This is a genomic window from Jiella soli, assembly GCF_020615385.1.
Lineage (GTDB): Bacteria > Pseudomonadota > Alphaproteobacteria > Rhizobiales > Rhizobiaceae > VKMB-3413.
In genome coordinates this window covers 113,045-168,889 of sequence record NZ_JAJAVB010000048.1, presented here as the reverse complement: position 1 = coordinate 168,889, position 55,845 = coordinate 113,045, and the positions used below count along the sequence as shown (strand labels likewise).

The window sequence follows — 55,845 nt, the reverse complement described above, 5'->3', positions numbered from 1 at the left end:
TGTCCTCGCCAAGATGCTTGCCACGCTTCGTCAGCGCGATGCCGAGCGCGCGCGAGGCCTCGGCCGCGTCGTCGAAGAACAGTTCGTAGAAGTCGCCCATCCGGTAGAACAGGAGGCAGTCGGGATTGGCCGCCTTGATCTCGATATATTGCGCCATCATCGGCGTCAGGGCGGCGTCCTTCTCGGCTGGCATCGTGCGGCGGTTCTTCCCATTCCAGGCGGCGAGGCGAGCGAAAGCCCGCGCCGAGCGCTCCCCTCAGCCTTGGACGGGATCGGCCGGGGGATTCAAGAGGGCGGGACGTGTTTCAACAGTCTGCATGCGCGATGCGCTTCCGCGATGGACTCGGTCAGCGGCGTGCGGCGGCGAAGACGGGCCGGGAGTGGCCCCCCGGAAAGCCGCGGCCGGCTCCCGCCGGAGCAGCGAAGCGCGATGACCCTGGTCTCGTGGAAACAGCGGATCTCTCCCGCCGGCAGCGCGGCGGACGCCGCTGCCGAAGAACCCTGTCAGTCCTCTTCGCCCGTGTCGGACGGGGCGGACTCCTCGACCTCCACGGCGGCGCCGGGGATGACATAGGAGCCGGAGAGCCAGCGGTTGAGATCCACCGCCTTGCAGTGCGCCGAGCAGAACGGATAGGCCTCGCGCGTCGAGGGCCGGCCGCATTCGGGGCATTTCCGCTTCGGCCGCAGCGGCGTCAGATTGGCAGGTACGCTCACGCGTCCTCTCCTTCCCGCTCCCCCTCTGCGGGCTGGGAGCTCTCGTCGGCTCCGACCTCCGGCACGCGCCAGCGCGCATGGATGTCGTAGCCCTCGCCGGCGAGCAGGGCGAGCGTCTCGTAGAGCGGCAGCCCGACGACATTGGTGTAGGAGCCGACGAGGCGCACGACGAAGGCCCCGGCAAGGCCCTGGATGGCATAGCCGCCCGCCTTGCCGCGCCACTCGCCGGACCCGACATAGCTCTCGATGTCGAGCCGCGACAGCCGCTTGAAGCGGACCCGCGTCTCGATCAGGCGCTGGCTGACGGCGCCGCGCGGGCCGATCAGGCAGATGCCGGTATAGACGCGGTGCGTGCGCCCCGACAGCGTGCGCAGATTGGCGACCGCATCGTCGGCGAGCTCGGGCTTCGGCATGATCTGGCGGCCGACGGAGACGACCGTATCGGCGGCGAGCACGCAGGAGGGACCCACGTCCAGCTCGCGCAGACGGCCGGCCGCGACCTCGGCCTTGCCCTTGGACAGGCGCTTGGCGAGGGAACGGGGATGCTCGCCCTTCTGCGGCGTCTCGTCGAGATCGGCCGGCATCAGGCGATCGGGCTCGATGCCCGCCTGCTGCAACAGGGCCAGCCGCCTGGGAGAGCCCGAGGCCAGCACCAGCATGGGGCGGCTTGCTGCCATCGCCGTCACCTCTCGCTCGGCCTGCTACTTGAAGCGATAGGTGATGCGACCCTTGGTCAGGTCGTAGGGCGTCATCTCGACGAGCACCTTGTCACCGGTCAGAACGCGGATGCGGTTCTTGCGCATGCGCCCGGCTGTGTGCGCGATGATCTCGTGGTCATTCTCGAGCTTGATCCGGAACGTCGCGTTGGGCAGGAGTTCTGTGACGGTGCCGGGGAATTCGAGAACTTCTTCTTTTGCCATAAGGTATCTGGTCCTGAACGATGTCGGTTCGCCGGCGCTTCGCCGGCGGCATGCGGGTTCGCCGAGGTGCGGCGAGGAATTGGGGATCGCGCCTTAAATCGGGGCAAACGCGTCAAAAAGCAAGACTATACCGCCGGAGCGGCGAGAAGCCCTGGTATTGGCGACCGCTCGCGCGGCCGATGCGGCTCAGCCGGAGATGCGCTCGATCTCGGCGCCGCAGCCGGAAAGCTTCTCCTCCAGCCGCTCGAAGCCGCGGTCGAGGTGATAGACGCGATTGACCATGGTGTCGCCGTCCGCCGCAAGGCCGGCGATCACCAGCGAGACCGAGGCCCGAAGGTCGGTCGCCATCACCGGGGCGCCCTTCAGCCGCGAAACGCCCTCGACGCGCGCGACCTGTCCGGACAAATGGATCCGCGCGCCGAGCCGCGCCAGTTCCTGGACATGCATGAAGCGGTTCTCGAAGATCGTCTCGGTGATCTCGGCGGTGCCGTTCCCCATCGTCATGAGCGCCATGAACTGCGCCTGCAGGTCGGTCGGAAATCCCGGGAAGGGATCGGTGACGACGTCGACCGAAGAGATGCCGCCGCCATTGCGATAGATCCGCAGGCCATTCTCCACCTCGGAGACCGTGGCGCCGGCCTCGGCAAGCGTCGACAGAGCCGTCGGCAGAAGATCCGCGCGCGTGCCGGTGAGGACGACGTCGCCGCCGGTCATCGCCACCGCCATCGCATAGGTGCCGGTCTCGATGCGGTCCGGCAGCACCCGGTGGCGGGCACCGGACAGCGCCGAGACGCCCTCGATGACGATCCGTCCCGTCCCGGCTCCCGTGATCCGGGCGCCCATCGCGTTGAGGCAGTCGGCGAGATCGACGATCTCCGGTTCGCGCGCGGCGTTCTCGAGGACCGTCTCGCCCTTGGCGAGCGTCGCGGCCATCATCAGGACGTGAGTCGCGCCGACCGAGACCTTGGGAAAGACGAAGCGCGTGCCGACGAGGCCGCCCTTGGCCTCGGCCACGGCATAGCCGGCGTCGATGTCGATCGTCGCGCCCATCGCGCGCAGCCCGTCGATGAACAGGTCGACCGGGCGCGTGCCGATCGCGCAGCCGCCGGGCAGCGAGACCTTCGCCTTGTGCATGCGGGCGAGAAGCGGGCCGATCACCCAGAAGCTCGCGCGCATCTTGGAGACCAGCTCGTAGGGCGCGGTCGTGTCGACGATGTTGCGGGCGTTGAAATGGATCGTGCGACCGAGGCTCGGGTCGTGATGCAGCCGCTTGCCGACCACGGAGAAGTCGACGCCGTGATTGCCGAGGATGCGGGTCAGCTGCTCGACATCGGCGAGATGCGGGACGTTTTCCAGCGTCAGCGTGTCGTCGGTCAGAAGCGAGGCAATCATCAGCGGCAGGGCGGCGTTCTTCGCCCCCGAGATCGCAATCGTCCCATTGAGTTCGTTGCCGCCGCGAATGCGAATACGGTCCATCTCGGCACCCCACTCCTGCCCCTTGCGAGGGGCGTCTCTACACTAGAGGTCGAATGGTATCAAATCCATGGCGAAACCACGGCGGGCAAACCGGGATTGCGCCAGCGTTAACGCTGCGGAACTCGTGCGACGGCCGAACAGCGCGCGCCCGGGCGCCGCGATCAGTCCGGCCGCAGAAGCGCGGTGAGGCCGAAGACGACGATACCGACGAGCGCGAGCTTCCAGAAATCTCCCCGCCGCCTCAGGCCCGGCAGGCCGAAGGGGCGCACGAGATGGGCGGCCATCAGAAGGACGAACAGGACCGAGAAGAGTTTGCTCATGCCCAGCGGGCTAGCCGATACCGGCTGGGCGCGCCAGTCGCCCGCACCATCAGATCGAATGCAGCGCGCCGGAGGCGACGACCGGCCCGGTCGGTCGGCCGGTCGGCGAGCCGCCCTCGGGCTCCATCGAGACCGCGAGCGCGGCATTCGGGTCGGCAATCGCGCGCGACTTGATCTCGAGCCGCAGCGGCCGGGACATGTCGAGGAGGCCGAGCGAGCGGGGCGCGCCGCCCTGCGGCACCAGCCAGAGTTCCGGCACGCGGCCGCCTCCGTCGGGATTGGCGACGGGAACGAAGGTCGCCTGTCCGTTCACCGAATCGATGACGATGGTGGCGAGCGGCGAGCCGTTCTCCGCCGAAAGGGTCGCGGTGAAGGTCCCCGGCAGGCCCGGGCCGGGGCCCATGGCGCCGAACTCGCCGATCCCGGCGGCAACGACGATGAGCGCGGCGAGGCTCGCGGCAGCGAGCCCGATGCCGGCCAGGCCGATCCACTGCCAGATGCCGGAAACACGCCGGCCGCGCGGACGGACGGCTTCGGAGGCAGATCCGGGAGCGCGGCGGGTCATGTGATCGAGATCGGCCGCGATCCGTTGCCAGAGTCCCACTGGCGGCTCGGCTTCCGGAATCGCGGCTGTGAGCGGTGCGAGGCGCTCGGCCCACACATCGATCTCGGCGGCAAAGGCCGGGTCGTGGGCCGCCCGCCGCTCCGCCGACCGACGCGCGGCGCCGTCCAGCGTTCCGAGCACGTACTCGGCCGCAAGATCTGCATCCTCCCGTTCGTGGTCCTGCGGATCGCTCATCGCGACAGGCATCCCTTCAGTTTGACCAGGCCGCGGCGGATCAGGCTCTTCATCGTGCCGAGCGGCATGCCCGCGCGATGCGCCAATTCCTCATAGGTCAGGCCGCCGAAAAAGGCGTCGGTGATGGCCGAGCGCGTCCGGTCGTCGACCTCGCCGAGGCAATCCGACAGGCGGCGGGCTTCGTCGCTCCGGCCGAGAAGTTCGAGCGCGTCGGGCGAATCGTCCGCGACCTCGCCGGCATCCTCGATCGGCTGGCCGCCGGGGCGCGGCCCGAGCGCCCTCAGCCGGTCGATCGCCCGGTTCCGCGTGATCGTCGCCAGCCAGGTGATCGGGCTCGCGCGGGCGCCGTCATAGCGGTCGGCCCGGTTCCAGATGGTCAGGTACACGTCCTGCAACACGTCTTCGGCTTCCTCGCGATCCTTCAAGATACGCAGGCAGATGCCGAAAAGCTTCCCGGAGGTGCGCTGGTAGAGATCGGCGAGCGCCGCCCGGTCGCCCGCCGCGACCGCGCCGAGGCGTTCAACAAGATAGGCCCGTCCCTCGTCTCCCCTCAAAAGGGAACTCCCGTCCATCGATCCGTCCGCGCCCTCACCATGCCGACAGGGCAACAGCCTCGGCGGGAGAAAGTCAACGCGTCGGTGGGGAATGCCGACACGGTCCAGAGCCTGCTGCCGCCGGTCAGTACGGCGCCTCGCTGGCGCCCATCTCTACATAGACGGACTTCACCTGGCTGTAATGCTCAAGCGCCGCCCGGCCGTTCTCCCGGCCGATCCCCGACCGCTTGAAGCCGCCGAAGGGCATTTCGACGGGCGTCAGATTGTAGGCGTTGATCCAGCAGGTGCCAGCCTGAAGCCTGGCGACGACGCGGTGGCCGCGCTGGATGTCCTTGGTATAGACGCCCGCCGCGAGACCGAACTCGGTGGCGTTGGCGCGGGCGATCGCCTCCGCCTCGCCGTCGAAGTCGAGGACGCACATGACCGGGCCGAAGATCTCCTCGCGCGCGATCCGCATGGCGTCCGTCACGCCGGTGAAGACAGTCGGTTCGACGAACCAGCCCTCGGCGAAGTCGGGGACACGGGCCGCGCCGCCGCCGCAGGCGAGGGTCGCGCCCTCCTCCCGGCCGATCCGCATATAGTTCAGAACCTTGTCGTACTGGGCCTTGGAGACCAGCGGCCCGAGATCGGTCGAGGGATTCAGCGGGTCGCCGAGCTTGATCGTCCTTGCCCGCTCGACGAGCTTGGCGACGAAGGCCTCGCGCACCGCCCGCTCGACGAAGACGCGCGTGCCGTTCGAGCAGATCTGGCCGGTGGAGTAGAAATTGCCGAGGATCGCGCCGGAGACCGCCGCGTCGAGGTCGGCATCGGCAAAGACCAGGATCGGCGACTTCCCGCCGAGTTCGAGCGTAACGTGCTTGGTGGCCTTGGAGGCCGCCTCCATCACCTTGGCGCCGGTCGGCACCGAGCCGGTGACCGAGACCTTGGCGATCTTGGGATGGGAGGCGAGCGCGGCGCCGACCGCGCCGAAGCCCTGGACGACGTTGAAGACGCCGGCGGGCACCCCGGCCTCGGTCAGGACCTCGGCGAGCTTCAGCGCCGAGAGCGGCGTCACCTCCGAGGGCTTGAAGATCATCGCATTGCCGCAGGCGAGCGCCGGCGCCGACTTCCACGAGGCGATCTGGATCGGATAGTTCCAGGCGCCGATCCCCGCGCAGATGCCGAGCGGCTCGCGCCTCGTATAGGCGAAGGATCCGCCGAGATCGATGTATTCGCCTTTGATGTCGGCCGCGAGCGCGCCGAAATATTCGAGGCAATCGGCGCCCGAGGCGGCGTCGGCGACCAGCGTCTCGGCGAGCGCCTTGCCGGTGTCGAGGGTTTCGAGTTCGGACAGCGCCTCGTTGCGTTCGCGCATGATCGCGGCGGCGCGCCGAAGGATGCGGCCGCGCTCGGCCCCGGTCATCGCGGCCCAGGCCACCTGGCCCTTTTCGGCGGCGGCGATCGCCTTGTCGATGATGGCGGGGGTGGCGGCATGCAGCCTGGCGATCGTCTCCCCGGTCGCCGGGTATACGCTCTCGAAGGCCTCGCCGGAATCGTCCTCCTCGTAGCGGCCGTCGATATAATGGGAGGCTTGGGGTTGCGCGCGCATGGATGGGCCCTTCGCAATGTCTTTCTCTCAGACGCGTCTTAACCCGTGCGAACCCGTCGCCGCCACCGCCCTCGTCCCGCTCCTTGCAAACAAATTCGCGCCTCGCTATCTGATCCTCGGGTCGCGGGACCCGGCCGCTCGCGGGCGCAAGCCATGGTGAATTCCCGCTCCGTCATCCCGCCAGTCGATTTCCTCCCGAAGATCGCGCGCGGCCGACCGGCAATTCGCGGGCCCCGGACAGATGCCGCATGCGCATTCCCAGGCGGAAAGGCACTGACATGACCGGCATAACGACCCCCGACATCGCGACCCTGAAGACGCAGGCGAAGCGCCTGCGCTCCGGCCTCGGCGAGAGCGGACACGACATCTCCCACGGCGCCGCGCTGGAGCTCGTCGCGCGCCAGCACGGGTTCCGCGACTGGAACACCGCGCACGCCCGCGCCGACACCCCGGACGGGGCAAGCCCGGGTCGCGGCGTCTCGGCGCTGACCATCGGCTCGGCGGTGTCCGGCCGCTATCTCGGCCACGCCTTCACTGGCCGGCTGGTGGCGCTGCAGGCGCTCTCGGCAAGCGGGCGCTTTCGCGCGACGATCCAGTTCGACCAGCCGGTCGACGTCGTCGCCTTCGAGAGCTTTTCCTCGTTCCGGCGCCGCGTCACCGCCGTCGTCGACGGCGCCGGACGCACCCGCGAGAAGACCTCGGACGGCCGCCCGCATCTGGAACTGTCGCTCTAGCAAAGCGCGGGACATCTTCGCGTGAGCCCGTCGCCGCCCCGGCGGCGGGCGATAGATGAGCCGGCAGGCACCCCAACCAGGAGATCCGCCATGAGCGACGAGCGTACGGCCCAGATTCGCGAGCGCATCACCATCGAACCCGCGCCACGGACGGTCACCGCGACCTTCGAGGGAGCGACGCTGGCCCGCAGTGGCAAGGCGCTGCTGCTGAAGGAGCGCGGTCACGATCCGGTCTTCTACCTTCCCAAGGAGGACGTGGAGATGGCGCTGATGACGCCGACCGATCGCCACACCACCTGCCCCTGGAAGGGCGAGGCCCGCTACTGGTCGATCCGCGACGGCGAGAAGACGGCGGACAACGCCGTGTGGGCCTATGACACTCCCCATGACGGGGTCGGAGAGATCGCCGGCCATGTCGCCTTCGACAGGCGCTTCGTAGAGGTGGCGGAGACCGACTAGACCTAAGGATAGCGGGAGGGCATCGCTGCCCTCCCGCATCTTTCATCCAGCCTTTGTCGACCGTTTTGTCAGCCGATCAGTCCGCGCTGGTGCTGCCGGTCGTCGTCCGGTCGGAGCCGTCGGTTGCCTGTCCGACCGTGGAATTGGCGGTCTTCGCCTGCTGGCCGTCCTTGGTCTGATCGGTCGAGGAGGTCTTGGTGGCTGGCGTGCCCACCACGTTCACCGCGTCGAGCACCACGGAATCCTCGATCGCCTTCAGGTCGAGATTGGCCTCGTAGAACTTGTTGGCGTTCAGATCCTTGGCCGCCGCCTGAAGCTGGTTCCAGGTCTTGTCGACCGGCGCCAGTGCCATCGTGTACTGCACGTCGATGCCAGCGAGCTTCAGCGTATCGAGCGCGCCCTTGCGATCGCCCTGCTTCAGCGACTGGTTCGCCTTGTTGACTGACTGGGTGTTATCGGCCGTGACCGTATAGCCCTTGGCGAGGTTCACCTGGGCGTCGATCGGCAGCCAGTTTACGGGCTTGCCGTTGTCGTCGCCGGTCTGCGCGATCCGGGTCGTCTCGCCCTGCCCGCCGTTCGCAGCGGAGCTGGCGGTACTCTGGCCGGTATTGCCGTTCATGCCATTCTGGTTCGCGCCCTGCGGCGGCTTGATGTCGGCCATCGCCTTCATGAAGCTGGTGCGGTCGTTCTCGGCCTTCTTGAACGAGGCCTGGGCGCTGGAAACCAGCTTCACCGCCTGCTTGGTCTCGCCCTGGAAGATCGCAAGGCGCGCCAGCCGGATGTCGTGGAACGCGTTGAAGCCCTCCTTGGAGAGCTGGGTGAAGTCCCGGCTTGCCGCCTCGACGGGCTTGGCCGTCTGCGACTTCGAACTTGCCGTGGTCTGGTCGGACGTATTGCCGTTCGAGGCCGCGAAGGCGGCCGGTGCGAGGGCAGTCGCGGAAGCGAGAGCGGCGGCGAAAATCATGTTCCTGGTCATGCAAATCTCCCTTTCTCGAACCCGGCTCCTCTGCCTGTCGCTCACCATGAGCGCCATTGAAGGAGCGTCGGGTGTCGTCGGGGGTAAAACCTGAAGTGGGCCCGCAATGTTGCGTTACAATCGGGTCATGAACGATATGTCAGGAACGCCGCACAGAGCACCCGCGCGTCCGCCCGCGGCGGGCGCGGTCCGGCGTCAGGAGGAGGATCCCCGGCGGTCGCTGTGGCCGAGGTCGCGCTCGGGATCGAGACGGTCACGCACCCTCTGCTTCAGCACCTTCGCCTCCGGAAAGCCGCCATCGGCCTTGCGCTCCCAGACCCTCTCCCCCTCATAGGAGATCTCGAACACCCCGCCCGTCCCAGGGATCAGCGCCACCTCGCCCAGATCCGCCCCAAAGGTCGAGAGAAGTTCCTGCGCGAGCCAGGCGGCGCGTAGGAGCCATTGGCATTGGGTGCAGTAGGTGATGGTGATCCGGGGCTTCGCTGCGGGCAGGGTCGTCGTCATGTCCTCTCCTCGGTCGCGCGCGGGCGACCTTGGCATGCAGCGCTCACTGTAGACCAGATAGGGACCAGCGCTCTGAAAGGTGAGTCCGCAGAGGCAACACGATCATTACATTCTACAAGGATTGTTGTATAATTTGCGCCGATGACCGAGCCTGACCCGTCGCGGCGCTCACCGCCCTTGCCCATTCCGACCGCCTCGCTGACCATCACCGCCGCCTCCTGGCTCACGGCCTCGACGTCCTTCGCCAATCCCGCCGTCGCGCTCGCTCGCGCCTTCACCGACATCTTCTCCGGCATCAGGCCATCAGACCTTCCCGGCATCGTCCGTGCCGAATGCGCCGGAGGCCTCCTTGCTCTCGTCCTCTTCGTCTGGCTACTCAATCCCGGCATGCGCCTGACCATCCGCGGCGCCCTGCGCGGACAGGCCGAGTGACCAACCTGAAATCACCACCCGAGAAAGTGCCGAGATGACCGTCACCATCTACCACAATCCCGAATGCGGGACCTCGCGCAACACGCTGGCGATGATCCGCCAATCCGGCGAAGAGCCCGAGGTGATCGAGTACCTCAAGACGCCGCCGAGCCGCGAGACGCTGATCGAACTCCTCGACATGATGAAGATGAAACCGCGCGATCTCCTGCGCGAGAAGGGCACGCCCTACAAGGAACTCGGCCTCGACGACCCCAAGCTGAACGACGAGGAGATCCTGCAGGCAATGATGGAGCACCCGATCCTGATCAACCGCCCGATCGTCGTCACCGACAAGGGCGTCCGGCTCTGCCGGCCGTCGGAAAAGGTCCTGGAGATCCTGCCGAATGCCGCCATCGGCACCTTCACCAAGGAGGATGGCGGGGTCGTCGGGGCGGGAGACGCGCCGCATGGCTGACGGCGACCGCGGGCCAGCCACGGACGAGGCGGCGCGGGACGACGCCGAGCGGTTCGGCGACCTTCCCAATCTCGTCGCGGGCGCCTTCCGCCCGGTCGATCCGGCCAACTTCGTGGCGCCGGGGCACTCGCACCACCCGCCACGGATCCTGACGCTCTACGGCTCGCTGCGCACGCGGTCCTATTCGCGGCTGACGGCGGAGGAGGCCGGCCGGCTTCTGACCGCCTTCGGCTGCGAGGTCAGGACCTTCGATCCGCGCGGCCTGCCCTTGCCCGACGCCGCCGAGCCCGACCATGAGAAGGTCAAGGAATTGCGCGATCTTGCGACCTGGTCCGAGGGCATGGTCTGGGTCAGCCCGGAGCGGCACGGGGCGATGACCGGCATCATGAAGGCGCAGATCGACTGGCTACCCCTGTCGCTCGGCGGCATCCGCCCCACTCAGGGCAAGACGCTCGCCGTGATGGAGGTCTCCGGCGGCTCGCAGAGCTTCAATGCCGTCAACCAGATGCGCATTCTCGGCCGTTGGATGCGGATGGTGACGATCCCCAACCAGTCCTCGGTAGCCAAGGCCTTCAACGAGTTCGACGAGGCGGGCCGCATGCGGCCTTCGCCCTATTACAACCGCATCGTCGACGTCTGCGAGGAACTGGTGAAGTTCACCTATCTGACGCGCGGCCGCTCGGCGATGCTCACCGACCGCTATTCCGAACGGGTCGAGGGCGCCGCGGAACTGTCCGCGCGCGTCAACCAGCCCTCGCTCTGACGCGCGGCTCCGACCGGCGTCATATGAAATCCGTTTGATCGCTTCGCGATAACGGATTTCATAGACGCTCAAACGCCGCGCGCGCTGTGACACGGTCTCCGGCTGGACCAGCCGGAGACCGTATCAGACCGCCGGCCAGTGGTGGTGGAAGACGCCATCCTTGTCGAGCCGATGGAAGGTGTGCCCCCCGAAGAGGTCGCGTTGCGCCTGGGTGAGATTGGTGGTGCCGCGCGGCCGCCGGTAGTCGTCGAAATAGGCGAGCGCCGCCGACAGCGCCGGCACCGGAATGCCGGCGAGCGACGCGCTGGCGACCACCTTGCGCAGCGCCGCCTGCCCCTTCGACACCCGGCCGACAAAGGCCGGCGACTGCAGGAGGTTCACCACCTTCGCCCCGCCCTCATAGGCCTTGGCGATGTCGTCGAGGAAATGCGAGCGGATGATGCAGCCGGCCCGCCAGATCTCGGCGATCGTGCCGAGCGGCAAGTTCCAGGCAAATTCCTCCGAGGCCGAGGCCATGGTGGCATAGCCCTGCGCATAGGCGATGATCTTCGCGGTCTCCAGCGCCGCTTCCAGTTCGGCGAGGCCGTCCTCGTCGCCGGCGAACTCGGCCGGCTCCGTCTTCACCGCCTCGTAGACGCGCGCCGCCGCGATCCGCTCATCGCGCCTGGCCGAGACGCCGCGCGCAGACACCGCCGCCTCGATCGTGGTCGCGCCGACACCGAGCTTCTGCGCCTCGATGACCGCCCAGCGGCCGGTGCCCTTCTGGCCGGCCTCGTCGGTGATCAGCTCGACCATCGGCTTGTCGGTATCAGGGTCCTTTTCGGCGAGGTTCACCGCGGTGATCTCGATCAGATAGGAGGCGAGGCCGCGCGTGTTCCAGTCGCGGAAGATGTCGGCCATCCGGTCCGGCTGAAGCCCTAGCCCGTCGCGCATGATGCCGTAGATTTCGGCGATCATCTGCATGTCGGCATATTCGATGCCGTTGTGGAGCGTCTTGACGAAATGACCGGCACCGTCCGGTCCGAGCCAGGCGACGCACGGCTCGCCCTTGTACTGGGCCGCGATCTTCTCGAGGATCGGCTGGAGCGTGCCATAGGTGTGCTCGGCGCCGCCGACCATGATCGAGGGGCCGTGCCGCGCCCCGAGTTCGCCGCCCGAGACGCCCATGCCGACGAAGTGGAGCCCGGTCCCCTCGACCGCCTTCGAGCGGCGGACCGTGTCGTTGAAATCGGCATTGCCGGCGTCGATCATGACGTCGCCATCGGACAGGAGCGGCGAGACCTTCTCCATCTCCTCGTCGACCAGCGGACCGGCCGGCACCATGAACAGGACGCGGCGCGGCGACTTCAGGCTGGCGACGAAATCCTGAAGCGTCCCGGCCGGGAGGATGTTTTCGGCAAGCTCCGGATTGTCGGACTTCAGCGCATGGGCCTTGGCGACGGTGCGGTTGTAGACGGCGACCGTGAATCCCTTCTCGGCGATGTTGAGGGCGAGATTCGCCCCCATCGTGCCGAGTCCGATGACGCCGATATCGGCAGAAGCGGTGCCCATCATGTTCTCCCTTCGACAGAGCGGCGCCTTGGGGGGCGCCCTTCGCTTGACGACCTACCGGATCAGCTCTTCAGCCGCCAGCCGGTCTTGAAGATCCACCAGATCGCCGTGAGCGCGACGAACAGGAACACCGCGGTCATGGCGAGACTGATGGAGATCGTGACGTCCGAGGTTCCGTAGAACGCCCAGCGGAAGCCGCTGATGAGGTACACGACCGGATTGACAAGGCTAACGTCCTGCCAGAAGGGCGGCAGCATCCTGATCGAGTAGAAGCTGCCGCCGAGAAAGGTCAGCGGCGTGATGATCAGGAGCGGCACCAGCTGCAACTTCTCGAACCCGTCCGCCCAGATGCCGATGATGAAGCCGAACAGCGCGAAGGTCACCGCCGTCAGCACCAGGAAGGCGAGCATCCAGACCGGATGCTCGATCCTGAGATCGACGAACAAAGCGGCCGTGGCGAGGATGATCAGGCCCAGCATGATCGACTTCGTCGCCGCCGCACCGACATAGCCGAGCACGATCTCGAAGGCCGAGATCGGCGCCGACAGGAGCTCGTAGATGGTGCCGACGAATTTCGGGAAGTAGATGCCGAAGGCGGCGTTGGTCAGGCTCTGCTGCAGGAGCGACAGCATGATCAGGCCGGGCACGATGAAGGCGCCGTAGGAGATCCCGTCGACCTCCTGGATGCGCGAGCCGATCGCCGCGCCAAAGACGACGAAATAGAGCGAGGTCGAGATGACCGGCGAGATCACGCTCTGCAGGATGGTGCGGAAGGTCCGCGCCATCTCGAAGCGGTAGATGGCGGCGACGGCGGTGAGGTTCATGCCCGGTCCTCGACGAGGTTCACGAAGATCTCCTCCAGCGTCGACTGCTTGGTGGAGATGTCGCGGAAGCGTATCCCCTGTTCGGCGAGCCGCCGCATCAAGGTGGCGATCCCGGTTCGATCGGCATTGGTGTCGTAGGAATAGGTCAGCCGGTCGCCTTCCGGCGAAAGCGACAGATCGTAGTCGGAAAAGCCGTCCGGCACCGCGGACAGACTATCCTGCAGATGCAGCGTCAGCTCCTTGTGCCCGAGCTTGCGCATCAGCTCGGTCTTGTCCTCCACGAGGATCAGCTCGCCGCGCGAGATGACGCCGATCCGGTCGGCCATCATCTCGGCTTCCTCGATATAGTGGGTGGTGAGGATGATGGTGACGCCCGACTCGCGCAGTTTCCGCACCACCTCCCACATGTCGCGGCGAAGCGCGACGTCGACGCCGGCGGTCGGCTCGTCGAGGAACAGGACCTCCGGCTCGTGCGACAGCGCCTTGGCGATGAGGACGCGGCGCTTCATGCCGCCGGACAGCGTCATGATCTTGTTGTCGCGCTTTTCCCAGAGCGAAAGATCGCGCAGGACCTTCTCGATGTGGGCCGGGTTCTTCGGCTTGCCGAACAGCCCACGCGAGAAGGAGACGGTCGCCCACACGCTTTCGAAGGCGTCGGTGGTCAGCTCCTGCGGGACGAGACCGATCTTCGTGCGCGCCGCGCGGTAGTCGCGGGAGATGTCGTGGCCGTCGACCGTGACCGAGCCTTCCGAGCGGTTGACGATGCCGCAGACGATCGAGATCAGCGTCGTCTTGCCCGCACCGTTGGGCCCGAGGAGAGCGAATATCTCTCCCTTGGGGATTTCCAGATTGATCGATTTCAGCGCCTGAAATCCGCCCTCATAGGTCTTCGAGAGGTCGCGGATGGACAGGATCGGCGGGGAGGCGGTCGTCGAAGACATGAGAGCCCGTATGGGAGACGGCGAGATGCTCGGCCGACGACGGCCGGCCGAGTGACGCAGCGCCAGATAGGTGGTTGGGGCGCAACGGGAAGGCCGGGAGCCCGAAGCGCGGGGTGAACAGGGCGTTGCCACTCGTCGCCCGGCCGTCGTCGGCCCGTCTCAGGGCAGGCGGCCGATCCGGTCGGCGAGCAGCGAAAAGAACGCATCCGCATCGCCGGAGCGGATCCAGATCGCGTTCTTCGGCCGGTCGGTGACGCCCCAATAATCGGCGACGGTCATTCCGCGCGTCAGCGAACTTCCGGTTTCGATCTCGACATTGACGCTGCGGCCCTCGAAGATCTCGGGCGCCAGCACATAGGCGGTAACGCAGGGGTCGTGCAGCGGCGCGCCGTCCCAACCATATTTCCGGCGGTCGAAGGCCTCGGAGAAGCGCAGCATGGCGGCCACCGCTTCGCCGGCGCGATTGGACAGAGCCGCAAAGGCGTCGATGCGGGCCGGCGTCGAGATCATCCGGTGGGTGACGTCGAGCGGCAGGACGGTGATCTTGGCGCCGCTGGCAAACACGATCCGCGCGGCTTCCGGATCGACATAGATGTTGAATTCGGCCGTCGGAGTGATGTTGCCGACCTCGAAATAGGCCCCGCCCATCAGAACGATGTCCTTCAGCCGCGCGGCGATGTCCGGGGCCTTCGCGATGGCGAGCGCGACATTGGTGAGGGGTCCGAGCGCCATGATCCGGATCGTGCCCTCCGGATGGGCTCTCACCGTCTCGATCAGGAAATCGACGCCATGCTGCGCCCGTGGCGGCGTCGACGGCGCCGGCAGCTCGGGCCCGTCGAGGCCGCTCTCGCCGTGGACGTGCTCGGCTGTCACGAGGGTCCGCGAAAGCGGACGGTCCGCGCCGGCATAGACGCCGACATCCGTCCGCCCGGCCAGTTCGACGAGCTTCAGCGCGTTGCGCGTCGTCGCCGCCAGCGGAATATTGCCGGCGACGGTGACGATGCCGAGGACGGCAAGCTCCCGGGAGGCGAGCGCCGTCAGGATCGCGACGGCATCGTCCTGTCCCGGATCGGTGTCGAAAATGACGTTCTGCACCATGACGTGAATTTCCCGTGATGCCGGATTGGCAGGATCCTCGCCGATCCGGTGTCACGCCCCGATAGCGGCAGGCGGCGGCGCATTCAATGCGCGGCACGCTCCTTGTCCGTACAACAATCTTTTCGCCCGACGTTGCGAAGGCTTCACAGTCAAATGCTTCCGATCGGTGAGATTTCCCCTATATGACTGTCTCACGTAAGTTCGGCGCCCTGATTCGAACCCACGTTGCAAGATGCCGGACCCGCGCGCCGGTCTGAGATTTCGAGAAAAAATGGCCAAGACAAAGCGGCGCAAGCAGGTCGCCGCGCTCCCCTATCGATTGACCGACGACGGCGCCCTGGAGGTGCTGATGGTCACCTCCCGCGACACCGGACGCTGGGTGCTGCCGAAAGGCTGGCCGATGAAGCGCCGCCGGAAGCATCAGGCGGCCGCCATCGAGGCGTTCGAGGAAGCCGGCGTCGTCGGGAAGGCCAGAAAGACCGCGATCGGATCCTACGAGTATTACAAGCGCACGGAATGCGGCGATATTCCCTGCCGGGTCCTCGTCTATCCGCTGCCGGTCGTCGACCTGCAGGAAGAGTGGCCGGAGAGCCACCAGCGGACCCGCCGCTGGCACGACCCGAAGCTGGCGGCGGAGCTTGTGGACGAGCCGCATCTGCAGTCGCTGCTTTTGGCCTTCGGCGAGCGGCGCCGGCCATCCTGATCATCTACACCGGCCGACCGCGAGGCTCCTTGCCCCGAGTGATGCAACCGTTCGGCCGCAGCGCCGTTCGCTCTCCTCGACCGGGGGCCCCGCGGCAGCGGAGCCGGTGCGCTGCGGCCAGGCCGTGGACAGAGCCGTTCCCCGCCTCGTGACCACGACCAGGAAGGACCGCCTCATGCCTCTGCTCAAATCCATCCACACCGACGGCATCGTCGAACTCAGCGACGGCGTTCGCTACCGCGTCCTGAAGGGACAGGGCGATCTCGCCGGGCGCTGGCTGGAAGGGACGGACATCACCGTGCGCCAGCATCCCGAGCGCGCGGAGAACGAGGTGCATCTCGACAATCCGAGCGCCGGCGAGGGTGTCGAAGCGATCCGCGAGGACTGATCCGCGGACGCTCACGATCCCGGCGGCAGTCGGCGGACGGCCCCCGGACCGACGATCCGGCACCCGCCCCGCGGGTGCCGCGCCGCCTTCAGACCTGCGGACGGCGTCCGCGATAGGGATAGCGCGGATCGGCGTGACCGGCGACCGGCAGCTGTCCTGGCGCACAGAGGCCTGAGAGGAACGCCTCGTCCTCGGGGCCATAGGGGGTTTCGATCGCCTTCAGATAGCCCTCCAGCTGGTCGAGGGTCTTCGGTCCGATCAGGACGGACGGGATGCCCTCGTTCGCAAGAACCCAGCGGATCGCGAGCCCGGCTGGCGGCCGGCCGCTCCTGTCCGCATAGTCGGCGACCTCATTGGCGAGCGACACCGTCTGCGGAACGAACTCGACTTCGAGCATGCGCTTGTCGCCGCGGTCCGCGCGCGAGCCCTCGGGCGCCCCGTTCCGGTATTTCCCGGTGAGGATGCCGCGCCCGAGGGGCGAGTAGGGCACGACGCCGATCCCGAAATGCCGGCAGGCCGGCAGATACTCGGCCTCCACCACGCGGTTGAGGATGTGGTAGTAGGGCTGCGCGACGACCGGTCGGGGAATACCCAGCGCATCGGCGATCCGGATCATCTCGGCGATCTTCCAGGCCCGGAAATTCGAAAAGCCCCAATGCCGGATGGCGCCAGTCTCGATCAGCCCGCCGAGCGCGGCGACGATCTCTTCCAGCGGCGTCACCTCGTCGTCGAGATGGAGATAGTAGAGATCGATCGTCTCGCGTTGCAGCCGCTCGCGCGACATCTGCGCCGCCCGCGCGATCCATTCCGCGGAGAGCCCGCCGGAGCCCTGGACGCCGCTCACCGGGTTGCCGACCTTGGTCGCAAGGAAGAGATCGTCCGGCGCATCGCGGAGTTGGCGCCCGAGGATCTTCTCCGATTCCTGCCCGGCATAGGCATCGGCCGTGTCGACGAAATTGCCGCCGGACGACAGGAATCGCTCCAGGATCGCCCTCGACCCGGCCTCGTCGGTCTGGTCGCCGAACATCATCGAACCGAGGCAAAGGCGGCTGACGGCGGGACCGCCGGGAAAAAGGGGCATGCGCGGGAGTGTCGTCATGGGGTGATCCTTCCTACTACTGCCGGCCGGTCGCAGACCGCAGGCACGGGCCCGCTTATCGGCAACCGGCAAGTTAGGGTCCGTTCGTCCATGAGGCAGGGCAATGGCCTCCTCGCAAGAGGCGAGGCTGTCCGGGATCGCCGAGGGACGGGGCAGAGCACGAAGCCCGTCGGGCATCTGCCGCAATGCGCCTGCCCGATGCATTTGCCGACGCGACCACATATCTGAATGGCGTGGCCGCCTCGCACTTGCAAACTCGGGCCCTGTCAGGTGACGTTCATCGGGGCTCTGCGAGGAAGGACCGGAACTGTCCGCCCTCGCGCGGAACGGATCGAAAGAGGACATGATGCACAGAACCGCCCGTTTCGCCGCTGCCCTTCTCGCCGCCCTCAGCCTGGCGCCCGCCGCTTTCGCCGCGGACGAGAAGGTCAATGTGCTGCAATACGCCCTGGCGCATCCCACCGACAATGCGAGCCTGAAGAACTCGCCGAATCTGGGTGATTCGGTCCCTCCGGCAGTGAAGTTGCAGCAGCCCCCCGGCAGCAGCTCCTTCGCCTATTTCTATTATGCCGGACAGCCGATCATCGTGGATCTGAAGACCCGGTCGATCGTACGCATCGGCGGCTGACCGCCGCGCCGGACGCCCCGGCCGGGCCCCAGCACGAGGCAGCAGGCGACGCCGCGAGGGATACGGCCGACGCCATCAGGCGCGCTTTCCGAGGCAGAACCGCCGGCGGCATACGTTTCCAGCTGAGCGGGACCCGCAGACCCCGACTGTCGCTACCAGGCGGCCCGCGCGCCGGAATCCCGCTTCATCTCCGGGGAATGCGTCCGGGCGAGCGCCTCCCGTGGCACAGGTACCGGAACGCGCGGAACCGCCCTGTCCCGCGCCGCAGGAGTGGCGGTTGCCGCCGCCGCGATGACTGGCCGGCATGGCATCGGACCCCGCCCCTCGCCTCGAAGATCCAGACAGGGCTCCGCTGATTCGATGCTGCCCGTCGCCTGCAAAGCGCTCCCGGTCGACCAGCCGGCGAACAGGCCGGAGAGGCCGCCGATCACGGCGATCGCCATGATGGTGAGGCCAAGGACCGGCGCCGCGAGCTCCCTGCCGATATCCCGGACGGACCCCATGATCGTCTCGCCCGACAGGACGATGGAGCGGGCGATCAGCAGGAACCCGACGACGAAGATCAGACAGGATAGAAACAGCAGCAAATGGCCGGACGAATGCGCGAGGGTCCGGAATGTCTTCGCGATGACCGGCTGCGTCGCCAGATAGTTCTCCGCCAGGAAGTCGAAAGCGGTGGAGACAATGAAGGCCGCGGCCAGCCAGAGAAAAGGCGCGGCCAAAGCGATGGCGTGACGATATCGGCTGCCCCGGTCAAAGACTTCGTACGCGATGCAAAGAACCAGCGTCGCAAGAACGACGCAGATGACGGGATGTTCGATGACATTCCAGACGACGGCGCCGCCAAGAAGGGGAAGGACTTCGTGGAAATCGACCATTGCGAGGTTTCCACCTTGAACGGCTTTCGACTGATCGGGCGAACAGTCTCGATTTGCAGCTCACGTCCCGCAGATATATTGGCCAAGACCGAAGCTTCTTCCACGCTATCAGTCATTTTTCCGGAATGAATGGTTAAGTTTTCCGAATAGTAAATTCGAGACGGGGATCGACTGTCCTTAACCTTCTCAGGCATGGGAGGTCCTGCCAAGCGCATCCGCGTCCGAACCACCCGCGCACCCTCTACCGGAGCACGTATCTTATAGGACGATGTTCTCGCCCCGTTGGGACGGTTCGCCGAAGAAGGCCCTGCCGGTGAGAATATCCACCTGCTGCCCGCCGGGCGCCGGCACGCCCGGAAGCGAGCGGAGCGCGGAGCGTCTGCGATGATCGCAAAGACATGGAAGGCCGGCAGCGGGGACGAGGGCGCGGGGCGAGCCCGTAGAGGCTTCGTGTCGCCCCCAAGCTTGGTCCCGACCGGGCACCGTGGCGGCGCGAGTCTCAAGATGATTTGCGGAGCGAGTCGCTTACCGCCGCATCAGGCCAGCGCACAGTCCATCCGCCGATGGCGTCGCCGATTGCGGAGTAAGACCATGACGGCGGTTGGGAGCGCCCGGCCGTGGCGAAAGCACCCCCGATCCGGCTCCTCACCCGGCTTCCCGATGGCTCTTCCAGATTTGGCTTCAGACACCCTCTGCAATGATCGCGAACCGGGCCATTCAGCCCTCTCCTAACGGGCTCCGAGGCCGTAGTAGGCATGCGGCATGCTCTAATCCCACACACTTTGGCTCTTCGCGATCGGCGCCATCTGATCGTCATCGAGGATGCGCCAGCAAAGGAGCAGCCTGACCTCAGCGACCAAAATCAAGAAAGACGCTGAGCTTTCCAAGCAACGGGCAGGCCCATCTCCTTCAGCACGACGCGATCGCGGCGAAGCCTCCTCACCATCGCCCACGTGCTGACCAGAACCACGATCTCCGACACCAGGCTGCCAACCAGCGCGAAGACCGGCCCTTTCGCCAAGACCAGAGCGAAAACGAGGCAAAGGCCAACGGCAGCGCTCCAGGCACTGATCGAGGCGAGGCTCTGGAATGCGCGCCGCACTTCGAGAAGAATCCTCGGCATGACGTACAGCAGTGGCATCACCGAGATGCCCGAGCAAAGTGCCCCAATCAGAAGGATCGGTTGGCCTTGGAGTAACGGCGGGGTTTGGTACATGACGAAGCCGAAGGCCAACGCGCCGTAGAGAAGGCCGACCCCACCCGCGCCGAGCGACCATAGCGCGACAGATCTCGATATAGCCTTTTCTGCCCCTTGCGAATTGAGATAGGCGAGCTCGCGCTGCATCATGTTGGCGAGCGCCGAGGAGATCAGTCGCAGCGGCGCAAAGAACACCAGCATGGCCGCAATCGGAGCATAGGCCTCCGGCCCGGCGATCGCGGCGATCAGGAGGACCTGGCCCTGGGCCTGAAGATTGCCCATGGTCGTGCTGAACGAGGCCCACAGGATCGGCCGCGCCATGGCTGAAAAATGGCGCATCCGGCGGCGCCGATAGGAGAGCCGGAGCCTCTGGCGCTGAAGGAGAAGGCCGGCGAGGAGGCCACAGATGTTCGCTGCGGCCATCGCCCAGAAGATGCGCGCCAGCAGGTCGTTCGCAGGCGAGACCGTGAGAATTCCGAGGACGAAGACGACCCCGGTGAGGGTGAAGGTCAAATCGCTGATGCTTGCAAATCCGGGATGTCCCTTGGCGAACAGCATGCTGCGGACGTAGTTCCGCAAGGCCCAGGTCGCGATCAGGCAGCCGCCGGGAACGGCATATCCTCCGAGCCACACGTGCAGTGTCCCAGCCACGATGAGGCCCATCGACAGCGCGACGACGACCGCTACCGAGCCGAAGGCGATCTCGAAGGGCCACGTCCGCCTGGTGCCGGCCCTCGGTGGGATGAGAAGATTGACGGGCATGCCGACCAGCGACCGCACATAGGTCAGCGCCAGCCCTCCCATCACCAGCACGATCGCGAAGACGCCGTAGTCGACCGGATCAAGCATGTGCATCAGCATGAGGTTGATCGCAAAGTGGAAGGCGCTCTGCGACACCTCTCCGCCCAGCATGACGGCGCAGCGTTTGGCCAGGGCGACGACCCGATCCGGCAGGAGCATCGTCATTTCACCGCAGCGATCACTTCGCCGCGCGCCGGATCCCGCTCCGCTTCCGCCAGCATCTCGCCGATCAGCATTGCGATCTTCTCCGCAGCCGCCCCTTCGCTGAAGAGCGAAAGATATCGCGCATGCGCCGCCTGCGGAAAATGCCGCCAGGAGACCGGCGAGCGGATGATCTTGGCGAGCGCGTCCGCCAGAGATTCGATGTCGCCGGGCGGAACCACCCACCCTGTGGAGCCATCCTCGACGATTTCCGTCAAGCCGCCGATCGCCGAGACGATGGGAGGTCGTCCGTGGGCCATCGCCTCGATAGCAACCCGGCCGAGGGATTCTGGGCGCCGCGAAGGCACGGCGACGACGTCGGCCCACCGATAGTGGTCGGTCGGATCGGCCACGAAGGGGAGCAGCGAAATCACGCCGTCGAGGCCCTTCTCCGTGATCAGGCGCCGCAGACCGTCCTCGCGCGCCTCGTCCTCGAAGGCATTCCCGACGATTCGAACCGAAATGCTCTGCCGGACCGAGCGCGGAAGCCGCGCCACCGCCTCGATCAAAACCTCCTGCCCCTTGATGCGGCTGATGCGGCCGAGCATGAGCACCCGGAGAGGCCGGATGCCGTCGAAGGCCTGCACCGGCTCTGCCGCCTCGACGGCGATGCCGTTGTAGATGACGCACGACGTCGCGCTCGGCGGCAGGTCGAAGGCGTTCCGGGTGGCCTTTGAATTGAAGACGATGCGCGCTTTGCTCCAGCGCAAAAGGATCCGGAACGCAAAGAGTGCATTCCGCTCCGGGATCTCATGGACATGCAGGATCGCCCGTCCCGGAAAGAACCGCGACACGACAGCATGATCGATAACGACGCTCGTATTGACGTAGACGAGGTCGGATCTGCGGAAGCGGCGGGCAGCGGCCAAGAGCGCGGTCGGCAGGCGCAGCGGGGCCGAGAGGGCTAGCCGCAAGAGCCCGCGCCGCCGGAGGATCCAGAGGGGTTCGAACCGAATCTCCGTTGCGAGCGCCCGCAAGGGTTCGACGATCGGACCGTCCCGCGGCAGGACGACCTCGATGTTCGCCTCCGGATAGCAAGAGCGAATTACATGCACGCTTTCGATGAAGCACCTGTCCGAACCGTAGAGTTCAGACCCTTGATGCACACAAGAGATTCTCATGAGAACACCACCCTCTCCCGCGGATCATAAAAATATAATAAATTTGAATATTTAAGCATGGCCAGTGCTTAAAGAAGATTTCGCTATCTATCATGGAGTAGCGGATATTACTATTACAGGGCTGCATTCTTAGGTGAGTCTATGAAAAATTCGCAACCGATGAACAGGCAAGAGGGCATGGTCCAGCCCTCTATCCTGATTCTGGGGACGAGAGGCGTGCCGGCGGCCCATGGGGGTTTCGAAACATTCGCCGAGCGGCTGAGCCTCCACCTGAGGGACCAGGGCTGGAACGTCGGCGTCTACTGCCAGGAGGAGGTCGACGAGGTCGAAACCCGCGTCGAGTCGCAAAGTTGGAACGGCATCGAACGGATCGTGGTGAAGGTTGCGGCGCGTGGGCCGCTGGCGACGGTCCTGTTCGACTGGTACTGCGTGCGCGATGCGGCTCGTCGCAACGCGGTTTGTCTCGTGCTTGGCTACAACGGCGCCGCCTTCCTGCCCTACCTTCGTCTTTGGCGGAAGCGGGTCATCACCAACATGGACGGCATCGAGTGGCGACGGGCGAAATGGGGGCCGCTCGTCAAGACTTGGTTCTGGGTCAACGAATGGATTGCCGCCTGGACGTCGAACCGGCTCGTCGCCGATCACCCGGCGATCGCCGATCACCTCGCCTCCCGCCGGTCGCGCGATGCAATCGCGACCATACCCTATGGCGGCGAGATGGTGCTCGAAGCGTCGACGGATCCGCTCGGGCAGCTTGGGCTCGAAGCCGGGCAATATCTCGTTTCGATCGCGCGGATCGAACCCGACAACAACATTCTGACGCTGGTGAGCGCCTTCTCGCGGTGCAGGCGAGGAATGAAACTCGTCGTGCTGGGCAACATGGATCCGGACATCGCCTATCACAGGGCCGTCCGGGACGCTGCCAGCGATGACGTCGTCTTCCCCGGCGGTATCTACGACCCTGCCGTCGTGAAGGCCCTGCGTTTCCATGCCCGCGCCTATCTCCACGGCCACTCCGTCGGTGGCACCAACCCCTCCCTGGTCGAAGCACTTGGTGCTGGCAGCGCCGTCATTGCGCACGACAACCCGTTCAATCGCTGGACAGCGGGCAAAGCCGGCGTCTTCTTCCACGATGTCGACAGCTGCGCAGCCGCGATCGATACCATCGCAGGATCGCCGCTATCGGCGGAAGAGGTCCGAAATATCGCCTATGCGGAAGCGTCTAGATTCCGCTGGCAGGACGTCTTCGTCGCCTATAGGCGGGAGTTGTACGGCGTCCTGCTGGAGGGCCCCTTCGCACCCCTGCGGGATAGGCGGCGACAACAGGCTTCGACCTCTGCGATCCCCGCCCAGGTGTCGATCGTCGCGATCGATGTCGATCGGCGTGCGAAACCATCCGCCGCAGCCTCGCAGTGGGGCGGCGGAGCGGAGGAGTGACGGGCGGCGACGCCTTCCGGATCGACCGACGCCGGCTGCTCGCCGGCGCCGCCAGCACCCTCGTCCTGCCGAAGGCCGCCCGCGCGGCACCATCCAAAGTCGGCGCCAGCCCGCTGCGTCTTCGTCGCGGCGTGAACCTGTGGCCCTGGTTCTCGCTGACCACCGAATATCCGGCGCCGCGAACCGACTATGCCTGGCCGCCGTTGCAGAGCGACCGAGCCCTTCCGAGCCGGGAGGATCTCACGCTGCTGAGCGGCGTCGGGTTCGATTTCGTCCGGATCCCGGTCGATCCCGGCCCCATGCTCGCCTTCTCCGGCCAGCGCCGCGCCGCCCTCTTGCAGGATCTTTCGCGAGCGATCGCCGCCTGCCGGGACGCCGGGCTGAACGTCGTCGTCAACCTGCAGGCGAATGCCGCGACTCATTATTGGCGGCCCGAGCGGATGTTCACCAGCCGGAACTCGCCGGAGTTTTCGGCCTATCTTGAGCTCGTAGGCGATCTCGCGGCCATCCTCGACCGGAACCCGCCGGCGACGGTCGCGATCGAACCGGTGAACGAGCCCTTCCACGCTTGCGGGTCACGAGACTGGACGCGGGTGCAGGCCGCGATGCTCAAGGCGTCGCGAAAGGTCGCCCCGGATCTGACCTATGTCGCGACCAGCGCGTGCGGCAGCATCGTGCCGAGCTTTGCGGACTTCGATGCCGCATCGGTCGCTGACGGTGGGCCGATGTTGTTCACCTTCCACTTCTACGAGCCTTATCTCTTCACCCATCAGGGCGCCACGTGGATGTCGGAGCCGGTCTATCGCTGGCTGAACGCGGTGCCCTGGCCCGGATCGGCGGGAAGCCTCGAAGCAACGCTGGCAGCCGTCGAGGCACGCATGGCTGCTGATCCCGAGACGCCGGCCGCGACAAAGCAGGCGGCGATGCAGGAGACGAGGAGCGTCCTTGCGACCTATTTCGAGGCGCAGCCGGACCGTGCCTATATCCAGGGCTTCTTCGATACGATGCTGCAATGGGCCGATCGCAACGGCCTGAGCCCCGACAGCATTCTCATGGGCGAATTCGGCGCGCTGCGCTCGGGAGGGAACTACGTCGCCGCAGCCGCAGCCGACCAGGCTCGTTACGTCCGCGACGTGCGCCTGACGGCGGAAGTGTCCGGCTTCGGCTGGGCGTTCTGGAATCTCTTCGACGGCTTCGGCCTGATGGACGACGTCAGTCACCGCCTCGACGATAGCCTGCTCGATGCGCTGGGTCTGCTGCGGCTCTGACGGTCAGCGGCGGACGCCGGTAGAAGCAGATGATCATGATGGCGAACTTCGTCAGAAGAATCGTCTTCACCCCGATCGTCTCGGCGGTGTTCAGAAGGATCACGAAGGCCAGCACGGGGAAGAAGAGGCCCTTGCGCGAGCCTCTGACGATCTCGGAAATGAAGGCGACCACCGCGACGGTCTGCAGGACGGTGATCGCGAGGCCGTGGTAGAAGATCGTTCGCAGGATCGGGTTTTCGATGCCCCATTCTAGCCCGTTGACGCGCCGGATGCTGTCGACGAGGTCCGGGTTCGGCCCGAACAGGATGCTGCGAAACGGCAGCTGACTGAACATCTCGAACATCTTGATGCGGGCATTGGCACTCCCGCCATCGTCGACGAAGCGAGCCGCCAGTGCATCGAAGAATCCCTGCGCCGCAAGGCCCCCGATCGCGAGCGGGACGAGCGTCAGCAACAGGGCGGCGCCGGCGCATGCAAGCAGCGGAATGTGCCCGCGCGACAGGTTGCGATGGGCTTGGAGAAGGAGCGCGGCTCCACCCAGCACCACGGTGATGACCATGGCGGAGCGACCGCCGAACGCGACGAGTGCAAGGCACTGGAGCAGGACGATCGCGCCGCGAGCCCCCCCCGACAGCGTTCCACCGCCGCTTAGAACGGCCAGCGCATAGGTCGCGGTGATCATCGCGTTCGCCAGCGGATGGCCCTGCAGGGCCGTCGAGCGCAGGTCTGTTTCGAACACCGCCCCGTCGAACCTGTAGGGAAAGATGAGGTGCCCGGTTGCGAACTCGAATAGCGCCATGAGCGCGTTGATCGTCATGATCGCGTGGATGATCGTCTCGATCGGGCGCAAATCGCGTTCGCTGTAGCGACTTGTCAGGAGGACGATCAGCGCCGCAGGGATGAAGGTATCGATGATCCCAGCCATGCCGGGCGCATGCCGCAGCACCACCTGCAAGAAGAAGACCATCGTCGTCGCGATCAGGAATGCGCTGGCCGGCCGGCGTGCGGCCGCCGACAGGCAATAGCCGATGACGTCTCCCGAGGATGCGGCGGCCAAGGCGAAGAGCAGGATAATGAGATAGGTTGACGGATGAATCTTGGAGGCTGCGCCCCCGCTCAGACCTTCGTAGTTGATGCCGAGGTCCCACAAAAGGCCGCCGGACACCGCAAACAAGACGAGGACCGACAGCAGCGTCAGCCAGCGCACCATCGCCGGGACCTGCCGCGCGGGGGCCGCGACCGAAGTCCGCGCGGCCGAATCCTCGCGCGCGCCGGGCAGCGCCGCCGACGTCCTCATTTCACAGCTTCCCAGAAGGGTCGGACAGCGCCTTCGGGAGCGCCGATAGTCCGCCGCCCGCCACTGCCCCCGAAAGGCCGGACGCGCCGCACGCCGATGAGGAGACCTAACGTTCCAATCATGCCTAGTTGAGCACCGGGGCGGTGACGAGCATGGATCCCGAAATCCGTCGGCCGACCGCCCGCAGTACCTCGTTGGCCCGCATGACCTCCTTGCGCTTCGTCTCTCCGGCCCGCGCCACGAAGATGACCTCGTCGACCGCCGCGGCGATCGGCAGGATGTCCAGGTCGTCCGCAATCGCCGAACCGTCCAGGATGACCAGATCGAAACGCTTCAATGCTTCATCGAGCACGTCGCGCAGATGCGTGCTCGACGCGGCGTACCCGCGTCTTTGAACCGCGTCGCGGCCGCGCGTCATGATCGATAAGCCGGTCTCCGGGTCGATCAGCATAGCCGACGCCAGGGACTGCTCGCCGCGCGCGACCTCGAGCAGCCCCGTGCTCGGCAGGCCGGCGAGCTGGGCCGACCTGCCGTCGACATAGAGCACCTTGCGCGATAGCCGAAGCGCCACCATGGCGAAGGACATCAGGATCTCCGACCTCTCCCTTGCCTCCTGGCGTCCCGAGGTGATCAGGATGCTCCGACCGCGCGTCGCCGTCTCCCGGTCGAAGAGCAAGAGAGTCCGGGCAATGACGAGTTCGCTGCCCGACGACAGCCTCGAGGCGCCCCCCGATCGTGGCAGCTTGATCAGCGAACGCTTCTCCGGGGCGAGCCCCAGCGCACCGAGGTCCGCCGCGCCGGTCAGCCGCTTCATGTCTCCCGGCGAGAGGATCGTCGGCGAGGCATATTCCGCAACGAACGCGGCGAAGGCGCCAAGGCCCAGGCCCGTCGCCGCCGCGACGGCGACGAGGAGCCCAGTCTTGGGCCAGCTCTTTTCGAGCGGCGCCGAAGCCCACGAGATGATGCGGGCGTTGGTTGTGTCGATCCCTGCCTGCTCGCTGGTTTCCTGCGCACGCTTTGCAAAGCTCAAATAGACCGTCCGGTTGAGATCGAGGTCGTTCTCCAGTTGCCGCAGCCGGATCAGGGTCTCGTCACTCTCGACCTTCTTTCCCTTTGCTTCGTCATAGGCCTGTTGAAGAGACCTTTCGTATTTCAAGGCGCGGTCGTAGTCGTTGGCGCTCGACGCCTTGAGCCTGGCGAGTTCCTTGCCGATCAGAGCGTCTATATTCTTCAGCTGGATAGCAACATTGCGCAGCGTTGGATGCTTCGGGCCGTACTTGTCCCTCAGGCTCGATAGCTGCTGGACGAGCGTCGCTTCTTGGCTGCGCAACTGCGAGATCGTCGAGGACGTCATGGCCTCCGCAGTCGATGCCTCGCTCCCGCTGGAGTTTTCGGCGTTCTTCAACCGGGTCTGGAGCAGCGCGGTCGACGCCTTGGCCGCCTGCAGCTTCGCGGCGAGGTCTAGCAATTCCTGATCGGTGACAAGAACGTCGTTCGCCTGCATGACGCCGTGTTGCGCCTTGTAGCGCTCGAGCGCGTTTTCGGCGTCGCGCACCTTCTCCCTTTGCTTTTCAAGGCCCGCAGACAGAGCGTTAGCAGCCTTGCTCGCTGAATCCGTGCGCGCCTCCGCCTGATCTGCGAGATAGCTTTCGAGGATCGCGTTGACGACGCGGGAAGCCTTGTCGGGATCCTTGGACGCAAAGGAGACGGTGACGACGAAGACCTTGTCGGCCCGCTGGACGGTCAGCCGCTTGCGTATTTCCCGCAGAACAAGGGACATCTTCTCGTCGTCGGACTTTACCGCCTTGTCGATGCCGAGCCAGCCGGCGATCGTCGAAACCAGCTTGCTGTCGCTCTGACCGTCGAGTTCCGGATCCTGCTCGAGACCGAGCTTCTGGACCACGCGGGTCAGGACATTGGTCGACTCCAGCACTTTCGTCTGGCTTTCGACGAGCCCGATCCCGCCGTCAGCGGCGACTCCGCCCGGATTGACGTCGTCCTTCAGTACCTGCCGGTCCCGCGGATCGATGAATATCTGACCGGTGGCGGTGAATTCCGACGGCGTCAGCAGCGAATAGGCAACGGCCAGTGACACGAGCAACAGCGCCGACACGACGATCCACCGGCGCCGGCGCCACAAGACCCGGCCGAGGTCGGTCACCTCCATCATCCGATCCGGCTCGTCCTGGAAAGCCGGACTGTCCTTCGCGAGCGCCGGATACTGCTCTAACGTCGGGGCAAGATTGTCCATCTGATCGTCTTCCGTCGTCTTGACGCTGCATTTGGAAATGGCCGCATGGCCAACACGCGACGCAACTCTCCTTCCGGCCGCAGCAACCTACGGATCCCCCGTTAACAAAGCCGTTTTGCGCAAAGTCCTACAGTTTCGGCCCCGATAGCCGGTCCAGGGCGTCCGTCTCATCCCGGGGCACGAGCGGCCAGTGCTGGGAGCCGAGATGTTGCCGCCGCCACTGACGAGCCATGACCTCATGCCTGTGCCTTGGGAAAGGCATGGACCTTCGGAAGGTCGGCCAGTCGGCGCCCCGGCGGCTCGCGGCGCGCCCAGCGTAACGGCGCGTACTTCAAGGATGGCGGCGCCGAACTGTCGATGAATTCGAACGATCCGGAGCGGTTCAGCGTGTGCAGCCGCCGTCCCGGCCAGCCGTCGCGACCGGGATGCAGGACCGTTTCGACCTGCTGCTGGAAGACGTTTTCGTCGAGCGCCTCGATCCGGGCGAGCGCCAGCGCGCCGCCGTAGCGCACGCTGCAGTCCTGGACCGGCCGCCACCACACCCCGTCGCGCTCCACGATCCGGCCGGCGGGCCGGGCCGAGGCGATGTCGACCAGGACCGGATTCGAGTGGTGCTGCGTCCAGGGACCGCGGAAGGAAGGCGCATGCCAGATCCACAACGCGTCCGAGAAAGCGCCTTTGCGGCCGTCGCGAACCGTCGCGAACATCCACCACCGGTCGCCGTGCTGGATGAGGGTCGCGTCGCTCGCCTCGACGCCCGCGACCAGCGTCGTGACCCGCTTCCACCCGCCCGGAAACGCCGTCGCCCGATACAGGTCGATTCGCGACGCCGCGCTGCTTTCCGGGATCATCCAGATCTCGCCCTCGGCTTCGAAGACGAAGGGATAGGACAGGTGCCACGGTTCCTCGAGTACGGTTTGCGGCGTTCCCATCGGACCGTCGCGGTCGAACTCGACGACCGAGATGACACCTTTTTGGCGCCGGTGGGCGAAATCCTCTATGAACAGGAAGGTGCGCCCCCCCAATTCGATCGGAAAGGGATCGGCGTAAAAGCGGGTGCCGTCGTCGGGCAGGAATTCCCAGCCGCCCTCGGGATAGGCGCGCAGGTCGAAGAGGTCGCCGTCGACGATCCGGCGCCAGCCGACCCGCCAGTGCGGAGAATAGAACGCCGTTCGCAGCACGCGCTTCAGGGCGGCCTGCTTGAGGATCGAGATCGCCCGCTGCGTCAGCTCACTTATGCCGAGCTGGGTCGGGCCCTCTGCCGGTTCCGGCATGACCGCGGCCGGCGGCGAGGACGGCGAGCCGCCGAACCTTCGCCGAAGCGCGCCCTCGATGATCGTAGCCGTCCGGGCGAGGCAATCCTCGAAGGACCGCAGCAGCTCGCCCTGATGCTCCGTGCCGACCCGGCCGCTCTCGACCAGATTATAGCCGCAGCGTATCTCCACGACCGGCGTGCGCCCGGCCAAGAGCGCGGTGACGAGCCCCGGCTCGCCGCGCGTGCCGTCGAAGGTCAAATGCCAGAGATCGGCAGCGCTCGCATCGTCCAGTCCGGCTTCCGCCCCACCGGGGGTCAGGTCGAGAAGCAGCGTCGGCGTACCCACCATCGCCGCCCGGGCCTCCAGCGCGGAGGCCTCGATGTGCGTCGACGCGGCCGGCGTCAAAGAGCGATCGACCAGCGTCTCCAGCCGAAAGAGGCGCTCGACGCGGTCGGATAGCTGGCAGCTGTCGGCATCGGCAAAACCGACCGCACATTGCACGCCGGCCATGCAATCGATCCGGTCGGCGAGGTCCAGATGCCATCTGCGCAGGTCCGATCTGGCAAGGATGAGTTTCACGATCACGATGGTTCTCTCTCCCCGCTATGCGATGAGGCGCCAGGTCGCCTGGTGTCGGTCCTTGGAGCGCGCGAGACCCATGCGCGCGTTCCTTCTGCTTGCGATCGACCCTTCAGCCGGCTGGAACCCTCTGCTCAATGGCGACGGGTCCCTTCGAGCAGGCGCGACCGCGACCGGGCGATGCCGCAGGAGCGTTGTTCAGACACCGACAGCTGCTTCCTCGCGTTTAATGTCCGCAGCGGACCGACGGGCCGCCAGCCGCTCACGCAGCCTGCCGATCCTCCACGTCGTCTCGTCGGCGAAGACCGCCGCCATCCCTGCCAGCGTTCCGGCTCCCATCGCCGAGGCGAGGGTCACGTCGGTGTTGGCGTAGCGTTGCTTGAAGCCCTCGGAGCCGCACAAGAAGTCGACGGTCGACAGGCCCGCGTCGAACGCCCACTGGATGTAGTCGAGCATCAGCACCATACCGGGTGAGCCACGCTCGAATTCCGGATCGTATGTCGTGACGAAAGCCATCATCGTGCCCTGCTGGACGAAGTTGACGGACATCGCGATCGCCGTGCCGTCGAGTTCCAGAACGAAGAAATGCAGTATCCCGGCCTCTGCCAGCACTTCGATCAGCGCGGACAGCGTCTGCGACTCCGGGTCGAAGAGGTCGTTGGAGGAGAGATCGTGCCGCGTCAGCCAGGCTCGCTTGAATTCGGCCATCTGGGCGAGGACATCCGCACGCGGTTCATCCGCAGCAAGCATCCGCGAACGCAGCTGGCCGGTTCCCTCCAGCGTATTGCGGGAGTGGCGATAGGTCTTGCGAAACTTCTTCGACTGGGACTTCAGCCAGTCCGCACCCGTCGCCCAGTCGCCCGTAATGCGGAAGCTCTGCTCGAACCGGCGGTTCGGCCGCAGGCCGAAAGGCGCGGAATCCGCGCCGGCGAGGAAAATGCGGGCCGCCGCGTTCGGAAGCAGCCGATTGACGTAGGCGATGTCGAAGCGGGTCGACTTCGACAGGTGCCGGGCCATGTCTAGGAGGATCGCCGGATCGACGCCGGGCGCGACGAGTGCGTCACCGTAGTCGCTGTGATCCTTCGCTGCCCATTCGAGCACCCGAAGGCCATGCCGGCGACAGGTCGCCATCGGCAGGAGGGCGCGAAGGTGGTTCCCCTCCCAGGCCAGGACCACCTGCAATGTCCGGCGGTCACGATCCTGCAGGGTGCGCCACCATGCCGAGATCCAGGCGTGGCTCTGAAAGATCAGGCCGTTGGTTTCCCGCCACAACCCGTCCCAGGCCGGCCCGGCCGCAGCCAGGGCATCGGCGTCTGTTATGATCTCGAAATGCAGCGGACGCTTATCCATGCCGTTCATGACTGACGCTCCGCCGACAGCGAGGACCGCACGACCCTGCGCAGGCTTCGGCCGGCCTGCCGGCCCATCTTCACCAGGGGCAGGACGTAGAGGCCGTAAAGCGACTGGTAGTCGCCGACGTCCTTGTCGATCAGCCCGAATTCGAACTTCTCGTCGGGCTTCGGCACGCAGAGCGTCCCGAACCAGCGGTCCCAGAACGAGAACAGCAGCCCGAAATTCTTGTCGTAGTGCCGCGGATTGGTGCTGTGATGCAGCTGGTGCCAGTGCGGGCAGAGGACAAGCTTGTTCAGCGGCCCGAACGAGATCCGCAGATGGGTATGTCGGACGAAGTCCATCATCAGGATATTGCGGATGACATAGACGTTGATCCCGAAGATCGTCAGCTCCGTCAGGTTCATCTGGACGACGGCCCAGATGCCGAAGCAGATGCCGGGTATCACCCCGTCCCAAAGCCGGTTCATCAGTTCATCGAGGGGATGAACGCGGTCCTTGGTGATCCCGACCATCACCTGGGCAGAGTGATGGACCTTATGGAGCTCCCAAAGGATTGGAAAACGATGCTGAGCAATATGATAGAGATAATAGGACAGATCGTAGGCGAGAAGCATGGTGATGGTGAAGACGACCACCATTCCGAAACTCGCGGGCCCATCGAGAAGCGGCGCATCCAGGGCGAAGAGGGCCATGAGCGTCCATTTCGTAGCGAAGCCGACAGCGAAGACGAAGGTCACTCCCGCCGGGATGAGGAGAAACGGCATCATCAGCTTCTTGGTAATCCAGAACAACGCGTCGGCCTTCGCCGAGGGATGCAGGATCACTTCCTTCGGGATCGCGAACTCGAAGAACTCTTCGAAGGAACGCTCTTTGCTCACATGCAGATAGGCCGCGAGGGACGCGCCGAACGCGGTGGCAAATAACAGACCTGTCGCGACGATGCCGGACAAAGACAATTGTCGCTCAATCAGGTCGAGAACATTCTCCAGCACCACAACCTCCAGTAAGATGCACAGATGGCGGCAGGAAATCCATGAAAAGCAGAATTTCTCGCGTTACCGTTTTTCCGCCGAACCGGACCTTCGCGTAGCGAAAATCGCGGTGCATCATCCGGATACATACACCAAAAAAAGTCTTACATCATGATCTTAATTGATTAACAGGTCGAGAAATACAAATCATAGGAAATATCGCTGATTTTATTTGTTTTTTATTTATTATCGATTTATCCGCATTTTTATCGTTGTCATCCATATTCTTCGGCGAAGTTCTTCAAGCGCGCAATCATTTGAGTGGGCTGCTTGATGCGCATGGCAGGGCGATCGGGGATCTGGTTGCCTGGGCAGCGAGGGCGTCTCCGCCACCGGGCTCTGCGGGCGAGCGTCTTCCCCTACGTAGGACTCCGCGAGCTTCGACCGTCATCCGCTCTTGCGGCACACCGTTCACGACTTCGATCTGATCGACGGACTGACGGTCGGAGAACTGCGCCGGAGCGGCGAAGGCCAGTTGCTCGACACGCGCAACGACCTCGATCGACACGGGCGCCGGTGCCTGATCGCCGAAGTCGCGGAGCGAAACCTTGTGATAGAGCGCCGGGCGAAAAAGTGGAAACCCGTTTTTCGGCTACCCGGCGCGTTACCAAGGAGATCGAGAGCATCGAGCGATGCCGATTTGTCGCCCGATGCCTAGACCAGAAATTCCATCGCCGTGGACTGGCGCCAGATCGTCTGCCCGGCCTGCCCTCGCTTCCCGCTGGCAGCGGCGACGAACCGCGTTCGCTCGCCAGGTGCGAGCGTCCGGCAGACCTCGAAGTCCGGCAGGATGTCTGCCGGTCATCGGCCATCCTTGCAGCCCCTTTTGGATTCCTTGGGCGTGATGAGGCTGTCGCCATCACCGTGTTACTTCCGGGCAAGGGGGAGACGGCGCGCTCAGTACCGAAATCTGGGAGCGAGGAGGCCCGGGAATATCCGCGGACGAAAGAGAAGCGGGCGGTCCGCAATTATCGACGAAACGCGGCAAGTTTCATGAGGCATGGACGGGGACGTAGGCGTTCGGTCCAGTCATAAGACCACTTCGCCAACACGCTCACCAGGAGCGATTCGAAGGCCGCGTTCAACTTGCGTTCAACCCGGCCGTTTCCGGAAAGTTTTCCGGCGTCGCCGGATCCCGGAGCAAGGCCGATCTTTCTCACGAAGATCCAGGAGATGCGGATGGTGGGCGTGACAGGGATTGAACCTGTGACCCCTTCGATGTCAACGAAGTGCTCTCCCGCTGAGCTACACGCCCATCCGACGAAGCGGCATAGACCACAGGTCGGAAGCCGCCGTCAATAGGTCTTTGCCGGCTTTTCTGCCAACCCCTGCGGGCGCCGGAATCGGACGGTTTGCCGGCCTGGCCGCTCTTCAGGCGGCGTCGGCCAGCATCTTGCCGACTTCGTCGACGAGCTCGCGCAGATGGAAGGGCTTCGACAGGATCTTGGCGTCCTTCGGAGCTTTGGAATCCGGATTGAGAGCCACGGCCGCGAATCCGGTGATGAACATCACCTTCAGGTCCGGATCGAGCTCCGTCGCCCGGCGGGCCAGTTCGATCCCGTCCATTTCCGGCATGACGATATCGGTGAGGAGCAGCGAGAAGGGCTCCTCGCGCAGACGCTCATAGGCGCTGCCGCCATTGTCATAGGAGACGACCTCGTAGCCAGCACGCTCCAGCGCCTTGGCCAGGAAGCGGCGCATGTCGTTGTCGTCTTCTGCGAGTAGAATCTTTGACATTCGTGTTTTCCGGATTCGCCGGGGCAACTCGACCGGCGGCTGGTTCGTTCCTGTCCAAATGGCATAGCAGAATGACCCAACATTTTCTAAAAGAGAATGGACGCTCTTTGAGAAAGGGCGGGCTTTTTTTGCCAGACGCGGGTGGAAGGGGACAGATTGGCGACGATTCCGACACTGGGGACGGCAGCGGGCGTCGTGCCGGCTTTCGAAACCCTCGAGCCAGACGACCTCGCCCTCCCGTTCGTGTTCTGCTCGCCACACAGCGGCCGCGACTACCCGTCGCACTTCCTCGCAGCGACCCGGCTTTCCGGCGATGCCGTCAGGCGATCGGAGGATCTCTTCGTCGACGACCTGTTCGACTTCGTGCCGGCAATGGGCGCGCCGCTCCTCAAGGCGCGATTTCCCCGCGCCTTTCTCGACGTCAATCGTGAGCCCTACGAGCTCGACCCCAAGATGTTCGCCGATTCGCTGCCGGCCTTCGTCAATGCCGCCTCGGTGCGGGTCGCCGGCGGTCTCGGGACGATCCCGCGCATCGTGGCGGAGAACGAGGAGATCTACCGGGAGAGCCTGCCGCTGTCGGAGGGTCTGCGGCGGATCGAGGACATTTACAAGCCGTTCCACGCCACGCTCGAAGAACTCCTGAAGCGCACCCACGAGCGATTCGGCATGGCAATTCTCATCGACTGCCACTCCATGCCGTCGAGCGTCAGGGCGCTGCCCGGCGGCAGGCGGCCGGACATCGTCATCGGCGATCGATACGGCACCAGCGCCTCGGCGCGCTTCGTCGCGATGGCCAGCAGCCACTTCTCGTCGCTCGGCTACGACACCGCGCGCAACAAGCCCTATGCCGGCGGCTTCATCACCGAGCGCTATGGCCGGCCCTCGCTCGGCTTCCACGCCCTGCAGATCGAGATCAACCGCGCGCTCTATGCCGACGAGCGCAATTTCCGCCGCCACGAGGGCTTCATGATCCTGCGCGAGCGGCTGTGCCGCTTCGTGGAAGCCTTTTCCGACGATGTCGAGACCGATCATTCGCGCCCGGCCGCGGCCGAATAGACGCGGTCCGCGGAACGACACTGTGACTGCAACGTCCTGGTCGCAAGCGCCCGGTCGCGCGGTCCAAATTGTTGGCCTCTAAACTCGCCTTCTCGCTGCAGAAGGCGCCGCCGCAGCCAGCCGCAACAGCCGAAGTAGGGGCAAAAAAAACCGCACTGCGTTGAAGCAGCGCGGTCTGAAGTCTAGGGAGGAAACGCCCGTAAGGGCAGCGGCAAACCAATGCCGCAACGCAAAACTATGTTGCGTCGCCGAATATGTCAAGAAGGTTGACGCCTTGATTTTGTGCATGAGGAATCATTGCGCAGTTTGGCCCTGCTGAAGGGCGCCAGAGGCATCTCGGGAGACGGATCATGACGGGCAGGCCGGACGCTAGCTTCCTCAGGACATTGGCCGATGCGGCGGATGGCGAGACGCTGCCGCGCTTTCGCGCCGGCGGCCAGGTCGACAACAAGCTGGCAGCAGCGTTCGATCCCGTCACCGAGGCGGATCGGGCCGCAGAAGAGGCCATCGTCGCGGCGATCGCGGCGCGGTTTCCGGACCACGCGATCCTCGGAGAGGAATACGGCGCCTCCGGCACATCGGATCAATTGTGGGTGATCGATCCGATCGACGGCACACGGGCCTTCATCTCCGGGCTTCCGGTCTGGGGAACGCTGATCGGCTATTGCGAGGCCGAGCGGGCGCGGCTCGGGATCATGTCGCAGCCCTTCACCGGCGAGCGTTATCTGGCGGACGGCGAGAATGCATGGCTTGAGCGGGCGGGCGAACGCAGCCGCCTCGCGGTTCGCGGCACAAGGTCGATCGAGGCCGCCACCGTGTTCACCACCTCGCCGCGACTGTTTTCCGGCGGCCTTCTGCAGCGGTTCGAAACGCTCGAGGCGCGCGCCCGGCTGACCCGATTCGGAACCGACTGCTACGCCTTCGCCATGCTGGCGGCCGGTCATGTCGATCTCGTGGTGGAAAGCGGGCTGAAGCCCTACGATATCGTGGCGCTGATCCCGATCATCGAGCAGGCAGGTGGGATCATCACGACGCTGTCGGGCGGCCGGGCCGAGCAGGGCGGCGACGTCGTGGCGGCAGCGACGGCCGAGCTTCACGCCGCCGCGCTCGAACTCCTCGCCGGGTGAGCGCGCATATCGCCCGCTGATCGAAGCATGATGCCCGATGGCTGCATGGCGCTTCGGACGACATCATGCGCAAGAACAAGGGCTTGCACCGCCTTCGCCACGCGGCCTTTTCGCTCGTCGCTGGAGTGAGGTCAGTGGCGCGGCAGCGATTCGCCGACGAAGGCCTCGAAGGCGTCCAACAGGGGCAGGCGGAACCGGTCCGCCTCCTGCAGAATCTCGTGCCGCGCGAACGGCACCGAGAGGCTGGAGCCGCAGCGCATGCGCCATGCCAGACGTTCGGCGGCCTCGCTGGACACGACGCGGTCGCCGCCCGCCGTCACGATCAGGGCCGGCACGCCGAGCCGTGCGATCTCGTCGGAGTCGTTGAGGCGCAGCATGGCGCCGGTCACCGCCGCCAGCCAGGAAATGGTCGGCCGATCGAGGAAGAGGTGCGGCGCGTCCTCGGCGAGACGGCGATTGCGGCGATAGCGCCTGGAATCCGACGTCAGCGGATTGTCGGCCGGATCCGGCAGGCGCACGGCAACGCCGAGCCCGCCGAGGGAGAGGCGCCCGAAGCCGAAGAGGGTTGCGAGCCTGGCCAGGCGGTTGACCGTCCGCAGCCCGATCCGCCGGCGCCGAAAGCCGATCAGCGGGGCGACGAGCACCATCCGCTCGATGATGTTGCCGAGCTGTGGCGAGGCGGCGAGGGCGATGAGCCCGCCCATGGAATGGGCGAGAATGGCGTAGGGGCCACGGCAGTCCGGCAGAGCCACTTCGCGCAGGATGGTCTCGAGGTCGTCGACATAGTGGGCAAAGCGCTTCACATGGCCGAGCCGGCTGCCGCGGATGACCCGGTCGGAGCCGCCCTGACCGCGCCAGTCGAAGGTCAGCACCGCGAAACCGCGGGCATTGAGGTCGGCCATCGTCTCGAAATATTTCTCGATGGCCTCGTTGCGGCCTTGGAGGAGCACGACCGTGCCGCGCGTCCCCTCGAGCGCGCTGGGCGAGACGGCATAGCGCAGCCGCCGCCCGTCGAACGCCTTCACGGTGTCGACCCTCAGCCCTTGCGGGGCCGGATTGTCCTGCAGAACGGCCAGGCTCTTGGGATCGAAATGTTCGTTCATCGGCGAATGCGGCTTCGGCCTCGAGTGACCGGCCATGGCGAGCCGGGCGCGCGTTCCATCCGAGCGCGGCTCTCTACGTTTGCTTCAAAGTGGGGCCAAAGGCTACCGTCGATCCGAAAGACGGTGAAGAACGCGCGACGCTCTCGCGCCCAAAGCAGACCGGGGGCCGTTCAAGACCCCCGGCCCGCGCGGCCGCAACGGAAGGGACGGTACGTTGCGACCGTTTGGCGTCTCGCTCCACGTCCGGATGTGACGGCGACTGGAGGCCCGGGCGTCGTCCCGCGACGGGATCGAAGCGAAGCGTCACGGCCCACAATAGGCTGCGCGCCTGAACGGCCGCAGAAGGCGCCGTTCATCGCCCGTTCAGGAGAAGCCGTTCGAACTCAGGATCTTATCCGGGAGCACCGGCGTCGGAAAATTTCGCTGGCCGGCTCTTGAAGCTAAAAAATCGGGCACCCAACTCTTTGGTGCGGCCGCCAATTCGGGGCCGCTGGCCGGGCCGGATCGCCAAGATCGGGATCGAAGCCCACCGCCAAACGCAAACATTGTTGCTTCTGATGGAGAACACCATGCGTCACGTCGATTTTGCTCCGCTCTATCGCTCCACCGTCGGTTTCGACCGGCTCTTCTCGATGCTCGATGGGCTGTCGCAGCCGGAGAACAACGGCCAGACCTATCCGCCCTACAATATCGAGCGCACCGGCGAGAATGCTTACCGCATCACCATGGCGGTGGCGGGCTTTGCCGAGACCGAGCTGTCGCTCGAGTCGCGCGAGAACGTCCTGACCGTGAAGGGCGAGAAGAGCGATGCGAAGGACGAGCCCCAGTACGAGACCCTCTATCGCGGCATTGCCGGACGCGCCTTCGAGCGCCGCTTCCAGCTGGCCGAATATGTCGAGGTGAAGGGCGCGAGCCTCAAGAACGGTCTCCTGCACATCGATCTCGTCCGGGTGATTCCGGAGGCCATGAAGCCGCGCAAGATCGCGATCGCTTCGGTCGGCAACGAGAACGAGAAGCAGATCGAGGCCAACGCCGCCTGAGGCGTGCGAGCCAGCGGTGGCGCCCCTCCCGGCGCCACCCGATCCGCATCAGGATCGAACGAAGCCCCGACCTCGCGCCGGGGCTTTTCTGCGTCGGGGTATGAATGGAAGGTGGCCAGCGGGACGGAAACGGAGGAACTCCGCAGCTTGTCCATCGCGAGCCGCCGACGTGGAACGCGCCAAGGAGCGGGCAACATTCCCGCCGCGATCAGCTTCGAAGCAAATGCCGCTCAAGCGCAGCCGACGCGGCAGGGATCCCACCGCGCCAGCCTTGTCATTCCTACGCAGACGTGGGCGTCACGCCCGTCTCGTCCAGCGGCGTCAATCCCGGTCAGGACTCGTGAACGTCCGCCTCGTCGACATGGCTCGCCTTCCGGGCGTCCGCCATCATGCCGGAGCGGTGACTTGGTGCTCCTGCGGACGGGTCGGCGTTCTGAGCAGCATTCCAGCCGCGCATCCAGTCGGCGCGAAGCGTCGAATCGACCGGATAGCTGCAGGACGACATCGGATGATTGTTCTGGTAGGCGAGTTTACCCTGCTGGTACGCATCGGTGGCCATGATTGCCTCCCTTGCTTGATCGCACACTCCAGAACTTAGGAACGCCGCGCCCCGCTTCCAACCGGCATCCGCCCTCAGCCAGTCCCGGCAGGGCGCCGGTCGCGCACGCAGCCGGACATCGGCGAATCAGCCCGGCTCGTGGATCGGACAGCGGTTGAATGCCCCGCGGAACGCTGCCGAATGCTCGTAGACGCCGCACCGGGCCCGGTTGATGCCGCCAAGCGGCTGGTGCTCCTTCAGCCCCGTCCAGACGCTGAATCGCATCTCCTCGTCGACCGCCTGGACCTTAGCCTCGTCCCAGCTGTCCTGCGGCAGGGCCTCGACCGTGGCCACGGTCTGGAAGGGCGAGACGTCCTCGGACCATTCCACCGTCGGATCTTCGATCGGCTGCGCATCGGCGTCGCGGCAGAGCTGCACGCGGAACTCCCAGCGCGCGGTCACCTTGCGCATTTCCTTCTGCACGGTCGTGCGGATGGCGTCCCGCCGACCATCGATCGCGATCTCCTCGCCTTCCAGCGCCTTGAGGTCCGGCGATACGGGCACGAGCTGGAACTTGGCGACGTAATCGCCGTAGCGGAACGGCGTCGTGCTGTAATAGGTCTCGCCGAGCGGATCGACATTCGGCGCTCCGCCGAGCGACTTGACCGCCGGGCTGTCGAGGCCGACCGTTTCAAGCGCCTTGTTGACGCCCTGCAGCACGCTGGACAGCGCCACCTTCGCGCCCTCCAGCCGGTCCGTCGTCCCGGCGAGCAGCTTCAGGTTCGCATGAAAGGCCTTCGGGGACTTCGCCTGGAAGACCGGCGCGTTGACCATCACGAAATCCTGCGTGCGTCCCTCCGCGCCCTCCAGGCGCGCGCCGTCGACGTCGAGAACCTTGAGGGCGAGCCCGCGGGGCAGCGCGACCGCGTCGGGCAGGATGTCGCCGGCATTCGTCGAGAGGCGGATGACGACGTCGTGTTCTCCGGGCCCGGCGAACAGACCCTGTGCCAGTTCGGGCGGCAGGTCCGGCGCGATCGTCATCTTGCCGTGCAGAATGCCGTGGGATTTGGCATGGACGCCGCGCACCGCATGGCCGTAGTGCGGCGGCCGTCGTCTCAAGGATGGTGTCGAAGGTCTTGTTCATCGCCGCCACCGTTTCGGCCTCGTCGGGACGAATCTCTTCGAGGCCGGGCGTGTAGCGGATCGGGGATGGCAGCGGCATGGAATTTCGGACTCCTTTTGACAGGTTTGGCCAACTCGCCCGTCAAGAGGATGGTTCCGCTGCGCCGGCCGGAGCACCCGGCCGGCCGAAGAGCGGCTTCCCGCCGCTCGGCGCCCGTCAAGCTCGGCGGGCGCCGAGCGGCGGGAACGGCCTTACCCGGCCTCGGCCATCAATTTCGCGACATGCGCCTTCAGCTCGAAGGCGTGATGGGCGACGTCGGCCCTCGCGATCTTAAGGTCCTGGCCGAGGATGCGGCGGCCGAGCATGTGCTCGCCGGGCCGGTTCACCGTCTCGATCCCGAGCAGGCTCTCCCCCTTGAAGCAATAGGCGATCAGCTTGCCCTCCTCGCCGATCCGGGCGACTTCGACGTGATCCGCCCCGGCGGTCAGCCCGACGATCTGCAGCTTGAACGGCCCCTGGTCGCTCCAGAACCAGGGCACGCTGCGATAGGGCTCGGCGGTCCCCATGATGCGGGCCGCGACGGTCTTGGCCTGGTCGACGGCGTTCTGCACCGATTCCAGCCGCACCCGCCGCTCGGCGAAGGGGCTGTCGAAGGCTGCGCAGTCACCGATCGCGAAGATCTTCGGATCGCTCGTGGTCATGAAGGCGTCGACGACGATGCCGTTGTCGACGGTCAGCCCCGCCGCGCGGGCCAGCGCGTCGTTCGGCGTCACGCCCGCCGCGATCAGCACGAGATCGGCTGCAATGGTCTCGCCCGCCGCCGTGCGGATCGCCGTTGCCCGGTCGGTTCCCTCGATTGCCTGGAGGGCCGTTCCGAGGCGGATGTCGGTCTCCATCTGGAGGTGCCGGTCGAGGAAGAAGGCCGAGACCTCGCGCGAGACGGTGCGGCCCATCAGCCGGTCCGCCGCCTCCAGGAGCACGACGTCCTTGCCCAGCGCACGGACCGCCGCGGCGACCTCGAGGCCGATGAAGCCGCCGCCGATGATGGCGATCGTCCGCGCCTCGGCCACCCCGGCCCGCAAATGCTCCGCATCCTCGGCGGAACGCAGCTGGTGCACGCCGGCAAGCGTGGCGCCCGGCACGGGAAGCGAGCGGTTGGAGGCGCCGGTGGCGACCACCAGATGGTCGTAAGGGATGGTCTCGCCGGTCGAGAGCGTGACGGCGGAGGCGCCTCGGTCGATCGAGACGACGCGTTCGCCGCCCCGGAACGCGATCCGGTTCTTCTCGTAGAAGCTCTCCGGCCTGAGCAGGAGGGTGTCGAAGTCGGCGTCGGTCTTGATGTAGGTCTTCGACAGCGGCGGGCGCTGATAGGCGAGACGCGCTTCCTCGGAGACGATGGTGACGTCCCCGTCATAGCCGAGCTGCCGGAGACTGGCAGCAACCTGGAACCCGGCCTGGCCGCCGCCGGCGATGACGACGCCGGCCATCAGAAGCGCCCCGCCGGGCGACCGCCGGCTGCATCGCCGCCGGCAATGGACATGGTGCTGAACAAGATCATGATATTTAGTCCCGAAACCCTCTCCCCGGCCGCCCGCCTGACGGACCACGGCGTGTGGCGCCCGCATCGGCGTTCCGGGTCTTCTGCGTTCGCCTCCCCCATCCCCGCTTCGACGGAATCGCCGCTTCGAGGTGGCATGGCCGGATGCTAGCCCCTCGCCGCCCCCGCGCCAAGCAAACCATGGCGGGAATGGCCGCCGTGCCATCGACAGACACTCGGGCGGGAGCCTAGATAGGCGCATGACCAAGGCTGACGACAGGGATGCGCGCGACATGCCGGCCACGGCCGGCGGACAGGCTGCGGACGAAGCCGCACGGCGCTTCGTCCTGCGCGGCGCCGAGCACCGGGCCCCCCGCCCCGAACCCGGCCTCTATCTGGTGGCGACGCCGATCGGCAATCTCTCCGACGTCTCCGTGCGCGCGCTCGAGACGATCGCGGGGGCCGACCGGCTCGCCTGCGAGGATACGCGCGTCACCGGCAAGCTGCTCGCGCGCTTCGCCATCGAGCGGCGGATGAGCGCCTATCACGAACACAATGCGGCGGAGGCCGGCGAGAAGCTCCTCGCCGATCTCGAAGCCGGCCGGTCCGTCGCGCTTGTCTCGGACGCCGGCACGCCGCTCGTCTCCGATCCCGGCTACCGGCTGGTGCAGGACGCCCTCGACCGCGGCATCAGGGTGATCCCGATCCCGGGCGCCTCGGCGGTGATCGCCGCACTGCTCGCTTCCGGTCTTCCCTCGGATGCGTTCTTCTTCGCCGGCTTCCTGCCGCAGAAGGAACAGGCGCGGGCAAGGCGGCTGGAAGAGCTGATCCGCATTCCCGGCACGCTTCTCCTGTTCGAGGCGCCGCACCGGATCGCCGCGAGCCTTGCCGCGATGGCACAGGTTCTCGGCGAGCGCCCCGCCGCGGTCTGCCGCGAGCTCACCAAGCTGCACGAGACGGTCTACCGGGGCACGCTGCCGGAGCTTGCGGCGGAGTTTTCGGCGATGGAGGAGGTGCGCGGCGAAATCGTCGTATGCATCGCGCCGCCAGAGGCCGAGGCAGTCGCCGCGCCCGAAGATGCCGACGCGATCCTCTCCGGGCTGCTCGGCGAGATGAAGCCGGCCAAGGCCGCTCAGGAGGCCGCAAGGCTGACCGGCCTTGCCCGCCGCGACCTCTACCAGCGGGCGCTGGCGCTGAAGGATCGCGGGTGAGGCAGGAGCGAGCGCCCGATCCCAAGCGCCGGCGCAACGAGGCAAAGGGCCATCGCGGCGAGATGTTCGCCGCCATCGCGCTCAGGCTGAAGGGCTACCGGATCGTCGCGCGGCGCTACCGGGCGCCCGGCGGCGAGATCGATCTGATCGCCCGGCGCGGCGGCCTCGTCCTGATCGTCGAGGTGAAGGCGCGCGCGACGCTTCAGGCCGCGATGGATGCCGTCGGCCCATTCGCGGAGCGCCGGATCGAGGCGGCGGCGGATCACTGGCTGCGGCGACAGCCCGATTACGACCTTCTGTCCCTGCGCTTCGACCTCGTCGCCGTCCTGCCGCGCCGCTGGCCGGTCCATGTGGCCGACGCCTGGCGCGCCCGCCGATAGGAGATGCGCGGCGGCCCAACGGAATCGCGCGGTTTCTCGCCGCCCTGCCCCGATTTCGCGGCATTATTGCCGCAGTCGGGGCGGCGCGGGTGCAGCACACCGCCGCGACGGATAGGCAGCGGACGGCGGGCGCACTATAGGTCCCCGCGCGGGAGCAGGAACGACTGAAGACGGGCATCGGCCGGCGGCGTGAAGAAGATTTCCCTGAAAAAGCCTGAGAATCGCGGCCTCGTCGTGAAGCTGATCAAGCGGATCGCGGCCGAGAACGGGCGTCTGTTCGTGCGGCAATATGCGCTGGCGATCACCTGCCTCGTCCTCGTTGCGGCCTCCACCGCCTTCATGGCCTGGATCATGCGCGACGTGATCGACAAGATCTTCGTCCAGCAGAACCGCGCCGCGATCGTCACCCTGCCGCTGATCGTCTTCGTCTCCTTCGCGGTGCGCGGCATCGCGACCTACGGCCAGGGCGTGATCCTGGCGCGCATCGGCAACAACATCGTCGCGCGCTACCAGCGCCGGCTGTTCACCCATATCACCGAGCTGTCGGTCGACTTCTTCGCCGAGAACCGTTCGGCGCATCTTGCCGCACGGATCAACCAGAACGTCTCCGGCATCCGCGATACGCTCAACCTCACCGTCACCTCCATCGCCCGCGACGCGCTGACCCTGATCTTCCTCGTCTTCGTGATGATCTGGCAGGATCCGATCCTGTCGGGGATCGCGCTGCTCGCCGGCCCGCCGATCGCGCTGATGATCGGCAGCCTGGCCCGGCAGCTGCGGGTCGCGACGCGCCAGTCGATCGACATCAATGCCCGCGTCCTCGCCTCCATGCAGGAGACCGCGCAGGGCATCACCGTCGTGAAGGCCTTCACCATGGAGGCGCCGCTACGCGAGCGGATCGAACGGCTGATCGAGACCGCCGAGGAGCGCTCCAACCGCATCGCCGTCATCACCGAGCGCACGACGCCGGTGACCGAGATGGTGGCCGGCCTCGCGATCGCGGGGGTGATCGCCTATTCCGGCTATAGGGCAATCGTCTACGGCTATTCGCCGGGCTCGATGTTCGCCTTCATCACCGCCCTCCTCCTCGCCTACGATCCGGCCCGTCGCCTCGCCAAGCTGCAGGTGCAGCTCGAGCGCGCCCTGGTCAACGCCTCGATGATCTACGAGATCCTCGACATGGAGCCGCGCCAACCCGATGCGCCCGGCGCCGGCGCGCTCGTCGTCGACAAGGGCGAGATCGCCTTCGAGACCGTCGATTTCTCCTACTATCCCGGCGAACCCGTCCTCAATTCCCTCTCCTTCGTCGCGCCCGCTGGCAAGACGACGGCGCTGATCGGCGCGTCCGGCGGCGGCAAGTCGACCATCATCTCGCTGCTCCAGCGGCTCTACGACGTTGAGGGCGGGCGCATCCTTGTCGACGGGCAGGACATCCGCTCCGTCACCAAGCGGTCGCTGCGCTCGCAGATCGCCTATGTGCCGCAGACGCCTTATCTCTTCGAGGGGACGATCCGCGACAACATCCGGCTCGGGCGGCCGGACGCCACCGACGCCGAGATCGAGGAAGCGGCCCGCCAGGCCCAGGCCGACGAGTTCATCGTCGCGGCGCCCCAAGGCTACGACACGCCCGTCGGAGAGAACGGCATGACGCTGTCGGGCGGCCAGCGCCAGCGCCTGTCGATCGCCAGAGCCCTCGTGCGCGACGCGCCGATCCTGCTCCTCGACGAAGCGACATCGGCGCTCGACACCCGCTCCGAGACGCTGGTCCAGGCGGCGCTCGACGCGGCGATGCGCAACCGCACCGTCATCGTCGTCGCCCATCGCCTGTCGACCATCACCGGGGCCGACCAGATCCTCGTCGTCGACGGCGGCGAGATCGCCGAGCGCGGAACCCATCAGGAGCTTGTCCATCGCGCCGACGGGCTCTATGCCCGCTTCTACGGCCTGCAGTCCGGCGACAAGCGGCGAGGCGCCGAAGCCATCGCCGAGACGGTGCGGGGGTGACCGCGAGAGCGCGGCAGACGGAAGCTTGGGAGTGCGTGCGATGAGACTGGTCGTTCTCGGGGCCGCCGGCCGGATGGGCCGGACGCTGGTACAGATCGTCGCGCAGACGCCCGGCGCCGAGCTATCCGCCGCGCTGGAACAGCCGAACTCCCCGGCGCTCGGCCGGGACGCGGGAGCACTCGCGGGTGTCGACGAGCTCGGCGTGACGGTCGCCGCCGATCCGGAAGCGGCGCTTGAGGGCGCCGACGGCATCCTCGACTTCACCGTGCCTTCGGTCTCGACCGGCTATGCCCGGCGCGCTGCGGAGCGCGGCCTCGTCCATGTCATCGGCACGACCGGATTTTCCGCGGACGAGGAGGCCGAGATCGCCGCGGCGGCCGAGCGCGCGGTCATCGTCAAGTCCGGCAATATGAGCCTCGGCGTCAACCTCCTCGCCGGCCTCGTCGAACAGGCGGCGCGGGCGCTCGGGCCGGCAGCCTTCGACCTCGAGGTCCTGGAGATGCACCACAAGCACAAGGTGGACGCCCCGTCCGGCACCGCCCTCCTCCTTGGCGAGGCGGCCGCGAAGGGCCGCGGGATCGACCTTGCCGAGACCAGCGTGCGCTCGCGCGACGGCCACACCGGCGCCCGGCCCGAGGGCACGATCGGCTTTGCCACGCTGCGCGGCGGCTCGGTCGTCGGCGAGCACACGGTGATACTCGCCGGCGAAGGCGAGCGCATCGAACTCACCCACCGCGCGACCGACCGCGCGATCTTCGCCCGAGGCGCCGTCGCCGCCGCTCTGTGGGCGAAGGACCGGCCGGCGGGCCTTTATTCCATGCGCGACGTCCTCGGCCTGAACGGCTGAGCCCGGCGCCGCCGGAGCGCGGTGCGGCCGGATCGGCCGGCTTCGCGCTCCTTGCTTTTGTTGTCGCATGATCCTGCCGGAAGACCGGTCTTCCTCTGTCCGGATCATGCCTTGGAGCCAGGAAGGCAGAGCCCAATGTCCCGAACCCTCATCCTCGTCCGCCACGGCCAGAGCGAGTGGAACCTGAAGAACCTCTTCACCGGCTGGAAGGACCCCGACCTCACGGAGAAGGGCATCGAGGAGGCGAGAGATGCCGGGCGACGCCTGAAGGCGGCGGAGCTCAAGCCCGACATCGCCTTCACCAGCGTCCTGTCGCGGGCGCAGCGCACGCTGACGCTGATGCTGGAGGAACTCGGCCAGGAGGGGCTGGAGACGATCCGCAACGTAGCCCTCAACGAGCGCGACTACGGCGACCTCTCCGGCCTCAACAAGGACGATGCGCGGGAAAAATGGGGCGAGGAGCAGGTCCATATCTGGCGCCGCTCCTACGACACGCCGCCGCCGGGGGGCGAGAGCCTGAAGGACACCGGCGCGCGGGTCTGGCCCTATTACATCCACGACGTCCAACCGAAGGTGCTGGCCGGCGGCACCGTCCTCGTCGCAGCCCACGGCAATTCGCTGCGCGCCATGGTGATGGCCCTCGAAGGGCTTACGGGTGAGGAGATCGTCGGCCGCGAGATCGCCACGGGCGTGCCGATCGTCTACCGGCTGAACGCCGACTCGACCATCGCCGAGAAGACGATCCTCGAAGACTGAAATCCGGTCCTCGACAGCGAACGGCCGGCGGTCGAAGGCCCCGGCCGTGAACCGGGAGGCATGTCCGAATGCCTCTCGGCCTTGCGGCTGCCGCAGCCGCGGGCGGTTCGAAAGACGGCCGCATCCCCCAAATTTCACCACGGACGGAGAGATCCATGAGCGAGAAGATCATCATGCGCACCGGCGAGGCGCTCGTCGCGGGCGGCCCCCCCGGGACGGCCGCCGAGCCGGAAGTCGTCATCGGCGCGCTGGACGGCCCGGTCGGCACGGCGCTGGCGACGCTCACCGGCGACCAGGTGAAGGGCCACAGCCGCGTCTTCGCCCTCCTCAACACCGATATCATGGTCCGTCCGGTGACGCTCTGCGTCTCCAAGGTGACCGTCGATGATCCGAAATACACCAACATCCTGATGGGCACCGTGCAGTTCGCGATCGCCAACGGCGTCCTCGACGCGGTGCGCGAGGGCATCCTGCCGAAGGACCAGGTGAACGAACTCGGCATCATCTGCTCGGTCTGGCTGGCGCCGACAATCGTCGAGGCGAAGGATCTCGACCACAAGATCCTGTTCGACATCCACCGCGAGGGCATGAAGAAGGCGATCAAGAAGGCAATGGCGAACGAGCCCTCGATCGACTGGCTGCTCGAGAACCAGGACCAGATCGTCCACAAATATTACCAGATGGGGCTCGACGGAAAAATCTGAGCCGTCCGGCCGCCGGGGGAACTCTCTCGGCCGGAGACGATTCACTCCGGGCGCGGCGCCGCAATGCCTCGGCGGCGGCGTTCGCCTCTACCAGACTTTCCCGGTGGCAGGACGCGCCCGCAGAAGAACCCCGGACCGGGTATACCCGGTCCGGCGGGATTTCCTTGTCACAGGCGCCGGTTCCTGCCGGCGCCTGCCCGGCCTGCGGCGGAAACACCGTCCGCATGCCGAGCGCGACGCCGGGCGGGTGCATTCCAGATGATGGAGGACCGCAATGGCGGCTTTTGAGCTCAACGACCTCTCCGGCCAGGTCGCGATCGTGACCGGATCCTCGTCCGGCATCGGCGAGGCGACGGCCCGCGAACTCGGCAAGGCCGGAGCCGACGTGGTGGTCAACTACCATGGCGAGGAGCGCAATGCCGACGCCATCGTCTCCGACATCAGGGCGATGGGCCGCCGTGCCATCAAGGTGCAGGCCGACGTCTCCGACGAGGCGGACGTCGTCGCCATGTTCGACCGGGCCGAGGAGGAACTCGGACCAGTCGACATCGTCGTGTCGAATGCCGGCCTCCAGAAGGACGCCCGCCTGGCCGACATGAGCCTCGGCGACTGGAACACGGTGATTTCGGTCAATCTGACCGGCGGCTTCCTCGTCGGCCGCGAGGCGGTACGGCGCTTCCGCAAGAAGGGCCTGCGCGAACATGTCAGCCGGGCGCTCGGCAAGCTGGTCTTCGATTCCTCAGTGCACCAGGTCATCCCCTGGGCCTTCCATGTGAACTACGCGGCGTCCAAGGGCGGCATAAACCTGTTGATGCAGTCGATCGCGCAGGAAGTCGCCTGCGAGAAGATCCGGGTGAACGCGGTCGCGCCGGGAGCCATCGCGACGCCGATCAACGCCGGGGAGCGCGAAGCGCATCTCGACGACATGCTGAAGCTCATTCCGCATGGCCGGGTCGGAGATCCCGAGGATATCGGCCGCACCGTCGCCTGGCTCGTCTCCGACGCCGCCGACTACGTCACCGGCCAGACCTTCTTCGTCGACGGCGGCATGACGCTCTATCCGGGCTTTCGCGGCAATGGCTGAACTGCGGCCTCAGGCGGGCCGCCGGGGCCATGCCTGCCAATCGCGGGCGCTTCTGCTAGAAGGGGAGCGATAGCCGCGATGGGCGGCCGCATGACGAGGGAGACCCGCGATGGCACTCGACGGACGCGTCGCGATCGTAACCGGCGGAGCGAAGGGGATCGGCTATGCGATCGCCCGGCGCTTCCTGCATGACGGCGCCAAGGTCGTCATCGCCGATATCGACGAGAAGGCCGGGACCGCCGCCGCCAGCGAGTTGGCCGAACTCGGCGAGGTGCGGGCGGTGGTCTGCAACGTCGCCGAACGGCTGCATGTCCACAATCTCGTCGCCGCAGCGCTCGACCAGTTCGGCGATATCGACATCCTCGTCAACAATGCCGGCATGGTCCACAAGGGCGACTTCCTGGACTTGGAAGAGGCGGATTTCGACCGCGTGCTCGCGGTCAATCTGAAGGGCGCGTTCCTCTGCGGCCAGGCGGTCGCGCGCCATCTGGTCGACAAGGTGAAGTCCGGGGGCCCGGCCGGCACGATCGTCAACATGTCCTCGGTCAACGCGGTCTTCGCGCTTCCCGACCAGGTCGGCTATTCCGTCTCCAAGGGCGGCATCAACCAATTGACCAAGGTGATGGCCCTGTCGCTCGCCAAATACGGCATCCGCGTCAACGCCATCGGCCCCGGCTCGATCATGACCGACATCCTGAGAGCGGTCGCCGACGACGAGGCGGCGCAGAAGAAGATCCTGTCACGGACCCCGCTGGGGCGGATCGGCCAGCCGCGGGAAATCGCGGCGATCGCCGCCTTCCTCGCCTCGGACGATGCCAGCTACATGACCGGCCAGACGGTCTATGCCGATGGCGGGCGGATGCCGCTGAACTACACGGTCGAGGTCAAGGACGAAGACTAGAGCGCCGTGCGCCCGACCGGGCGCACAAAGACGCACTATCACTTTGAATCTACGTCCTCGCGCCCGCTTCGTCGTACGGCCGGCCGGAAGTGTGGAGGCCAATACTCCCGCCCCCGTGCCGCCAGTCGACACGCAGACGGCAGCCTGCGACGGGCGCTGGAGACACCAGAAAAAGCCGGGCGGATCAGCCCTGCTCGTCTTCGTCCTCGTCCGGCTCGCTGCGGCGCATGGAGGAGAGCTTGGCGAACACCGCCGCTTCGTCGATCTCGTCCTCCTCGCGCGGCTGCGGCCGGCCCCAGTTCTGGGTTTGGGAGGCGGACAGGAGACGCTCCTCCTCGTCGAGCTCCTCGGGCCGCGGCGGCAGGCCCCGCGTCGCCTTGTCGACCTCGAGGTCGAGATCGATCTGCGAGCACAGACCGAGCGTGACCGGATCCATCGGCTGCAGATTGGCCGAGTTCCAGTGGGTGCGCTCGCGGATCTGCTGAATGGTGTTCTTGGTCGTGCCGACCAGCCGCGAGATCTGCGCGTCCTTCAGCTCGGGATGATTGCGCACCAGCCAGAGGATGGCGTTCGGCCGGTCCTGTCGCTTGGAGACGGGGGTGTAGCGCGGACCCTTGCGCTTGGACTCGGGCACCCGGACCTTCGGCGCGGCGATCTTCAGCCGATGCTTGGTGTCGCGCTCGCCGCGCTCGATCTCGTCGCGCGTCAGCTGGCCGGTCATCACCGGGTCGAGGCCCTTGATCCCCTGCGCCGACTCGCCGTCGGCGATCGCCTTCACTTCGAGCGGATGCAGCGTGCAGAAATCGGCAATCTGTTCAAAAGAGAGCGAAGTGTTGTCGACCAGCCAGACTGCCGTCGCCTTCGGCATCAAAAGTTGCTGAGCCATGGATAAAATCCTCCTGTGCGCCTGCCCCGGGGAGACAGGCCGTGGATCGTCGCCACATGTCCGGAAATTCGTGATTCGATATAAAGAATGGCGACCAGTGGCGCAAGGAAGCGGCAACGATTTCCGCCCCGGCGCCCGAGAACCGGCATCTTCTAGACAAGAAGCACGAGCACCGAGAGGCCGTAGAGAACGAAGACGGCCACGCTCTCGAAGCCGATGTTGAACGGGCCCTTGCGATCGCGCTTCATCATGCCGAGTACGACGAGCGAGACCATCAGCATGGCGAACAGCGCCGTCGCCTGGTCGTCCGGTTTCATCTCGCTGTAGATCGACTGCGGATAAACGAAATCGGCAAGGCTGAGGAACAGGACCTCGAACGCGTTGCCGCCGATGATGTCGCCGACGGCAAGGCCGACCGCGCCAATCCTGACCGCCGCGATCGCCGTGACGAGTTCGGGCAGGGAGTTGGCGATGGCGGTGAAGGTCGTGCCGAACAGCGTCGAGGACAGCCCCGCTTCCGAGACGATGGCGATGCTGGTCTCGCCGACGACAAAGCCCGCGATCGCGGTAATTGCCGCCCACAGGAGAAACAGCGACCACAGCCGGCGGTTGCTGCGCTCGTCGTCGCTTTCCTCAGGATCGGAAGTCTCCTCGCGCGTCTCGTCCGTCACCGTCGCGCGCCACATATCCGCCTGGTGCACCGAGCGCAGGAGGAACAGGCCGAACCCGTAGCCGACCGGCAGGACAAAGGAGGCCGGGTGGATCCCGAAGATCGCGAGGTTCGGGATCGTCGAGGCGATGAGGGCGATGCACAGGAGCGCCAGGAGCAGGACGCCCTGCGCGACGGCGACGGGCGTTGCGGCCGCGTGTTCGAGATTGGCTCGGCGGTAGAACACGTCGGCGATCGCGATGAACAATGTCTGGGCAGTCAGTCCGCCGAGCGCATTGCCGATCGCGAGCGAGGGAAAGCCCTGCCAGGCGGTCGCCACCGAGGTGATCGCGCCCGGCAGCGAGGTCGAGGCGCCGACGAAGAGCGCTCCGGCCACGACTTCGCCGAGCCCGGTGCGATCGGCGAGTTCGTCGGCGATATAGGAGAGCCGCACGCCCGCGAAGGCGATCGCCGCCGCGGCCGCGGCGAAAAGCGCGATGTTCGCGTAGAGGCCGAACCCTTCGAAGTCGATCATCGGCTCCGCCCCCCGGCGCCATGCGGACGATGATGCAGGCAGCGACACCCGCGGCATGCGGAAGACATCGCGCCCGGCAAACGCCGGCCGATAGACGCCGCTGCGGGACGCCGGGACCTCAGTTCGAGCTCCCGCGCGTGGTCAGGATCACCTTGCCGATATGGTCGGCGTCCATGTGGCGGTGTGCCTCGGCGGCCTCGGCGAGCGGATAGGTCTTCTCGATCAGCGGCTTCACCGCGCCGCTCTCGAACAGGGGCACGACGTGCGTTGCCAGTTCGGCTGCAATTCCCGCCTTGAATGCGACGGGGCGGTTGCGCAGCGTCGAGCCGGTCAGGGTCAGCCGCTTGCGCATCACGAGGTTGAGGTCGATCTCGACCTTCGGGCCCTTCAGAAAGGCGATCTGGACGATGCGCCCGTCTTCCGCGGAGACCTTGAGATTGCGGTTGGTATAGTCGCCGCCGACCATGTCGAGGACAAGGTCGATGCCGCGTCCGCCGGTCGCCTCACGAAGCGTCTCGACGAAATCCGCCTCGCGGTAGTTGATGCAGGCGTCGGCGCCGAGCTTCTCGGCTGCCCGGCACTTCTCTGCGCTGCCGGCGGTGGCGAAGACCCGCGCGCCGAACTCCGTGGCGAGCTGGATCGCGGTCGTGCCGATCCCCGACGTGCCGCCATGGACGAGGAAGGTTTCGCCCGACCGGAGGCCGCCGCGCTGGAAGACGTTGTGCCAGACGGTGAAGAAGGTCTCCGGCACGCCGGCCGCTTCCTCCATGGAGAGGCTCGCCGGCACCGGCAGCGCGTTGGTCTCGTTCACGCAGGCATATTCGGCATAACCGCCGCCCGGCAGGAGCGCCATCACCCGGTCGCCGATGGAAAAGCGGCTCGCGCCATCGCCGGCCGCGGCGACCGTCCCCGCGATCTCGAGGCCCGGCCAGTCCGGCGCCCCTGCGGGCGGCGGATAGGCGCCCTGGCGCTGCAGGACATCGGGACGGTTGATGCCGGCGGCTGCGACGGCGACGAGGATCTCGCCCGGACCCGGCTTCGGCACCGGACGGCGGCCAGGCTCCAGAACCTCCGGGCCTCCCGGCTCGCGGATCAGGATCGCGTCCATTTCGTCGGGGATCGCCATTCTCGTGTCCTTCCATCCAATGAGGTCCGGTGATGCGAGACCCAAGCCTCCTGCCGCCGTTCCCAGGGCCCGGAAGGTAGAGGAATTCTTGCGAAGGCGAGCCCCCGTTAATCCTCGGGTAAGCTTTCTGATGTTTAACTCAAATCAGTCCAGTTCTCTGGATAGGCGGTGCGGTTCCCGCGCTGCTTGACGCCTCCCTGTTGAAACTCCTGAGAGCCGCCATCCCGCGGCTCTTTTTTTTTGCGCGCTCGGCCGGAAGATTGCGCCGATGCAGCTGGCGACGGCGCTCTGCGGAAAACATCCCGCGCGACGGCATCTTGCCGCGCCCGGCAACCGTTAACGACAGTTAAGCATTATCTAAACGGCGGCTTGCAAAGCGTGCGGCTTGGCATCACCCTGTTTTTTGCTGTCGGCTCCGCCGCGTCGGCAGGATTGTTTTTGAACCCGGACGGCGCTTTTGGAGTTTGTCTCAGGCGATGACGACGCAAATGACCGACTCAAGAGACGACGACCGAACCATTCGCCTGGCGGAGCACTTGGCCTTTTCCCGCTCGTTCCAGCCCCTGTTCAACGAGGGCATGGCGCTGGTCGACGAGACCGCCGTCTATCTCGACGGCGACGGGCGCAAGGACGCCAAGGACCTGTCCAAGGCGACGGCGACGCTTTACGCCGCCGAATCCATGCGGCTGACCACCCGGTTGATGCAGGTCGCCTCCTGGCTGCTCCTGCAGCGGGCGGCGAACCAGGGGGATATGTCCCGGGCGCAGGTCGAGGCGGAGAAGGTCAAGGTGCGGCTCGAAGGTCTCGGCAGCGCCAAGGATTCCCCGCAATATCCGGAACTGCCGGAGGACTTCCGCAGCCTCGTCGAGCGCGCTCAGAAGCTGGAGCGGCGGATCGCCATGCTCGACCGCGAGATCTACGGCGCGGCCGTCGAGAGTGAGGGCGAAAGCCCCAATCCAGTGGGCCAGCAGATCGATCTGTTGAAGACGGCATTTCACAGCTGAACTGCAGGACGGCCTCGTGCTCGACGTCCGTGCGTCCTCGGGCAGGAATGCGGTGCGTCCGCAGCGTCGGGGTCGTAGCTACGGGAGGGATGGACCTGCCGGGACGGCTTGATGCCCCCGGTGGGCGCCGAGACTTCTCCGCGTCGTCATTGTCGGGCTCCGTCGCGAGAATGACGAAGTTTCGACATTTGCGGCCAATCGCGGGTGCACGCGCATCATCCTCCTGAAGCGGCAGCAAAGCTCACAGTCGCCGACGTGTAACCGGCTCGCCGAGAGGGGGCTGGATGAGGGGACGCGCCCCATCCCACCAAAAGGCTGATGATGGGCAGGCGGCAGGCGGGGTGCGGATGCCCGCAGACGCCCTGCTGTCGTCCAACACACAGCCCCCCGCCGCCTTCGAATGACCGCAATCCCGGCCACGACAAAAGCCCGGCCCGCTTTTCCAGCGGCCGGGCCTTAAATCTTCGTCATGCGCCGGGGCAAAAGCCCGCCGAGACCCTCCGGCTTAGATGCCGAGGCCTTCGTAGCGCTTCTTGAAGCGCGAGACGCGGCCGCCGCGGTCCATCAGCTGCTGGTTGCCGCCGGTCCAGGCCGGATGGCTGGTCGGGTCGATGTCGAGATTCATCTTGTCGCCTTCCGAGCCCCAGGTCGAGCGGGTCTGGTACTCGGTGCCGTTGGTCATCACGACGGTGATGGTGTGGTAGTCGGGATGGATTTTCTGCTTCATCGGTCCGGGTCCTCTGGCCACTCGACCGCCCGGCAACACCCATCGCGGCGGACGACCGCATTCGTGTCGGGATGTGGCGGGGATCGAGAAGCTTAGATCGCTTTCAAAATCGGGTTCGAGCCTATACATGAGGGCCGGGTCTTGCACAAGCCCGACAGGCAAGGAGGCAGAATTGCCGGATGTGAAAGCGGTAAGCGGCGAAACCGAAAAACGGCGCCGCAATCTCAAGCCGCTCGCCCGTCTCAATCCCTATCTCATGCGGTACAAGGCCATGGCGGCCGGCGCGGCGATCTTCCTCACGCTCGCGGCCGTGACCACGCTGTCGCTGCCGCTCGCCGTCCGGCGGGTGATCGATCAGGGTTTCGTCCATTCCGACACCACCCTCATCGACGCCTATTTCATGACGCTGATCGCGCTCGCGGCCCTGCTCGCGATCGCCAGTGCCGGACGCTACTACTTCGTCATCACGCTCGGCGAGCGGGTGGTGGCGGATCTGAGGAAGGACGTTTTCACGCATGTGGCGCGGCTTTCGCCGTCCTTCTACGACCAGGCGCTGTCCGGCGAGATCGTCTCGCGGCTGACGGCGGACGCGACGCAGGTGAAGGCCGCCGTCGGCTCGACTGCCTCGGTGGCACTGAGAAACGCCATCATGTTCATCGGCGCGGTCGCGATGATGGTGTTCACCAGCCCCGGCCTCTCCCTCATCGTCATCGCCGCGATCCCGCTGATCGTCCTGCCGCTCGTCGCCTTCGGGCGAAACGTCCGCCGGCGCTCGCGCCAGGCGCAGGACACGCTCGCCGATGCCACCGCCTATGCCTCGGAGGCGATCGGCGCGATGCGCACCGTCCAGGCCTTCACCTTCGAGCGCGGGGTCGGACGGCGCTTCGGCAAGGCGGTCGACACCGCCTTCGAGGCGGCGCGGGCCTCGATCAGGGCGCGCGCGGTGCTCACAGCGATCGCGATCTTCCTGATCTTCGCCTCGGTCATCGCCGTCCTGTGGATCGGCTCGCAGCGGGTTGCGGCCGGGACGATCAGCGGCGGCACGCTCTCGCAGTTCCTGCTCTATGCGGTCTTCGCCGCGGCCGCGCTCGGCCAGCTTTCCGAGGTCTGGGGCGAGTTGTCGATCGCCGCCGGCGCCGCCGAGCGCCTGACCGAACTCCTCGCCGAGGAACCG

General features: G+C 66.2%; 56 protein-coding genes, 1 tRNA gene and 1 pseudogene (2 of these 58 only partly in view). 24 read left to right on the top strand and 34 right to left on the bottom strand.

Annotated elements, in window-relative coordinates:
- The 9 genes from mutS to betB form a co-directional block, all read right to left on the bottom strand.
- On the bottom strand, window positions 1–193 hold the 5' end (the start) of the coding sequence (mutS, locus tag LH400_RS25670) for a DNA mismatch repair protein MutS (protein WP_229156301.1). The gene continues 2,537 nt to the left of window position 1, outside the view; the window shows 193 of its 2,730 coding nt (coding positions 1–193); its start codon is at window positions 191–193; its stop codon lies beyond the left edge, outside the window.
- Window positions 194–504: 311 nt separating this feature from the next.
- Window positions 505–714 carry a DNA gyrase inhibitor YacG gene (yacG, locus tag LH400_RS25665; RefSeq protein WP_229156300.1) on the bottom strand — a complete coding sequence of 70 codons (210 nt, stop codon included), beginning with the start codon at window positions 712–714 and terminating at the stop codon, window positions 505–507.
- Window positions 711–1,391, bottom strand: coding sequence for a Maf-like protein (locus LH400_RS25660; protein WP_229156299.1), 681 nt, complete (start codon window positions 1,389–1,391; stop codon window positions 711–713). Before LH400_RS25660 ends, yacG begins: the two co-directional genes overlap by 4 nt.
- Window positions 1,392–1,415: 24 nt before the next feature.
- Window positions 1,416–1,634 (bottom strand): translation initiation factor IF-1, encoded by a 219-nt coding sequence (infA, locus tag LH400_RS25655; RefSeq protein ID WP_055892241.1) that lies wholly within the window; start codon window positions 1,632–1,634, stop codon window positions 1,416–1,418.
- Window positions 1,635–1,820: 186 nt separating this feature from the next.
- Window positions 1,821–3,110, bottom strand: a complete 1,290-nt coding sequence (murA, locus tag LH400_RS25650; RefSeq protein ID WP_229156298.1) for a UDP-N-acetylglucosamine 1-carboxyvinyltransferase — start codon at window positions 3,108–3,110, stop codon at window positions 1,821–1,823.
- Window positions 3,111–3,271: 161 nt separating this feature from the next.
- Window positions 3,272–3,430: a hypothetical protein gene (locus LH400_RS25645; protein WP_229156297.1), complete on the bottom strand. Its 159-nt coding sequence runs from the start codon at window positions 3,428–3,430 to the stop codon at window positions 3,272–3,274.
- A 49-nt stretch (window positions 3,431–3,479) separates the two neighbouring features.
- Window positions 3,480–4,229 carry an anti-sigma factor gene (locus LH400_RS25640; protein WP_229156296.1) on the bottom strand — a complete coding sequence of 250 codons (750 nt, stop codon included), beginning with the start codon at window positions 4,227–4,229 and terminating at the stop codon, window positions 3,480–3,482.
- Complete coding sequence (locus LH400_RS25635) at window positions 4,226–4,801, bottom strand: sigma-70 family RNA polymerase sigma factor (protein ID WP_229156295.1); 576 nt, start codon at window positions 4,799–4,801, stop codon at window positions 4,226–4,228. The genes LH400_RS25640 and LH400_RS25635 overlap by 4 nt, the downstream gene beginning before the upstream one ends.
- Window positions 4,802–4,907: 106 nt before the next feature.
- Complete coding sequence (gene betB / locus LH400_RS25630; protein ID WP_229156294.1) at window positions 4,908–6,371, bottom strand: betaine-aldehyde dehydrogenase; 1,464 nt, start codon at window positions 6,369–6,371, stop codon at window positions 4,908–4,910.
- Between the two features lie 278 nt (window positions 6,372–6,649).
- On the opposite strand from betB, the gene LH400_RS25625 reads away from it, so the two are divergent.
- Together LH400_RS25625 and LH400_RS25620 are read left to right on the top strand one after the other, a co-directional pair.
- Window positions 6,650–7,105: a glyoxalase superfamily protein gene (locus LH400_RS25625; protein ID WP_229156293.1), complete on the top strand. Its 456-nt coding sequence runs from the start codon at window positions 6,650–6,652 to the stop codon at window positions 7,103–7,105.
- Window positions 7,106–7,195: 90 nt separating this feature from the next.
- Complete coding sequence (locus LH400_RS25620) at window positions 7,196–7,564, top strand: DUF427 domain-containing protein (RefSeq protein WP_229156292.1); 369 nt, start codon at window positions 7,196–7,198, stop codon at window positions 7,562–7,564.
- A 76-nt stretch (window positions 7,565–7,640) separates the two neighbouring features.
- On the opposite strand, the gene LH400_RS25615 is transcribed toward LH400_RS25620, so the two are convergent.
- Together LH400_RS25615 and LH400_RS25610 are read right to left on the bottom strand one after the other, a co-directional pair.
- Window positions 7,641–8,540 carry a YfdX family protein gene (locus tag LH400_RS25615; protein WP_229156291.1) on the bottom strand — a complete coding sequence of 300 codons (900 nt, stop codon included), beginning with the start codon at window positions 8,538–8,540 and terminating at the stop codon, window positions 7,641–7,643.
- Between the two features lie 195 nt (window positions 8,541–8,735).
- Window positions 8,736–9,044, bottom strand: coding sequence for an Rdx family protein (locus LH400_RS25610; protein ID WP_229156290.1), 309 nt, complete (start codon window positions 9,042–9,044; stop codon window positions 8,736–8,738).
- A gap of 198 nt (window positions 9,045–9,242) precedes the next feature.
- Here LH400_RS25610 and LH400_RS25605 point away from each other — a divergent pair.
- From LH400_RS25605 to arsH, 3 genes and pseudogenes are all read left to right on the top strand, one after another.
- A pseudogene (locus LH400_RS25605) lies at window positions 9,243–9,476 on the top strand (hypothetical protein); the annotation flags it as partial.
- Between the two features lie 34 nt (window positions 9,477–9,510).
- Entirely contained in the window at window positions 9,511–9,930 is a 420-nt protein-coding gene (gene arsC / locus LH400_RS25600) for an arsenate reductase (glutaredoxin) (protein ID WP_229156289.1), read from the top strand.
- Window positions 9,923–10,693, top strand: a complete 771-nt coding sequence (arsH, locus tag LH400_RS25595) for an arsenical resistance protein ArsH (protein ID WP_229156288.1) — start codon at window positions 9,923–9,925, stop codon at window positions 10,691–10,693. The genes arsC and arsH overlap by 8 nt, the downstream gene beginning before the upstream one ends.
- Before the next feature lie 123 nt (window positions 10,694–10,816).
- Here arsH and gnd read toward each other — a convergent pair whose 3' ends face one another.
- From gnd to LH400_RS25575, 4 genes are all read right to left on the bottom strand, one after another.
- On the bottom strand, window positions 10,817–12,244 hold the full coding sequence (gene gnd / locus LH400_RS25590; RefSeq protein WP_229156345.1) for an NADP-dependent phosphogluconate dehydrogenase: 1,428 nt from the start codon (window positions 12,242–12,244) through the stop codon (window positions 10,817–10,819).
- A gap of 62 nt (window positions 12,245–12,306) precedes the next feature.
- A complete protein-coding gene (locus LH400_RS25585) occupies window positions 12,307–13,068 on the bottom strand; it encodes an ABC transporter permease (protein ID WP_229156287.1) in 762 nt (253 codons plus the stop codon).
- Complete coding sequence (locus LH400_RS25580; RefSeq protein WP_229156286.1) at window positions 13,065–14,009, bottom strand: ABC transporter ATP-binding protein; 945 nt, start codon at window positions 14,007–14,009, stop codon at window positions 13,065–13,067. Before LH400_RS25580 ends, LH400_RS25585 begins: the two co-directional genes overlap by 4 nt.
- Before the next feature lie 159 nt (window positions 14,010–14,168).
- Window positions 14,169–15,107 carry a nucleoside hydrolase gene (locus LH400_RS25575; RefSeq protein ID WP_229156285.1) on the bottom strand — a complete coding sequence of 313 codons (939 nt, stop codon included), beginning with the start codon at window positions 15,105–15,107 and terminating at the stop codon, window positions 14,169–14,171.
- A gap of 271 nt (window positions 15,108–15,378) precedes the next feature.
- Between LH400_RS25575 and LH400_RS25570 the strand changes: the two genes are divergently transcribed.
- Both LH400_RS25570 and LH400_RS25565 read left to right on the top strand, forming a co-directional pair.
- The gene (locus LH400_RS25570) at window positions 15,379–15,810 is read left to right on the top strand and encodes an NUDIX hydrolase (RefSeq protein ID WP_229156284.1); all 432 of its coding nucleotides are present in this window, start codon (window positions 15,379–15,381) and stop codon (window positions 15,808–15,810) included.
- 175 nt (window positions 15,811–15,985) lie between these two features.
- Window positions 15,986–16,198 carry a hypothetical protein gene (locus tag LH400_RS25565; protein WP_229156283.1) on the top strand — a complete coding sequence of 71 codons (213 nt, stop codon included), beginning with the start codon at window positions 15,986–15,988 and terminating at the stop codon, window positions 16,196–16,198.
- 88 nt (window positions 16,199–16,286) lie between these two features.
- Here LH400_RS25565 and LH400_RS25560 read toward each other — a convergent pair whose 3' ends face one another.
- Window positions 16,287–17,297 carry an aldo/keto reductase gene (locus tag LH400_RS25560; protein WP_229156282.1) on the bottom strand — a complete coding sequence of 337 codons (1,011 nt, stop codon included), beginning with the start codon at window positions 17,295–17,297 and terminating at the stop codon, window positions 16,287–16,289.
- 343 nt (window positions 17,298–17,640) lie between these two features.
- On the opposite strand from LH400_RS25560, the gene LH400_RS25555 reads away from it, so the two are divergent.
- Entirely contained in the window at window positions 17,641–17,925 is a 285-nt protein-coding gene (locus LH400_RS25555; RefSeq protein ID WP_229156281.1) for a DUF1236 domain-containing protein, read from the top strand.
- Window positions 17,926–18,077: 152 nt separating this feature from the next.
- Here LH400_RS25555 and LH400_RS25550 read toward each other — a convergent pair whose 3' ends face one another.
- Window positions 18,078–18,512 (bottom strand): hypothetical protein, encoded by a 435-nt coding sequence (locus tag LH400_RS25550; RefSeq protein WP_229156280.1) that lies wholly within the window; start codon window positions 18,510–18,512, stop codon window positions 18,078–18,080.
- 12 nt (window positions 18,513–18,524) lie between these two features.
- Here LH400_RS25550 and LH400_RS25545 point away from each other — a divergent pair, with 12 nt between their 5' ends.
- Window positions 18,525–18,932 (top strand): hypothetical protein, encoded by a 408-nt coding sequence (locus tag LH400_RS25545; protein WP_229156279.1) that lies wholly within the window; start codon window positions 18,525–18,527, stop codon window positions 18,930–18,932.
- A 733-nt stretch (window positions 18,933–19,665) separates the two neighbouring features.
- Here LH400_RS25545 and LH400_RS25540 read toward each other — a convergent pair.
- Both LH400_RS25540 and LH400_RS25535 read right to left on the bottom strand, forming a co-directional pair.
- Entirely contained in the window at window positions 19,666–20,967 is a 1,302-nt protein-coding gene (locus LH400_RS25540; RefSeq protein WP_229156278.1) for a hypothetical protein, read from the bottom strand.
- Window positions 20,964–21,917 carry a glycosyltransferase family 4 protein gene (locus LH400_RS25535; RefSeq protein WP_229156277.1) on the bottom strand — a complete coding sequence of 318 codons (954 nt, stop codon included), beginning with the start codon at window positions 21,915–21,917 and terminating at the stop codon, window positions 20,964–20,966. The genes LH400_RS25540 and LH400_RS25535 overlap by 4 nt, the downstream gene beginning before the upstream one ends.
- A gap of 384 nt (window positions 21,918–22,301) precedes the next feature.
- On the opposite strand from LH400_RS25535, the gene LH400_RS25530 reads away from it, so the two are divergent.
- Window positions 22,302–23,561: a DUF1972 domain-containing protein gene (locus LH400_RS25530; protein ID WP_229156276.1), complete on the top strand. Its 1,260-nt coding sequence runs from the start codon at window positions 22,302–22,304 to the stop codon at window positions 23,559–23,561.
- Window positions 23,558–24,829 (top strand): glycoside hydrolase family 5 protein, encoded by a 1,272-nt coding sequence (locus tag LH400_RS25525; RefSeq protein WP_229156275.1) that lies wholly within the window; start codon window positions 23,558–23,560, stop codon window positions 24,827–24,829. The genes LH400_RS25530 and LH400_RS25525 overlap by 4 nt, the downstream gene beginning before the upstream one ends.
- On the opposite strand, the gene LH400_RS25520 is transcribed toward LH400_RS25525, so the two are convergent.
- From LH400_RS25520 to cpdR, 7 genes are all read right to left on the bottom strand, one after another.
- Window positions 24,774–26,126 (bottom strand): VpsF family polysaccharide biosynthesis protein, encoded by a 1,353-nt coding sequence (locus LH400_RS25520; protein ID WP_229156274.1) that lies wholly within the window; start codon window positions 26,124–26,126, stop codon window positions 24,774–24,776. The two genes, LH400_RS25525 and LH400_RS25520, sit on opposite strands and share 56 nt — an antisense overlap.
- A gap of 124 nt (window positions 26,127–26,250) precedes the next feature.
- Complete coding sequence (locus tag LH400_RS25515) at window positions 26,251–28,377, bottom strand: GumC family protein (protein WP_229156273.1); 2,127 nt, start codon at window positions 28,375–28,377, stop codon at window positions 26,251–26,253.
- Between the two features lie 236 nt (window positions 28,378–28,613).
- Window positions 28,614–30,218, bottom strand: a complete 1,605-nt coding sequence (locus LH400_RS25510; protein WP_229156272.1) for a glucosamine inositolphosphorylceramide transferase family protein — start codon at window positions 30,216–30,218, stop codon at window positions 28,614–28,616.
- Between the two features lie 192 nt (window positions 30,219–30,410).
- Window positions 30,411–31,571: a GNAT family N-acetyltransferase gene (locus LH400_RS25505; RefSeq protein WP_229156271.1), complete on the bottom strand. Its 1,161-nt coding sequence runs from the start codon at window positions 31,569–31,571 to the stop codon at window positions 30,411–30,413.
- On the bottom strand, window positions 31,568–32,557 hold the full coding sequence (locus LH400_RS25500) for a sterol desaturase family protein (RefSeq protein WP_229156270.1): 990 nt from the start codon (window positions 32,555–32,557) through the stop codon (window positions 31,568–31,570). The genes LH400_RS25505 and LH400_RS25500 overlap by 4 nt, the downstream gene beginning before the upstream one ends.
- Before the next feature lie 1,219 nt (window positions 32,558–33,776).
- Window positions 33,777–33,851, bottom strand: a tRNA-Val gene (locus tag LH400_RS25495).
- 116 nt (window positions 33,852–33,967) lie between these two features.
- Window positions 33,968–34,333, bottom strand: coding sequence for a cell cycle two-component system response regulator CpdR (gene cpdR, locus LH400_RS25490; RefSeq protein WP_229156269.1), 366 nt, complete (start codon window positions 34,331–34,333; stop codon window positions 33,968–33,970).
- 156 nt (window positions 34,334–34,489) lie between these two features.
- Here cpdR and LH400_RS25485 point away from each other — a divergent pair, with 156 nt between their 5' ends.
- Together LH400_RS25485 and hisN are read left to right on the top strand one after the other, a co-directional pair.
- Window positions 34,490–35,389, top strand: a complete 900-nt coding sequence (locus LH400_RS25485) for an N-formylglutamate amidohydrolase (protein WP_229156268.1) — start codon at window positions 34,490–34,492, stop codon at window positions 35,387–35,389.
- 350 nt (window positions 35,390–35,739) lie between these two features.
- Window positions 35,740–36,516: a histidinol-phosphatase gene (gene hisN / locus LH400_RS25480; RefSeq protein ID WP_229156267.1), complete on the top strand. Its 777-nt coding sequence runs from the start codon at window positions 35,740–35,742 to the stop codon at window positions 36,514–36,516.
- 131 nt (window positions 36,517–36,647) lie between these two features.
- Here hisN and LH400_RS25475 read toward each other — a convergent pair whose 3' ends face one another.
- The gene (locus LH400_RS25475; protein ID WP_229156266.1) at window positions 36,648–37,619 is read right to left on the bottom strand and encodes an alpha/beta fold hydrolase; all 972 of its coding nucleotides are present in this window, start codon (window positions 37,617–37,619) and stop codon (window positions 36,648–36,650) included.
- A 569-nt stretch (window positions 37,620–38,188) separates the two neighbouring features.
- Here LH400_RS25475 and LH400_RS25470 point away from each other — a divergent pair.
- Window positions 38,189–38,659 (top strand): Hsp20 family protein, encoded by a 471-nt coding sequence (locus LH400_RS25470; protein ID WP_229156265.1) that lies wholly within the window; start codon window positions 38,189–38,191, stop codon window positions 38,657–38,659.
- 331 nt (window positions 38,660–38,990) lie between these two features.
- Here LH400_RS25470 and LH400_RS25465 read toward each other — a convergent pair whose 3' ends face one another.
- The 3 genes from LH400_RS25465 to LH400_RS25455 all read right to left on the bottom strand — a co-directional run bounded on the left by LH400_RS25465 (window position 38,991) and on the right by LH400_RS25455 (window position 41,807).
- Window positions 38,991–39,218: a ribosome modulation factor gene (locus tag LH400_RS25465; RefSeq protein ID WP_229156264.1), complete on the bottom strand. Its 228-nt coding sequence runs from the start codon at window positions 39,216–39,218 to the stop codon at window positions 38,991–38,993.
- Window positions 39,219–39,344: 126 nt separating this feature from the next.
- A complete protein-coding gene (locus LH400_RS25460; protein WP_370638490.1) occupies window positions 39,345–40,316 on the bottom strand; it encodes a catalase family protein in 972 nt (323 codons plus the stop codon).
- A gap of 255 nt (window positions 40,317–40,571) precedes the next feature.
- Window positions 40,572–41,807 (bottom strand): NAD(P)/FAD-dependent oxidoreductase, encoded by a 1,236-nt coding sequence (locus tag LH400_RS25455; RefSeq protein WP_229156263.1) that lies wholly within the window; start codon window positions 41,805–41,807, stop codon window positions 40,572–40,574.
- 343 nt (window positions 41,808–42,150) lie between these two features.
- Between LH400_RS25455 and rsmI the strand changes: the two genes are divergently transcribed.
- The 8 genes from rsmI to LH400_RS25415 all read left to right on the top strand — a co-directional run bounded on the left by rsmI (window position 42,151) and on the right by LH400_RS25415 (window position 49,744).
- Window positions 42,151–43,068, top strand: a complete 918-nt coding sequence (rsmI, locus tag LH400_RS25450; RefSeq protein WP_229156344.1) for a 16S rRNA (cytidine(1402)-2'-O)-methyltransferase — start codon at window positions 42,151–42,153, stop codon at window positions 43,066–43,068.
- Entirely contained in the window at window positions 43,065–43,448 is a 384-nt protein-coding gene (locus tag LH400_RS25445; RefSeq protein WP_370638489.1) for a YraN family protein, read from the top strand. Before rsmI ends, LH400_RS25445 begins: the two co-directional genes overlap by 4 nt.
- Before the next feature lie 189 nt (window positions 43,449–43,637).
- Complete coding sequence (locus tag LH400_RS25440) at window positions 43,638–45,452, top strand: ABC transporter ATP-binding protein (protein ID WP_229156262.1); 1,815 nt, start codon at window positions 43,638–43,640, stop codon at window positions 45,450–45,452.
- A gap of 40 nt (window positions 45,453–45,492) precedes the next feature.
- Window positions 45,493–46,299 (top strand): 4-hydroxy-tetrahydrodipicolinate reductase, encoded by an 807-nt coding sequence (gene dapB / locus LH400_RS25435; protein WP_229156261.1) that lies wholly within the window; start codon window positions 45,493–45,495, stop codon window positions 46,297–46,299.
- 135 nt (window positions 46,300–46,434) lie between these two features.
- On the top strand, window positions 46,435–47,055 hold the full coding sequence (locus LH400_RS25430) for a 2,3-bisphosphoglycerate-dependent phosphoglycerate mutase (protein WP_229156260.1): 621 nt from the start codon (window positions 46,435–46,437) through the stop codon (window positions 47,053–47,055).
- 155 nt (window positions 47,056–47,210) lie between these two features.
- The gene (gene fae, locus LH400_RS25425) at window positions 47,211–47,759 is read left to right on the top strand and encodes a formaldehyde-activating enzyme (protein WP_229156259.1); all 549 of its coding nucleotides are present in this window, start codon (window positions 47,211–47,213) and stop codon (window positions 47,757–47,759) included.
- 274 nt (window positions 47,760–48,033) lie between these two features.
- Entirely contained in the window at window positions 48,034–48,843 is an 810-nt protein-coding gene (locus tag LH400_RS25420) for an SDR family oxidoreductase (protein WP_229156258.1), read from the top strand.
- A gap of 109 nt (window positions 48,844–48,952) precedes the next feature.
- Entirely contained in the window at window positions 48,953–49,744 is a 792-nt protein-coding gene (locus LH400_RS25415; protein ID WP_229156257.1) for an SDR family NAD(P)-dependent oxidoreductase, read from the top strand.
- A gap of 184 nt (window positions 49,745–49,928) precedes the next feature.
- Here LH400_RS25415 and LH400_RS25410 read toward each other — a convergent pair whose 3' ends face one another.
- The 3 genes from LH400_RS25410 to LH400_RS25400 form a co-directional block, all read right to left on the bottom strand.
- Complete coding sequence (locus LH400_RS25410) at window positions 49,929–50,630, bottom strand: DUF1013 domain-containing protein (RefSeq protein WP_229156256.1); 702 nt, start codon at window positions 50,628–50,630, stop codon at window positions 49,929–49,931.
- Window positions 50,631–50,782: 152 nt separating this feature from the next.
- A complete protein-coding gene (locus LH400_RS25405; RefSeq protein ID WP_229156255.1) occupies window positions 50,783–51,814 on the bottom strand; it encodes a sodium:calcium antiporter in 1,032 nt (343 codons plus the stop codon).
- A gap of 118 nt (window positions 51,815–51,932) precedes the next feature.
- A complete protein-coding gene (locus LH400_RS25400; RefSeq protein WP_229156254.1) occupies window positions 51,933–52,940 on the bottom strand; it encodes an NAD(P)H-quinone oxidoreductase in 1,008 nt (335 codons plus the stop codon).
- A 488-nt stretch (window positions 52,941–53,428) separates the two neighbouring features.
- Between LH400_RS25400 and rcdA the strand changes: the two genes are divergently transcribed.
- Window positions 53,429–53,944 (top strand): protease adaptor protein RcdA, encoded by a 516-nt coding sequence (rcdA, locus tag LH400_RS25395; protein WP_229156253.1) that lies wholly within the window; start codon window positions 53,429–53,431, stop codon window positions 53,942–53,944.
- A 505-nt stretch (window positions 53,945–54,449) separates the two neighbouring features.
- On the opposite strand, the gene rpmE is transcribed toward rcdA, so the two are convergent.
- Window positions 54,450–54,671: a 50S ribosomal protein L31 gene (gene rpmE / locus LH400_RS25390; RefSeq protein ID WP_229156252.1), complete on the bottom strand. Its 222-nt coding sequence runs from the start codon at window positions 54,669–54,671 to the stop codon at window positions 54,450–54,452.
- Window positions 54,672–54,798: 127 nt separating this feature from the next.
- Between rpmE and LH400_RS25385 the strand changes: the two genes are divergently transcribed.
- Window positions 54,799–55,845, top strand: partial view of an ABC transporter transmembrane domain-containing protein gene (locus LH400_RS25385; RefSeq protein ID WP_255618249.1) — the 5' portion only. 816 nt of this gene lie beyond the right edge of the window; 1,047 of the gene's 1,863 nt are visible here — the first part of the coding sequence; it begins with the start codon at window positions 54,799–54,801; its stop codon lies beyond the right edge, outside the window.

Coding starts and splice junctions, on each gene's coding strand:
- LH400_RS25660 (WP_229156299.1), bottom strand. CDS start 1,391: ATGGCAGCAAGCCGCCCCATGCTGGTGCTGGCCTCGGGCTCTCCCAGG.
- infA (WP_055892241.1), bottom strand. CDS start 1,634: ATGGCAAAAGAAGAAGTTCTCGAATTCCCCGGCACCGTCACAGAACTC.
- murA (WP_229156298.1), bottom strand. CDS start 3,110: ATGGACCGTATTCGCATTCGCGGCGGCAACGAACTCAATGGGACGATT.
- LH400_RS25645 (WP_229156297.1), bottom strand. CDS start 3,430: ATGAGCAAACTCTTCTCGGTCCTGTTCGTCCTTCTGATGGCCGCCCAT.
- LH400_RS25640 (WP_229156296.1), bottom strand. CDS start 4,229: ATGAGCGATCCGCAGGACCACGAACGGGAGGATGCAGATCTTGCGGCC.
- LH400_RS25635 (WP_229156295.1), bottom strand. CDS start 4,801: ATGGACGGGAGTTCCCTTTTGAGGGGAGACGAGGGACGGGCCTATCTT.
- betB (WP_229156294.1), bottom strand. CDS start 6,371: ATGCGCGCGCAACCCCAAGCCTCCCATTATATCGACGGCCGCTACGAG.
- LH400_RS25625 (WP_229156293.1), top strand. CDS start 6,650: ATGACCGGCATAACGACCCCCGACATCGCGACCCTGAAGACGCAGGCG.
- LH400_RS25620 (WP_229156292.1), top strand. CDS start 7,196: ATGAGCGACGAGCGTACGGCCCAGATTCGCGAGCGCATCACCATCGAA.
- LH400_RS25615 (WP_229156291.1), bottom strand. CDS start 8,540: ATGACCAGGAACATGATTTTCGCCGCCGCTCTCGCTTCCGCGACTGCC.
- LH400_RS25610 (WP_229156290.1), bottom strand. CDS start 9,044: ATGACGACGACCCTGCCCGCAGCGAAGCCCCGGATCACCATCACCTAC.
- arsC (WP_229156289.1), top strand. CDS start 9,511: ATGACCGTCACCATCTACCACAATCCCGAATGCGGGACCTCGCGCAAC.
- arsH (WP_229156288.1), top strand. CDS start 9,923: ATGGCTGACGGCGACCGCGGGCCAGCCACGGACGAGGCGGCGCGGGAC.
- gnd (WP_229156345.1), bottom strand. CDS start 12,244: ATGGGCACCGCTTCTGCCGATATCGGCGTCATCGGACTCGGCACGATG.
- LH400_RS25585 (WP_229156287.1), bottom strand. CDS start 13,068: ATGAACCTCACCGCCGTCGCCGCCATCTACCGCTTCGAGATGGCGCGG.
- LH400_RS25580 (WP_229156286.1), bottom strand. CDS start 14,009: ATGTCTTCGACGACCGCCTCCCCGCCGATCCTGTCCATCCGCGACCTC.
- LH400_RS25575 (WP_229156285.1), bottom strand. CDS start 15,107: ATGGTGCAGAACGTCATTTTCGACACCGATCCGGGACAGGACGATGCC.
- LH400_RS25570 (WP_229156284.1), top strand. CDS start 15,379: ATGGCCAAGACAAAGCGGCGCAAGCAGGTCGCCGCGCTCCCCTATCGA.
- LH400_RS25565 (WP_229156283.1), top strand. CDS start 15,986: ATGCCTCTGCTCAAATCCATCCACACCGACGGCATCGTCGAACTCAGC.
- LH400_RS25560 (WP_229156282.1), bottom strand. CDS start 17,297: ATGACGACACTCCCGCGCATGCCCCTTTTTCCCGGCGGTCCCGCCGTC.
- LH400_RS25555 (WP_229156281.1), top strand. CDS start 17,641: ATGATGCACAGAACCGCCCGTTTCGCCGCTGCCCTTCTCGCCGCCCTC.
- LH400_RS25545 (WP_229156279.1), top strand. CDS start 18,525: ATGCGCGAGGGTCCGGAATGTCTTCGCGATGACCGGCTGCGTCGCCAG.
- LH400_RS25540 (WP_229156278.1), bottom strand. CDS start 20,967: ATGACGATGCTCCTGCCGGATCGGGTCGTCGCCCTGGCCAAACGCTGC.
- LH400_RS25530 (WP_229156276.1), top strand. CDS start 22,302: ATGGTCCAGCCCTCTATCCTGATTCTGGGGACGAGAGGCGTGCCGGCG.
- LH400_RS25520 (WP_229156274.1), bottom strand. CDS start 26,126: ATGAGGACGTCGGCGGCGCTGCCCGGCGCGCGCGAGGATTCGGCCGCG.
- LH400_RS25515 (WP_229156273.1), bottom strand. CDS start 28,377: ATGGACAATCTTGCCCCGACGTTAGAGCAGTATCCGGCGCTCGCGAAG.
- LH400_RS25505 (WP_229156271.1), bottom strand. CDS start 31,571: ATGAACGGCATGGATAAGCGTCCGCTGCATTTCGAGATCATAACAGAC.
- cpdR (WP_229156269.1), bottom strand. CDS start 34,333: ATGTCAAAGATTCTACTCGCAGAAGACGACAACGACATGCGCCGCTTC.
- hisN (WP_229156267.1), top strand. CDS start 35,740: ATGACGGGCAGGCCGGACGCTAGCTTCCTCAGGACATTGGCCGATGCG.
- LH400_RS25475 (WP_229156266.1), bottom strand. CDS start 37,619: ATGAACGAACATTTCGATCCCAAGAGCCTGGCCGTTCTGCAGGACAAT.
- LH400_RS25470 (WP_229156265.1), top strand. CDS start 38,189: ATGCGTCACGTCGATTTTGCTCCGCTCTATCGCTCCACCGTCGGTTTC.
- LH400_RS25465 (WP_229156264.1), bottom strand. CDS start 39,218: ATGGCCACCGATGCGTACCAGCAGGGTAAACTCGCCTACCAGAACAAT.
- LH400_RS25455 (WP_229156263.1), bottom strand. CDS start 41,807: ATGGCCGGCGTCGTCATCGCCGGCGGCGGCCAGGCCGGGTTCCAGGTT.
- rsmI (WP_229156344.1), top strand. CDS start 42,151: ATGCCGGCCACGGCCGGCGGACAGGCTGCGGACGAAGCCGCACGGCGC.
- dapB (WP_229156261.1), top strand. CDS start 45,493: ATGAGACTGGTCGTTCTCGGGGCCGCCGGCCGGATGGGCCGGACGCTG.
- LH400_RS25430 (WP_229156260.1), top strand. CDS start 46,435: ATGTCCCGAACCCTCATCCTCGTCCGCCACGGCCAGAGCGAGTGGAAC.
- fae (WP_229156259.1), top strand. CDS start 47,211: ATGAGCGAGAAGATCATCATGCGCACCGGCGAGGCGCTCGTCGCGGGC.
- LH400_RS25420 (WP_229156258.1), top strand. CDS start 48,034: ATGGCGGCTTTTGAGCTCAACGACCTCTCCGGCCAGGTCGCGATCGTG.
- LH400_RS25415 (WP_229156257.1), top strand. CDS start 48,953: ATGGCACTCGACGGACGCGTCGCGATCGTAACCGGCGGAGCGAAGGGG.
- LH400_RS25410 (WP_229156256.1), bottom strand. CDS start 50,630: ATGGCTCAGCAACTTTTGATGCCGAAGGCGACGGCAGTCTGGCTGGTC.
- LH400_RS25405 (WP_229156255.1), bottom strand. CDS start 51,814: ATGATCGACTTCGAAGGGTTCGGCCTCTACGCGAACATCGCGCTTTTC.
- LH400_RS25400 (WP_229156254.1), bottom strand. CDS start 52,940: ATGGCGATCCCCGACGAAATGGACGCGATCCTGATCCGCGAGCCGGGA.
- rcdA (WP_229156253.1), top strand. CDS start 53,429: ATGACCGACTCAAGAGACGACGACCGAACCATTCGCCTGGCGGAGCAC.
- rpmE (WP_229156252.1), bottom strand. CDS start 54,671: ATGAAGCAGAAAATCCATCCCGACTACCACACCATCACCGTCGTGATG.